The organism is Ruegeria sp. HU-ET01832 (genome assembly GCF_040371315.1).
GTDB lineage: Bacteria > Pseudomonadota > Alphaproteobacteria > Rhodobacterales > Rhodobacteraceae > Ruegeria > Ruegeria lacuscaerulensis_A.
Window position 1 is genome coordinate 911,477 of sequence record NZ_BAABWL010000002.1, and the last position, 57,671, is coordinate 969,147.

Annotated in this window: 51 protein-coding genes and 2 pseudogenes (2 of these 53 running past the window's edge); 28 read left to right on the forward strand and 25 right to left on the reverse strand. The window is 56.9% G+C overall.

The window, feature by feature from the left end:
* Both ABWV79_RS09770 and ABWV79_RS09775 read left to right on the forward strand, forming a co-directional pair.
* Positions 1-400, forward strand: the final stretch of a protein-coding gene (locus tag ABWV79_RS09770; RefSeq protein ID WP_353391631.1) for a glycosyltransferase. The gene continues 671 nt to the left of window position 1, outside the view; 400 of the gene's 1,071 nt are visible here — the last part of the coding sequence; its start codon lies off the left edge, out of view; its stop codon occupies positions 398-400.
* A 104-nt stretch (positions 401-504) separates the two neighbouring features.
* Entirely contained in the window at positions 505-2,394 is a 1,890-nt protein-coding gene (locus ABWV79_RS09775) for a hypothetical protein (RefSeq protein ID WP_353391632.1), read from the forward strand.
* A 19-nt stretch (positions 2,395-2,413) separates the two neighbouring features.
* Here ABWV79_RS09775 and ABWV79_RS09780 read toward each other — a convergent pair whose 3' ends face one another.
* From ABWV79_RS09780 to ABWV79_RS09800, 5 genes are read right to left on the reverse strand one after another with little or no spacing between them, the layout of a single operon-like run.
* Entirely contained in the window at positions 2,414-3,427 is a 1,014-nt protein-coding gene (locus ABWV79_RS09780; protein ID WP_353391633.1) for an Ldh family oxidoreductase, read from the reverse strand.
* An 11-nt stretch (positions 3,428-3,438) separates the two neighbouring features.
* Entirely contained in the window at positions 3,439-4,029 is a 591-nt protein-coding gene (locus ABWV79_RS09785) for a DUF3726 domain-containing protein (RefSeq protein ID WP_353391634.1), read from the reverse strand.
* Positions 4,026-5,711 carry a hypothetical protein gene (locus ABWV79_RS09790; RefSeq protein WP_353391635.1) on the reverse strand — a complete coding sequence of 562 codons (1,686 nt, stop codon included), beginning with the start codon at positions 5,709-5,711 and terminating at the stop codon, positions 4,026-4,028. The genes ABWV79_RS09785 and ABWV79_RS09790 overlap by 4 nt, the downstream gene beginning before the upstream one ends.
* Positions 5,708-6,682 carry a membrane dipeptidase gene (locus ABWV79_RS09795; protein WP_353391636.1) on the reverse strand — a complete coding sequence of 325 codons (975 nt, stop codon included), beginning with the start codon at positions 6,680-6,682 and terminating at the stop codon, positions 5,708-5,710. The genes ABWV79_RS09790 and ABWV79_RS09795 overlap by 4 nt, the downstream gene beginning before the upstream one ends.
* Positions 6,682-8,127: an aldehyde dehydrogenase family protein gene (locus ABWV79_RS09800; protein WP_353391637.1), complete on the reverse strand. Its 1,446-nt coding sequence runs from the start codon at positions 8,125-8,127 to the stop codon at positions 6,682-6,684. The genes ABWV79_RS09795 and ABWV79_RS09800 overlap by 1 nt, the downstream gene beginning before the upstream one ends.
* A 100-nt stretch (positions 8,128-8,227) precedes the next feature.
* Here ABWV79_RS09800 and ABWV79_RS09805 point away from each other — a divergent pair, with 100 nt between their 5' ends.
* Complete coding sequence (locus ABWV79_RS09805; RefSeq protein ID WP_353391638.1) at positions 8,228-9,097, forward strand: LysR family transcriptional regulator; 870 nt, start codon at positions 8,228-8,230, stop codon at positions 9,095-9,097.
* Between the two features lie 5 nt (positions 9,098-9,102).
* On the opposite strand, the gene ABWV79_RS09810 is transcribed toward ABWV79_RS09805, so the two are convergent.
* Positions 9,103-9,819 (reverse strand): glutathione S-transferase family protein, encoded by a 717-nt coding sequence (locus ABWV79_RS09810; RefSeq protein WP_170755046.1) that lies wholly within the window; start codon positions 9,817-9,819, stop codon positions 9,103-9,105.
* On the reverse strand, positions 9,806-10,414 hold the full coding sequence (locus tag ABWV79_RS09815) for an NAD(P)H-dependent oxidoreductase (RefSeq protein WP_353391640.1): 609 nt from the start codon (positions 10,412-10,414) through the stop codon (positions 9,806-9,808). The genes ABWV79_RS09810 and ABWV79_RS09815 overlap by 14 nt, the downstream gene beginning before the upstream one ends.
* A 155-nt stretch (positions 10,415-10,569) precedes the next feature.
* Here ABWV79_RS09815 and ABWV79_RS09820 point away from each other — a divergent pair, with 155 nt between their 5' ends.
* The 5 genes from ABWV79_RS09820 to ABWV79_RS09840 all read left to right on the forward strand — a co-directional run bounded on the left by ABWV79_RS09820 (position 10,570) and on the right by ABWV79_RS09840 (position 15,818).
* The gene (locus ABWV79_RS09820; protein WP_353391641.1) at positions 10,570-10,905 is read left to right on the forward strand and encodes a winged helix-turn-helix transcriptional regulator; all 336 of its coding nucleotides are present in this window, start codon (positions 10,570-10,572) and stop codon (positions 10,903-10,905) included.
* Between the two features lie 232 nt (positions 10,906-11,137).
* Positions 11,138-12,088 (forward strand): ABC transporter substrate-binding protein, encoded by a 951-nt coding sequence (locus ABWV79_RS09825; RefSeq protein ID WP_170356139.1) that lies wholly within the window; start codon positions 11,138-11,140, stop codon positions 12,086-12,088.
* Between the two features lie 84 nt (positions 12,089-12,172).
* Complete coding sequence (locus tag ABWV79_RS09830; protein ID WP_353391642.1) at positions 12,173-13,210, forward strand: quaternary amine ABC transporter ATP-binding protein; 1,038 nt, start codon at positions 12,173-12,175, stop codon at positions 13,208-13,210.
* A complete protein-coding gene (locus ABWV79_RS09835; protein ID WP_353391643.1) occupies positions 13,203-14,792 on the forward strand; it encodes an ABC transporter permease in 1,590 nt (529 codons plus the stop codon). The genes ABWV79_RS09830 and ABWV79_RS09835 overlap by 8 nt, the downstream gene beginning before the upstream one ends.
* Before the next feature lie 51 nt (positions 14,793-14,843).
* Positions 14,844-15,818: an arginase family protein gene (locus ABWV79_RS09840; protein ID WP_353391644.1), complete on the forward strand. Its 975-nt coding sequence runs from the start codon at positions 14,844-14,846 to the stop codon at positions 15,816-15,818.
* Here the strand turns inward: ABWV79_RS09840 and ABWV79_RS09845 are convergent.
* Positions 15,815-16,783, reverse strand: a complete 969-nt coding sequence (locus tag ABWV79_RS09845; protein WP_353391645.1) for an agmatinase — start codon at positions 16,781-16,783, stop codon at positions 15,815-15,817. The genes ABWV79_RS09840 and ABWV79_RS09845 overlap by 4 nt on opposite strands.
* A 60-nt stretch (positions 16,784-16,843) precedes the next feature.
* Positions 16,844-18,361: a trimethylamine methyltransferase family protein gene (locus ABWV79_RS09850; protein ID WP_353391646.1), complete on the reverse strand. Its 1,518-nt coding sequence runs from the start codon at positions 18,359-18,361 to the stop codon at positions 16,844-16,846.
* A gap of 183 nt (positions 18,362-18,544) precedes the next feature.
* Between ABWV79_RS09850 and ABWV79_RS09855 the strand changes: the two genes are divergently transcribed.
* Both ABWV79_RS09855 and ABWV79_RS09860 read left to right on the forward strand, forming a co-directional pair.
* The gene (locus tag ABWV79_RS09855; protein WP_353391647.1) at positions 18,545-20,980 is read left to right on the forward strand and encodes a GcvT family protein; all 2,436 of its coding nucleotides are present in this window, start codon (positions 18,545-18,547) and stop codon (positions 20,978-20,980) included.
* 88 nt (positions 20,981-21,068) lie between these two features.
* Positions 21,069-22,040, forward strand: a complete 972-nt coding sequence (locus tag ABWV79_RS09860; RefSeq protein ID WP_170755064.1) for a LysR family transcriptional regulator — start codon at positions 21,069-21,071, stop codon at positions 22,038-22,040.
* Here the strand turns inward: ABWV79_RS09860 and ABWV79_RS09865 are convergent.
* Positions 22,037-23,062 (reverse strand): LacI family DNA-binding transcriptional regulator, encoded by a 1,026-nt coding sequence (locus ABWV79_RS09865; RefSeq protein ID WP_353391648.1) that lies wholly within the window; start codon positions 23,060-23,062, stop codon positions 22,037-22,039. The genes ABWV79_RS09860 and ABWV79_RS09865 overlap by 4 nt on opposite strands.
* A gap of 138 nt (positions 23,063-23,200) precedes the next feature.
* On the opposite strand from ABWV79_RS09865, the gene ABWV79_RS09870 reads away from it, so the two are divergent.
* The 11 genes from ABWV79_RS09870 (at position 23,201) to ABWV79_RS09920 (ending at position 31,917) form a co-directional block, all read left to right on the forward strand.
* The gene (locus tag ABWV79_RS09870) at positions 23,201-23,386 is read left to right on the forward strand and encodes a hypothetical protein (protein WP_170356148.1); all 186 of its coding nucleotides are present in this window, start codon (positions 23,201-23,203) and stop codon (positions 23,384-23,386) included.
* A 24-nt stretch (positions 23,387-23,410) separates the two neighbouring features.
* Complete coding sequence (locus ABWV79_RS09875) at positions 23,411-24,556, forward strand: TRAP transporter substrate-binding protein (protein WP_170356149.1); 1,146 nt, start codon at positions 23,411-23,413, stop codon at positions 24,554-24,556.
* A 112-nt stretch (positions 24,557-24,668) separates the two neighbouring features.
* Positions 24,669-25,181, forward strand: coding sequence for a TRAP transporter small permease (locus tag ABWV79_RS09880; RefSeq protein WP_170356150.1), 513 nt, complete (start codon positions 24,669-24,671; stop codon positions 25,179-25,181).
* Positions 25,182-25,192: 11 nt separating this feature from the next.
* Positions 25,193-26,521: a TRAP transporter large permease gene (locus ABWV79_RS09885; protein ID WP_170356151.1), complete on the forward strand. Its 1,329-nt coding sequence runs from the start codon at positions 25,193-25,195 to the stop codon at positions 26,519-26,521.
* 12 nt (positions 26,522-26,533) lie between these two features.
* Entirely contained in the window at positions 26,534-27,841 is a 1,308-nt protein-coding gene (gene hisD, locus ABWV79_RS09890; protein ID WP_353391651.1) for a histidinol dehydrogenase, read from the forward strand.
* Complete coding sequence (locus ABWV79_RS09895) at positions 27,834-28,595, forward strand: SDR family NAD(P)-dependent oxidoreductase (protein WP_353391729.1); 762 nt, start codon at positions 27,834-27,836, stop codon at positions 28,593-28,595. Before hisD ends, ABWV79_RS09895 begins: the two co-directional genes overlap by 8 nt.
* Complete coding sequence (locus tag ABWV79_RS09900; protein WP_353391653.1) at positions 28,592-29,572, forward strand: alcohol dehydrogenase catalytic domain-containing protein; 981 nt, start codon at positions 28,592-28,594, stop codon at positions 29,570-29,572. The genes ABWV79_RS09895 and ABWV79_RS09900 overlap by 4 nt, the downstream gene beginning before the upstream one ends.
* A gap of 22 nt (positions 29,573-29,594) precedes the next feature.
* Positions 29,595-30,005, forward strand: a complete 411-nt coding sequence (locus ABWV79_RS09905; protein ID WP_170356154.1) for a universal stress protein — start codon at positions 29,595-29,597, stop codon at positions 30,003-30,005.
* Between the two features lie 48 nt (positions 30,006-30,053).
* Complete coding sequence (gene comD / locus ABWV79_RS09910; protein WP_170356155.1) at positions 30,054-30,560, forward strand: sulfopyruvate decarboxylase subunit alpha; 507 nt, start codon at positions 30,054-30,056, stop codon at positions 30,558-30,560.
* A complete protein-coding gene (gene comE / locus ABWV79_RS09915) occupies positions 30,557-31,111 on the forward strand; it encodes a sulfopyruvate decarboxylase subunit beta (RefSeq protein ID WP_353391656.1) in 555 nt (184 codons plus the stop codon). Before comD ends, comE begins: the two co-directional genes overlap by 4 nt.
* A 248-nt stretch (positions 31,112-31,359) precedes the next feature.
* Positions 31,360-31,917 carry a TetR/AcrR family transcriptional regulator gene (locus tag ABWV79_RS09920; protein WP_353391658.1) on the forward strand — a complete coding sequence of 186 codons (558 nt, stop codon included), beginning with the start codon at positions 31,360-31,362 and terminating at the stop codon, positions 31,915-31,917.
* Positions 31,918-31,934: 17 nt separating this feature from the next.
* Here ABWV79_RS09920 and ABWV79_RS09925 read toward each other — a convergent pair.
* From ABWV79_RS09925 to ABWV79_RS09945, 5 genes and pseudogenes are all read right to left on the reverse strand, one after another.
* Positions 31,935-33,050, reverse strand: a pseudogene (locus ABWV79_RS09925) (ABC transporter permease).
* A complete protein-coding gene (locus ABWV79_RS09930) occupies positions 33,050-34,237 on the reverse strand; it encodes an ABC transporter permease (protein WP_353391660.1) in 1,188 nt (395 codons plus the stop codon). The pseudogene ABWV79_RS09925 and the gene ABWV79_RS09930 overlap by 1 nt, the downstream one beginning before the upstream one ends.
* A gap of 3 nt (positions 34,238-34,240) precedes the next feature.
* The gene (locus tag ABWV79_RS09935; RefSeq protein WP_353391662.1) at positions 34,241-35,218 is read right to left on the reverse strand and encodes an HlyD family secretion protein; all 978 of its coding nucleotides are present in this window, start codon (positions 35,216-35,218) and stop codon (positions 34,241-34,243) included.
* Between the two features lie 50 nt (positions 35,219-35,268).
* Positions 35,269-38,388: an efflux RND transporter permease subunit gene (locus ABWV79_RS09940; RefSeq protein WP_353391663.1), complete on the reverse strand. Its 3,120-nt coding sequence runs from the start codon at positions 38,386-38,388 to the stop codon at positions 35,269-35,271.
* 4 nt (positions 38,389-38,392) lie between these two features.
* On the reverse strand, positions 38,393-39,502 hold the full coding sequence (locus tag ABWV79_RS09945) for an efflux RND transporter periplasmic adaptor subunit (protein ID WP_353391664.1): 1,110 nt from the start codon (positions 39,500-39,502) through the stop codon (positions 38,393-38,395).
* Between the two features lie 535 nt (positions 39,503-40,037).
* Between ABWV79_RS09945 and ABWV79_RS09950 the strand changes: the two genes are divergently transcribed.
* On the forward strand, positions 40,038-40,772 hold the full coding sequence (locus tag ABWV79_RS09950) for an MbnP family protein (RefSeq protein ID WP_353391665.1): 735 nt from the start codon (positions 40,038-40,040) through the stop codon (positions 40,770-40,772).
* A gap of 126 nt (positions 40,773-40,898) precedes the next feature.
* Positions 40,899-41,345 (forward strand): hypothetical protein, encoded by a 447-nt coding sequence (locus tag ABWV79_RS09955; RefSeq protein ID WP_353391666.1) that lies wholly within the window; start codon positions 40,899-40,901, stop codon positions 41,343-41,345.
* Positions 41,346-41,365: 20 nt separating this feature from the next.
* Here ABWV79_RS09955 and ABWV79_RS09960 read toward each other — a convergent pair whose 3' ends face one another.
* Genes ABWV79_RS09960 through ABWV79_RS09970 form a run of 3 tightly spaced genes read right to left on the reverse strand, consistent with a single transcriptional unit; the run spans position 41,366 to position 45,101 of the window.
* Positions 41,366-42,118 carry an outer membrane protein gene (locus ABWV79_RS09960; protein WP_353391667.1) on the reverse strand — a complete coding sequence of 251 codons (753 nt, stop codon included), beginning with the start codon at positions 42,116-42,118 and terminating at the stop codon, positions 41,366-41,368.
* Positions 42,119-42,135: 17 nt separating this feature from the next.
* Positions 42,136-43,401, reverse strand: coding sequence for a DUF3179 domain-containing (seleno)protein (locus ABWV79_RS09965; protein WP_353391669.1), 1,266 nt, complete (start codon positions 43,399-43,401; stop codon positions 42,136-42,138).
* Between the two features lie 32 nt (positions 43,402-43,433).
* Entirely contained in the window at positions 43,434-45,101 is a 1,668-nt protein-coding gene (locus ABWV79_RS09970) for a sulfatase-like hydrolase/transferase (RefSeq protein ID WP_353391671.1), read from the reverse strand.
* 301 nt (positions 45,102-45,402) lie between these two features.
* On the opposite strand from ABWV79_RS09970, the gene ABWV79_RS09975 reads away from it, so the two are divergent.
* The gene (locus tag ABWV79_RS09975) at positions 45,403-45,597 is read left to right on the forward strand and encodes a hypothetical protein (RefSeq protein WP_170356168.1); all 195 of its coding nucleotides are present in this window, start codon (positions 45,403-45,405) and stop codon (positions 45,595-45,597) included.
* A gap of 121 nt (positions 45,598-45,718) precedes the next feature.
* Here ABWV79_RS09975 and ABWV79_RS09980 read toward each other — a convergent pair whose 3' ends face one another.
* From ABWV79_RS09980 to ABWV79_RS10005, 6 genes and pseudogenes are all read right to left on the reverse strand, one after another.
* Positions 45,719-46,852 (reverse strand): ABC transporter ATP-binding protein, encoded by a 1,134-nt coding sequence (locus ABWV79_RS09980; RefSeq protein WP_353391672.1) that lies wholly within the window; start codon positions 46,850-46,852, stop codon positions 45,719-45,721.
* Complete coding sequence (locus ABWV79_RS09985; protein ID WP_353391674.1) at positions 46,849-47,859, reverse strand: ABC transporter ATP-binding protein; 1,011 nt, start codon at positions 47,857-47,859, stop codon at positions 46,849-46,851. The genes ABWV79_RS09980 and ABWV79_RS09985 overlap by 4 nt, the downstream gene beginning before the upstream one ends.
* A gap of 1 nt (position 47,860) precedes the next feature.
* Entirely contained in the window at positions 47,861-49,003 is a 1,143-nt protein-coding gene (locus tag ABWV79_RS09990; RefSeq protein WP_353391676.1) for an ABC transporter permease, read from the reverse strand.
* A 3-nt stretch (positions 49,004-49,006) separates the two neighbouring features.
* Positions 49,007-49,999: pseudogene (locus ABWV79_RS09995) on the reverse strand (ABC transporter permease).
* A 92-nt stretch (positions 50,000-50,091) separates the two neighbouring features.
* Complete coding sequence (locus ABWV79_RS10000; protein WP_353391678.1) at positions 50,092-52,146, reverse strand: ABC transporter substrate-binding protein; 2,055 nt, start codon at positions 52,144-52,146, stop codon at positions 50,092-50,094.
* A gap of 112 nt (positions 52,147-52,258) precedes the next feature.
* Positions 52,259-53,140 carry a LysR substrate-binding domain-containing protein gene (locus ABWV79_RS10005; protein ID WP_170356172.1) on the reverse strand — a complete coding sequence of 294 codons (882 nt, stop codon included), beginning with the start codon at positions 53,138-53,140 and terminating at the stop codon, positions 52,259-52,261.
* Positions 53,141-53,468: 328 nt separating this feature from the next.
* On the opposite strand from ABWV79_RS10005, the gene ABWV79_RS10010 reads away from it, so the two are divergent.
* From ABWV79_RS10010 to ABWV79_RS10025, 4 genes are all read left to right on the forward strand, one after another.
* Positions 53,469-53,738, forward strand: coding sequence for a potassium channel family protein (locus ABWV79_RS10010; protein WP_348539075.1), 270 nt, complete (start codon positions 53,469-53,471; stop codon positions 53,736-53,738).
* A gap of 180 nt (positions 53,739-53,918) precedes the next feature.
* Positions 53,919-54,998 (forward strand): AI-2E family transporter, encoded by a 1,080-nt coding sequence (locus ABWV79_RS10015; RefSeq protein WP_170356174.1) that lies wholly within the window; start codon positions 53,919-53,921, stop codon positions 54,996-54,998.
* Positions 54,995-56,059 (forward strand): HlyD family secretion protein, encoded by a 1,065-nt coding sequence (locus tag ABWV79_RS10020; protein WP_353391681.1) that lies wholly within the window; start codon positions 54,995-54,997, stop codon positions 56,057-56,059. Before ABWV79_RS10015 ends, ABWV79_RS10020 begins: the two co-directional genes overlap by 4 nt.
* Entirely contained in the window at positions 56,049-57,083 is a 1,035-nt protein-coding gene (locus ABWV79_RS10025; protein WP_353391682.1) for a DUF2955 domain-containing protein, read from the forward strand. The genes ABWV79_RS10020 and ABWV79_RS10025 overlap by 11 nt, the downstream gene beginning before the upstream one ends.
* On the opposite strand, the gene ABWV79_RS10030 is transcribed toward ABWV79_RS10025, so the two are convergent.
* Positions 57,070-57,671 carry the 3' portion of a HupE/UreJ family protein gene (locus ABWV79_RS10030; RefSeq protein WP_353391684.1) on the reverse strand. It continues 400 nt past the right edge of the window, so only the last 602 of its 1,002 coding nucleotides appear in the window; the start codon falls outside the window, past its right edge — the gene reads right to left on this strand; the stop codon is at positions 57,070-57,072. The two genes, ABWV79_RS10025 and ABWV79_RS10030, sit on opposite strands and share 14 nt — an antisense overlap.

The following is a 57,671-nucleotide window of genomic DNA, read 5'->3' on the forward strand; positions in this document are numbered from 1 at the left end:
TCGGGCTCGCATGGAGGGTTCGAACTCCAAACTATCCTCTGTTGCCGACGGTTTTAGGATCCTGCGAATGATCGGGCTGATGCTGAAGGAAGAAAAGCCTATGCAGTTCTTTTCAGCGATCGCAGTGTGTGCATTTCTGCCGTCTCTGGTGGTTTTTGCCTCGGTCTTCCGGGAGTTTCTGGAGACTGGCCTTGTCGAACGAATCCCGTCACTGTTTACGGCGCTTTCAGGTTTCGTGATCGCAGTTTTGTCCTTTGTTTGCGCTGTGCTTCTTGACACTGTTGCGCGGGGGCGGAGGGAAGCGCGACGCATTGCTTACCTTAGCTATCCGCCACCTTGGAATTCTTCTGCCTCGACGTGGTCGGACGTTACCGAAACAAGATCAGACGCGGGGCAATGAAATTGAACGCCAATGCTGAAATGGCGGCGGGTGTCAGGGGGAATTATGGAAATAATAATTTAGTATCAATTTGTTGAGCCGTCATCCTGTAAGCGGAAAAACTGATGGCAAGACCAAATGACATTGACCTAGGTGATAGCGCGTTAAATACCGCCTATCCTTGTGCGATGATCCGAACAGGTGAGGATATGCACGAAAAACAAAAAGCAACTGTCGCCTCAGGTGTAATCGCATTTGTAGTGTTTTTTTCACTCGTTGCGGTGCGGCAGATATTGCGTGCGCCCGAAGCGACAGAGTTGTTGCTGGATCTAGACAACGATGCCGCCATGCGTCTTGTCATAGTGCGCGATTTTTTGGCAGGGCAGGGATGGTTTGATTTGGTGCAATACCGTCTTGGCGTTGATGGCGGTACACTTATGCATTGGTCGCGTTTGGTCGACTTGCCAATTGCCGGATTGATTTTACTTTTCGAAGTTTTTTTTGATCGCGCCTATGCCGAGTACCTCGCTTTGCTCATCTGGCCACTTGTCACACTTGCGGCGGCTATGTTGGTATCCGCAAAGATCATGTTTGCTTTGGCTGGTGGTTCCGCGCTTTTTTACACTGCCGTTTTGTTCAGTATCATCATCGGCTTCGACGGAAGGTTCCAGCCGGGAAGTATCGACCACCACAACGTCCAGATGGTCCTATTGCTGACTGCCCTTCTGGCGATGGTTTCGCCATTTGGAAGTATCAGGCGTTTGATTGCCGGCGGCATTGCGATTTCGGTCAGCCTAGCCATTGGTATCGAAAACCTTCCTCTGCTAGCCGTGATATGTTTTTGCATTGCCTGTGCTTGGGTCTACCACGGTAAATCCCGACAAAGGCAGGTCATGTACATATGTGCGGGAATTGGCTTGGGTATGTGCGTGATTTTCCTGCTTTCAGCTCCTGCTGCGGCTTATGCGGGCGGGTTTTGTGATGCGTTGTCGCGCGACCTTGCAGCCCCTGTCATTCTGAGCAGCGGTACTCTTTACATTCTTGCCTTAAAAACACCCGAACTTGCATGGCAAAGGGTGTTGCGTCTTGCTTTTGCCTTTGCAGCTGTTGGGTTAGTGTCAATCGCGTTTTTTCCAGCGTGCACACAAAACCCGTTGGATGCGATTGACCCAGACCTAAAAGTATTTTGGCTGGACCATGTCTCTGAAACAGGCGGCCTGCTCGATATTATCAATGGTGTCGCTGGTTATAACGATGTCTATATCGTGTATTACGTCGCAGGGTTCTTTGGTCTGCTCGCCAGTTTATTCCAAATCAGGGCGGATCGGGCTAGGCGCACAGAGTGGATATCATTTTCTATCCTGCTCGGCGTAGCCTTGGCGATTACTGTGTATCAGATTCGTGGTTCTCTTGGCCTGTTGGTACTTTCGGTGTTCCCGTTGGTGAAATGTGTTACCCAAGCGCGTTGTGTCTTACGACGCCGCTTTGGCGAGTTTTCTCTTGTATTGATATGGATTCCTTTGCTTGCGATCTTGCCGGGGGTTTGGGGGTACGGTTTTTCGGTTTATGTCCGACTTTTCCCGACCACTGACTATGCATCAGTACCTGAATACGGTGGGAACGTTGCTTTGGGCGAATGCTGGACGCAGGAATCGGTCGCTGCGCTAGCCGGATTGCCGAAAGGTACGGTCGCGGTCAGTTGGGACTTTGGAACCAACGTTCTGGTCAACACCCCCCATAGAGTTTTGGCGGCGCCATATCATCGAAACGGTTCGGGAATACTGGCACAAACCCGACTTTCGATTGCCAAGGATGCCGAAACGGCGAAAGAAATAATTGAAGAACATGGCGTGACCTACGTTGTGACATGTGGCCATGATTCGGTATTGTTAGGGTTGTCTCGAATTGGGTATTCGGGATTCAGCCTGGATTTAAAATCGGGAAGTGTCCCAGACTTTCTGGAACTGATCCGAACGCCGGAAACTTCTACGATGACTGTCTATGGCGTGCGCTAGCACTGCCCGGTGGCCATTTTCAAACTCCTAGAACCGCTTCGACCTTGTCCAAAGTTGCTGTGCTGACAGCTACGCCATTTGCCTGCGCCGTGGCGCGGTTGGCGGCTCGGCCGTCTCCTGGAAGGTGAGCGCCGTCCTGGGATCGGATCGCGTCAACCAATTCGCCAAGACCAGAGGCGAATGCGTCTTGCGACGTGGCCGCTGGATCAATGGCAATGAAAAACTGCCCGGTTTTGGGTGGTCCGCCAACAGTACCTGAAAACGGAGATGCGTTAAGGCCAAGAGTGGCACCCGTAAGCGCGGCAGCCAAAACCTCGGTCAATAGGGCGACGCCGACACCCTTGTAACCTCCGGACGGCGCCATCGACCCTTTCAATCCAACTGCCGGGTCTGTTGTTGGATTGCCGTCTGCGTCCAGCGCCCAGCCTACCGGGATCGGTTTGCTTTCTCGGGCGTGTTTCATGACTTCGCTTTTCGCAATGGTGCTGGCGCTTTGGTCGATCATCAGCGAAGGTTGCCCGTTCGCGCCCGGAGCCGCGATCGAGAACGGATTAGTCCCGACCACAGGTTTTGATCCCCCGGACGGAGCGATTGAGGCTGGCGCGTTGGTGAATCCCAACCCGACCAGACCAGCCTGTGCAATCCGGAACGTGTGATACCCCAGAACACCGCAATTATAGCTGTTGCGAATGGCGAGCGCCGCTATTCCCTGTTCGCGGGCGGCAGGCAGCAGCGCCTCGAACCCCAAATCAATTGCGGGATGCGCAAATCCCGTGGCGGCGTCCACGTTCACAACACCCGAACGTGGGCGTGACAGCACCGGTTGGGCGGCACCGTCGACTTTCCCGCATTGAACATGCTCGCAGTAGATCGGGATGTAGGCAAGCCCGTGGCTAGAGACGCCGTCTGCTTCGGTTGCAGCAGTTGCAACCGCCAAGGGGCGCGCATTTGCTTCGGTCGTACCAGCGGCAACGAGGGCGCGAAAAGCCAGATCTTCGATCTGGGTCAATGTCAGGGTGCGGGTCTCGGTCATTTTGGGTCTCATCAATCGTTGTCAGACAGACCCGCTCCGGCCCCGCGCAGGCGGGAGTCCTCGGTTGCGGGGGCATAGGTGAAGTGGGCAAGGCGATTCAGCTCGGACCAGTCTGCAGGGTCGGGCGTGGCACGTGTGCACTGAGGATGGGTTTGGATCATTATCCCGCCCCGCTTTATTGTGATCTGGCTTGCTTGTTCGGGGACCGAAAAGGCCGTGGTGAGGGCAAACCCATCGGTCACAAACTGTGTCTTATCCATTGTCACGGAAACGGGGGTTTCCAAAAACCGCGCCACGTTGGCTGCGAAGGGCAAAAGTAAAACCGGGAAAACAATGTCCCGCAACGCGATGTCTTCTTTGCGCAACTCAGCAGCGTGGTCCGAAAGATGTGCTCCGGCGGCAATAGGGCAGTCGGCAGCGGGCAAACTTGGTTGCGCGCTTTGTAGTTTCGCCAGTTTTGCTAACGCCCCGGTCCCGTCCATACCCTGAGCACAAAGCCAGCGAGTAGCCTTGGCGGCCTCTTCTGCGTGACCCCAGCTATGTCCGACACCGCGCATTGCCCGTTTGGCAGTGGCTTCGACCTCGTTCAGTGACAGGTTCATTGTAGCGCCTCGGGGTAAACCCAAAGATCTGCGTTTTCGGTATTCAGTTCGTCCGGGTAGGGCGCGCCAGAATACATGCAGATGCGAACCCACCGGTCCGAGCGCGGGTCGAACTGCGTTGCTCCAAAGAATGATAGTTTTGCCCTTAGCATGTCGATGGGCAACACGTTTGCACTGATTGTGTTGTCGCGGATTTCTCCGTACGGGGCGACGCGACCGATCTGCGCGCGTCTTATGGTGTGGCGATGTTCCGGATGGCGCAGGAGAAACGCGGCGATCTTGTCAGTGTCCTCCCAATCCTCAAGGGCGCGATAAGCAGCGGCCGCATCCCGTGCAGGGGCCAGAGGTTGTTCGTACTCCGCGATTGGTTCTTCGAAACGTTCGCCAAGGCGGGGTTCCAGCTTTTCTTCGGACACGTACCATGCGCGGGCGCAGTTGGCTTGTTCCTGCCAGTCAAGATCAAGCGCCCAGTCAAAACTCTGCCGGATCAGCGCGCGCACCTGTGCGACGCTCATTCTGCCGTCGATCATCTGCGCGCCTGCGTTGCTGTCGGCCATGCAATCGACCAGACCGTCGACCAAATCGCCATAAGGTTCCAGAATCAGCGAGGCCAGCAATTCTTGCCCCTCTTCACTCAGATGATCTTCGGACCAGCGGATAAGAGCGTCCCATGGGTGGTGTTCGGTCAGGTCGCGCTTGGCCAGCTCGGCGGTGAGCATGTCCAGATCAGTTTTGAGCGCGGCCAGTTTGTCGATTTGAACCGGATGATCCGAGCGCCACCACGACACCGACAGCTTGCTGCGTTCGAAAATCGCGCGGAACTGTGCCATGCGGTCCGGTGTGGCGTGTGGCACGGACCGCACCCGCGCGATGGCCTCTTCGCGCACCATGATCCAGTTGTTGAACAGAACGGGGTGATTAATGATGAACGGCGCCATTCCCAGACCGGTCGAATTGCCGATGCCCAGCCACTGCGCAATCGCCGGGTCCAGACTGGCTGTTTCATCGCCCCCTTTGACCCGCGCCATATGTTGCACCAGATCGCGCACGAAGGTGCGGGTCAGATAAACCGACAGCATCTCGGTTTGGAAAGGGGCGCTCAGTTCCGGGCGGTCGGCAGTTTTCTCACGATCAGCCGCCCCGAACTTGCCCGATCCATAAACAGCCGTGGTGCGCATCAGGTAGCCCACCTGATAGATCTGCTCGGGGTCCGGCTGTGTGCCTGCTGCCAGCGCGTCGACCACATGCGCCCAAAGCCGGACCGAACGGTTGGCGCGAGACAGAGACAACTCGCTTTCGCTGATCCGCCCGGCCTCTTGCAAGGGGACGTTTTGAGACAGGCGGTCAATGTCTTCGGTCGTGGGGATGCCATCGAACAGGGTAAATGTGGCGTCCCAAGCCTCGGCTATCACGCGGTCGGAGCGTTGCTCGGGCGGCAGGTCATGAGCGAAAGCAACCAGTGAATAAGCGCGTTCAGGGCCGTGCGCGGTATAGACCGCATGACCCACCCCGTTCGTGTCGATGTCAAAAACGGGCCGGGTAAAACGCCAGTTCTCGCGGGCCATCCGCCGGGTCAATTGCCGCATGAAACTAAGGCGACATTGGTGCAGCGACCCCAATCGCGACAGTCGCATGACCTGCGCGGGGTCTCGGCGTGCAATATCGCGGTGCAGATCGATCATGCGCGTGGTCCGAAGTTTTCAGCAAAGAAACGATACCAGTTGCCGCCCATGATACCTGAGACCTCATCTTCGTTCATACCCACGGAACGTAGTCCGGATTCGATATTCCCAAAATCGCGGTTGTCCTGAAACCAGTTTGGCATGGGCGGAAAACCGGGCGCCGAAGCCGAGCCTTCGCCATAGTCGATTTCTTTCGTCCAGCGCCCGACGCGCATCCACTCGACCACGCTGTCGGGTTGGTCCTGACACAGGTCAGTGCCGATCCCCAGATGCTGAACGCCGTATTTGTCGGCAGTGCGGGCGATCATCTCGCAGAAACTGTCCAGCGTGCAGGCTGATTTGTTTTTCAGATGATGCGGATAGACCGAAAAGCCGAGCATCCCGCCATGGTCCGTCACCGCGCGGATCACCACATCGCGCTTGTTGCGCAGTGCAGGCGACCAGTCATGCGGATTGGCGTGCGTGATGGCGATGGGACGCTCGGACAGTTCAGCGGCCTCGATTGTGGATCGGTCAGCCGAGTGACTCATATCCACGACAAGGCCGACGCGGTTCATCTCTTTGATCACCTGCTTGCCCATGCGGGTGATGCCGGTATCTTCGGCCTCATAGCAGCCGGTGGCCAGCAGGGATTGGTTGTTATAGGTCAACTGCATGAACCGGGCACCCAGATCGTGCAGGATTTCGACCAGACCGATATCGTCTTCGATGGGCGAGGGGTTCTGAAAGCCGAAGAAAACAGCCGTCCGTCCGGTTTCGCGCGCTGTGTCGATGTCGCTGGCCCAACGGCCTTTCATGATCAGGTCGGGGAATTGATCGAACCAGCGGTTCCACTTTTCAAAGTTCAGGACGGTTTCGCGGAAATTCTCATGATAAGAGATGGTGACGTGGATCGCATCCAGGCCACCTTCGCGCAGTTGTCGGAAAATCTTTTCCGACCAGTTGGCATATTGCAGCCCGTCGATGCGCATCAGACCGGCGTCCCGGCGCTGATATAGGCGGTTTTGACGGTGGTGTAGAACTCAGCTGCCGCTTTTCCCTGTTCGCGGGGGCCGTAAGAGCTGTCGCCGCGTCCGCCGAAGGGGACGTGATAGTCGGTTCCGGCGGTCGGCAAGTTCACGGTGACCACGCCCGTGCGAGCGTTTCGGCGGAAATGCGTGGCGCGGGCGAGGCTTTGGGTCACGATTCCCGAAGTCAGGCCGAAATTGGTGTCGTTGACGATGCTCAGCGCCTCATCATAGCTGCCAACCTTGATTACGCTGGTCAGCGGCGCGAACATTTCTTCGCGGTTGATGCGCATGTCGTTGGTGGTGTTCAGGAACACCCCAGGCGACATGTAGAATCCGTCATGAGGCATCTCCAGCCGCGCGCCGCCGCAGGCCAGCTCGGCGCCCTTAGATTTGCCCAGATCGACATAGGCGAGGTTTTCCTGCAATTGCTGTTCGCTGACGACCGGCCCCATCTGGGTGCCATCCTCCAGCGCGTGACCGACTTTCATCGCTTGCGTACCTGCGACCAGTTTCTCGACGAACGCATCATGGATACCCGCATGAACAACCAGCCGCGACGAGGCAGTGCATTTCTGCCCGGTGCCCCCAAACGCGCCACCCAGCGCCAGCGTCACCGCCAGATCAAGATCGGCGTCGTCCATGACGGCCAGCGCGTTCTTGGACCCCATCTCCATCTGCACCTTGGTCAGGTTCTGGATGGCCGCTGCCGCAATCCCTTTGCCCACCGGCACCGACCCGGTGAATGAAATCGCGTTCACCTTGGGGCTTTCCACCAGACGCTGACCGATGCTGCGCCCCGATCCCATCACCAAACTGAACAGGCCCTTGGGGATATCCTGCCGTTCAATGATCTCGGTTAAAGCTACAGCCGATGCAGGGGTGATGTTAGCAGGCTTCCATACCACCGCATTGCCGTAGCACAGCGCCGGTGCGATTTTCCATGAGGCGGTCGCGGTGGGAAAGTTCCATGGGCTGATGATGGCGACGACGCCCACGGGTTCGCGCCGCACGTCAATCTCAACGCTGGGGCGGACAGAGTCGGCATTCTCACCGATCTGACGCAGACACTCGGCTGCGTAATAGGTAAAGAACTGTCCCGCGCGATAAACCTCGCCTTTGCCTTCGGCCAGCGGTTTGCCTTCCTCGCGCGACAGCAGCGTGCCCAACTCCTCGGCGCGGGCCATCAGCTCGTTGCCGATGGCGTTCAGAACAGCTTGCTTGCGTTCAGGCAGATACGTCGCCCACTCAGCCTGCGCAATGCGCGCCTGCTCTAGCGTTGCGTCCAGCTGGTCCACGCTGGCCTGGGCGAACATGCCGACAAGATCGCTCAGATCCGACGGGTTGCGGTTTTCGATTTCAGAGTCACCAGCCAGCCAGTTGCCGGCAATCAGGTTCAGTTTGGTCACACCACGCCTCAGAGAAAACAAGAGTTGCACAGAGCATGGCTTTTTCGTTTACCATCAGTCAAATTCAAACAGGTGAAGAAAACTTCAGGGAAATTGAAATATGGCGATTAAGATCGAAACCCTGCGATGTTTTTGTACCGTGGTTCAATCCGGAAACTTGACCGAGGCTGCGGACCGACTGGGGCGAACTCAGTCAGCCGTTTCCATGACGCTTAAGCAACTGGAAGGCCATTTGGGTCGCAAACTGTTCGAAGGCGAACGCAAGAATCGTCTTTCCCCTTTGGGAGAGCAAGTTTTTGAGCTTGCGTTGAGACAGGTGCGTCAGTTCGATCAAGCCGTAGGTGACATTGAAGCCGTAGCTTCGGCCGAGCAGGGGTTGCTGCGAATCGCATCGGTGCCATCTGTCGCTGCGCTGGTGTTTCCGCGTGTTCTGAGGCACCTGACACAACGCTTTCCTGGGGCGAAGGTTGATCTGCGGGACACTGACACGCAGCAGGTCCTGGATGCATTGGTCGAAGGGAAGGCGGATATCGGAATTGCCTCGGGGCATCACGCGCTGAACGGTTTTCATACCAAGCCCTTGTTACAAGACCGGTTCGGGCTGGTCTGTGCTGCCGATCACCCGCTGATCCGGCAGGTTGAACCCCCGTGTATTGCCGATCTGGGGACCGTGCCGTTCATTCGAAACAGCCTGTGCGACCTGATCACGTCGCCGCAGTTTCACCAAGCGATTGATCAGGCTGACATCACGATCCGCAACACACATTCTTTGATTACGATGGTCAGGACGGGCAATTGGGCGACGGTCTTGCCTCAAACGGTGGCAGAGTTCATTCCCGAAGCCACCGCCTTTCGCGAGATAAAAGACCTGCAGGATCAAAGGCAGGTCTTTTTGTACGTCAAAGAACGGTCACGCTTTCCCGAACTGACCGAGGCCGCAGAGCACCTCATTCTCGCATATGATGCTTAGGGCTTCTATTTTTTGACGTCGCCCGCAAACCGCGCGGCGTTTTCTTTGGCAAAGGCCGACGCATCGGCGCTTGAGTCCCAGAATTGGGGGTTTGCCTTGGGAATGGTCAACGCTTTCTGAACGGCGGGCCGGGCGTCGATGCGTTCGAACCAGGCGTTCAGATGAGGTAGATCGTCCACCTTGACCCGTGCCCAGACATAGGCCCGCGCCCACGGGTAAAGCATCATATCCGCGATGGTGTATTCATCTGCGGCGATCCAGTCGCGCCCTTCAAGCCGTGTGTCCATAACCTCTAGCAGGCGGCGGCTTTCATCAACATAACGGCGGATCGAGAACGGTTCGTCGTGCCCATTGGGGGCGGCGATATGTTGGAAATACATCGCCTGTCCCATCATGGGCCCGATATGACCGACCTGAAAGAAAACCCATTGCATGACTTCGGATCGTTTGATCGGGTCTTCCGGCAGGAACTTTCCGTATTTTTCGGCCAGGTGCCACAGGATCGCGCCGCTTTCGAATATGGCGCGCCCCTCGGACCGGTCATAAATCGTCGGTATTTTACCGTTGGGATTCAGCGCCAGATAATCTGGCGCTTTTTGTTCTTGTTTGGAAAAGTTGATATGGGTGAGGTCGTAAGGAATTCCGGCCTCTTCCAGAAAAATGACCGGCTTATAACCGTTCATCGTTCCTGCGGTGTACAGGTGAATATCAGGCTGCGACATCGTCTGCCTCGGCGAATGTAGAATTCAGATGCGTCTGGAATCGGGCAAAATCTGCCTCGATCGTCGGGTTCTTCATAACATCAAACGCGGCAAAAGTCGGCAGAGGCTTCATCGCCATGAATTTCGCCGTTAGGTGCAGCGGTTTCAGCAGGTCATCTACGCTATCGCCGGCAAAGAAGGGCTCGGTTGGGTTGTTGAACGCTTCGACCGGGGCGTTGAACGTGACTGACAGCATATAGCTTTTATCGTGCAACACGCCGCCCATACCGTAGTTGGACTTAGGGGCGTCACTGGTGCGCCCATCGCCATGTGCAAACCGTCCATCCATGGCCGAGGTATAGACCTCGTCCATGTATTTCTTGAAGACCCACGGCACGCCCATCCAGTTCACCGGGAATTGCATGATGACAGTGTCCGCCCACAAGTGGTTCGCGACTTCTGTGTCGACATCATAGCCTTCGGCGACCGTAGTCACCCGGACATCATGGCCCAGCGTGCGCAACTGGGTGCTGGCTTGTTCGGTCAGGCTGGAGTTCAGAGCACCGGGGGCCGCTTCATAAGGCTGTGTGCCGTTGAGGATCAGGATATTGCTCATGTCTATGCCCTTTTTTCAATTTCGGGAATGTCGTTTCCAAGCAGTTGGGGGTGGCGGAGATAAAAAGCAACCAGTATACTTTTAGTAACCTTCTTTTTCATAAGGGATATGCCATGCGTGCAAAGGTCAGTCAGGATAATCGGGGGAGAAAACAAGTGGCAGAAGCCTGCCTCGAGCCTTGCTCGGTCGAGCGCGGGATGCGGATCATCGGCGGTAAGTGGACGGGTTCGATCCTATGGCACCTGAAAGACGGGCCCGTGCGATTCAATGACTTGTCCCGCATGATTACAGGTGCCAGCAAAAAGATGATCACCGAGCGTTTGCGTCAGCTTGAGGCACAAGGTTTAGTGAAGCGACACGTGCTACAGACATCGCCCGTTTCGGTCGAATACTCTGTCACCGAACTTGGCCGCAGCGCGCTGGGCATTCTGGACGATTTGAGCAAGTGGAGCGAGACTTTGCCTGCGGCTGTTGTTTCAGACGTTGGTTAATAGTTCGGAAATTTTCGAAACTAATATACGATGATATCAAATACATGTATTTGTCCTCCGTAGGGCTTGATGGGTGTTGCGTCACCATGCTTCACTTTTCTGGCCAATCCGGCGCGTCGAGCCGCTGGCCAAAAAATCCGGGGAGTTAGAGCTTCCCGAGACTGTTTGTAAGGTGCGGGACCGGCATTTGCCGAAAGAACAGCATCGCGAACGCCCAACATGGAGATGTAAGATGAAGAAACTCACCACACTTATGGGAAGTGCAGCAGCTCTTGCCGCAGGTCCCGCGCTTGCCGCAGATATCGTGATCGGTGTGCCAAACTGGGCATCGGTGAACGCCACGGCGCATATCCTTGAAGTTGTGATCGAAGAAAACCTGGGCTTGGACGTGGAGCTTCAGAACGGCACCAACCCGATCGTGTTCGAGGCGATGGATTCTGGCGCGATGCATGTCCACCCCGAGGTTTGGATGCCGAACCAGCAGAACCTGCATGACACCTATGTCAAAGATAACGGCACCGTGGTTATGAACGAAAACCCGGTTCAGGCCGAGCAGGGCATGTGTGTGCCCACGGCGACAGCTGAAAAATATGACATCAAGTCCATCGACGATCTGAGCGATCCGGACAAGATGGCAATCTTTGACACCGACGGCAACGGAACGCCCGAGGTTTGGATCGGTGCGCCGGGCTGGGCTTCGACCGTGGTCGAAAAAATCCGGGCCAAGTCCTATGGCTATGATCAGATTTTCGATCTGACCGAGTACGAAGAAACCATCGCCTATGCGAATCTGGCCAACGCCGCCAAGGCCGGCGATCCGTGGATCGGCTTCTGCTACAGCCCACACTACATCTTTGTGACACAGGACCTGACCGTTCTGGAAGAGCCCGCCCATGATCCGGCAACCTGGACCATCGTGCAGCCCACAGATGATCCCGACTGGCTGGATAAATCCGAGGCGTCCTCGGCCTGGAACGGCGCCACGCTGCATCTCCACTACGCCAAGGAGCTGGAAGACGCCTACCCCGAGGTGGCCGCTCTGTTCCGCAACTACCAAATGCAGGGTGACGACCTGAGCGCGATGGGCAAGGCCCTTGCTGTGGACAATGTGGAAGCAGCAGACTTTGCCCGCGAATGGGTGGCCAACAACGAAGATACCGTTCTGAACTGGCTGACCAACTAAGACGCATTCCCAGGGGGCCGTCGCGACCAGTTCGCGGCGGCCCTTTGCATATAGATCGGGGAAAACCCCGCATATGAGGGGCAAATGGACGAACCTGTCGTAAAACTTGAAAATGTCTGGAAAATCTTTGGCGCGCGCGCCGAAGAGGCCATGGCGGCTGTGCGCAGCGAGGGTATTGGAAAACCCGAGGTGCTTGAACGCTTTAACTGTGTCGTAGGTGTGCAGGGCGCAACCTTCCAGGTGCCGCGTGGCGAGATTTTCTGCATCATGGGCCTGTCAGGGTCCGGCAAATCCACTCTGGTTCGACATGTGAACCGGCTGATCGAACCGACTGCGGGTAAGATCGAGATCATGGGGCAGGATGTCTCAAAAATCTCGGAATCCGAATTGCGTCGCATTCGCGCCCAACAGATCGGGATGGTGTTTCAGCATATGGCGCTGATGCCGCACCGCTCGGTCCGCGATAATGTGGCTTACCCGTTAGAGATTCGGAAGGTGTCGAAATCCAAGCGTTGGGCGGTGTCCGACCATGCGCTGGGTCTGGTAGACCTGACAGGCTATGAGGATCGCTTGCCCAAAGAACTGTCGGGCGGGATGCAGCAACGTGTTGGCATCGCCCGCGCGCTGGCTTCAGACCCCGAGATTCTGTTGATGGATGAGCCGTTCTCAGCCCTCGACCCATTGATCCGCTTGCAGTTGCAGGATCAGTTCAAGGCGCTGGTGGCGCAACTGAAAAAGACCACGCTGTTTATAACGCATGACTTGGACGAGGCCATCCGCATCGGCCATCGCATCGCCATCATGAAGGACGGTGTGATCGTGCAGATTGGCACGCCCGAAGATATCGTCATGAACCCCGCCGACGATTACGTGCGCGAATTTGTGCAGGGGATTTCCAAACTGAAACTGGTCAAAGCCCATTCGATCATGGAGCCGCTGGCCAGCTATTCCGGCCCGACCGAAGGCGCGCCGCGTGCCGATGAAGGTGCTGATCTGGACCAGTTGATTGACTTGGCCGTTAACACCGAACTGCCGGTGATCATTACGGATGGTGGCAGCGACGTGGGTGTCGTGACCAAGCCGCGTCTGCTGCGCGGTATTCAGGGGGGCAAAAATGACTGACGCAACCACCGAACTGAAAGTCACTGCCGCCTCGGATATCGAGGTGGATCGCGACGTACTTGACCGCTCGATCCACGAATTTTCGGGTCCGAACGGGGATTACTACGTCAACGCTTTTCACAAGATCCATGATGCGACCAGCGCGGTGCCAAACACGTTCAATAAATGGGCGGCGGCGCTGGGCCCGTTCTGGTCCGCCTCGCGCGCGATTTGGGGGATGTTCTGGACCTTCCTGATTCTTGAAATCATCGCGTGGGTGCAAATCGGACGTGGGGCCTGGGGCAATCCCGGCGCCGACATGGCCGAACGCGCCGAGCGCCAACAAGCCCGTGCGAACGAGCTGCTGGAACGCGCCGCCGCAGCGACCGAGCAGGGCGATATCGACCGGTTCACCAAATTGGCCGAGAACATCCAGAAGGCGGCAGACAGCAGTTTTGAAAAAGCCGCGGCCGCCCAGTCGGAATCGCTGGGGATCATGCTGATTGGCTTGGCGATGTTGCTGGTGTTCAAGCTTGTGCAGGGGCTTTATGCGGACCGCATCTACGAAAAGCAGTATTCGCGCTGGCGGATCGATCCCGACAGCACTGAAAGCGGGCGCTCTACGCGCAACACGGTTCTGGGCGCCGTTCTGATTGCCGCAATCGGGCCTCTGATCGTCTATAAATTCACCGTCAATGCTTCGCTCGCGATGCTGGATGCGTTCCCGGAGAAAGAGGTCTCGGCCTTGTTTCTAGGCGAAGATGGCGGCACGCTGTTCTCAAGCCTCGCCAGCTGGATGGAGGCCAAGATCGACGCCGCAGCCCTTGCGGGCGGGGACGTGTTCGACGGGATCGTCGCCGGGGTGCGCTCGGTCCTGGATGCGTTGACGATTGCACTGATTGGATCGCCATGGCCGGTCGTGATGCTGGTGATCTGCGTCACCGCGTGGCGTGCGGCGGGGCCGCGTGTGGCGATTTTCACCGCCGCCTCTTTGGCTTACATCGCACTTCTGGGTTACTGGGATGTCGCAATGGAGACGGTCGCTTTGGTAGGTGCAGCCGTGTTGCTATGCGTGGTAATCGGCATTCCTCTGGGTATTTGGTTCGGTAAATCGGCGCGGGCCTACCGCGCGGCGGAACCGGTGCTGGACCTGATGCAGACGCTACCGGCCTTTGTCTACCTGATCCCGATCATCGCCTTCTTTGGCACCGGAAACCCGCCGGGCATTCTGGCGACGATCATCTTCGGGATGCCGCCGGTGATCCGCCTGACGGCGCTGGGGATGCGGGGCGTGCCGGACAGCATCAAAGAGGCCGCAGTGGCATTTGGTGCATCAAAATGGCAGTTGCTGAAAGATGTTGAGATCCCGCTGGCGCTGCCTTCGATCATGACTGGGGTGAACCAGACCATTCTGATGTGTCTGTCGATGGTGGTGATCATCTCGCTGATCGGCGGCGGCGGTCTGGGCAAGGAAATCCTTGAGGCGCTGCAATACGCGGCCAAGGGTCCGGGCCTGTTGGGCGGCTTTGCCATCCTGTTCTGCGCCATGGTTATCGACCGGATCGTGCAGGGGGCCTTCCGGCGAGAAGACGAGAAAATCTAAACACAAAACGCCCCCGCCAGCCGGGGGCGTTTTTTATTGAGGGGAATGCAGATGACCGACCGCTATGAACAGTCGATGATGGATAACCTGTATTGGTGGGGCGTGCCGACCCTGTTTCGCTGTCCCAATACCGGTCCCGAGGGGCAGGACATCGCGCTTGTCGGCGTCCCGCATTCCACCGGCAACGGCACGACCGAGCGGGATCAGCACTTGGGTCCGCGCGCGCTGCGCCATGTCTCGGCGGTGCAGCGGCGGGTGCACTCGGTGTTCGAAATCGACCCGTGGAGCAGCGCAAAGATCGCCGATGTGGGCGACGTGCCCTTTCCCCGCGCCAATGACAACGAGGACTGCATCGAACGCATCACCGCCTTTTACAAAGACATTGATGCAGCAGGCGCGCGGCCTGTGTCGGTGGGCGGAGATCACTCGATCACCGGTGGCATTGTGCAGGCGCTGGGGCGTGGTCAACTGGCCGGGGGAGAGCCCGTCAGCTTTCTGCATCTGGATGCCCATACGGATGTGTTCACCAAGGTCGATCACTTTCTGGGTGCCAAGAAATCCGCCGCCCATTGGGGCGCGTATCTGGCCGATCAGGGGCAGGTTGATCCGACGCAATCCATGCAGATCGGTCTACGGGGTCATCCGCGCAGTCTGGACTGGCTGCAGCCGTCTTATGACTATGGCTACAACATCGTCACCATGCGCGAGTTCCGTCAGCGCGGGCTGGAGGACGTGGTGGTGCAGACGCGTGAAGTTTTGGGCGACAGGCCGGTCTATATCACATTTGATCTGGATTGCCTCGACCCGACTGTTGCGCCTGCGGTGTCCAATCTGGAACCCGGCGAGAAGGGGTTCGATATTGACGAAGCCGTGGGGATTTTGCGCGCCGCGCGCGGGCTGAATATCGTGGGCGGAGACGTGGTGTGCATGATGCCCACCAAGGACAGCCCCAACAACATCACCGCCCTGACGGCAGCGGCGGTGATGTTCGAGATGATCTCGATGATCGCCGAAAACGTCAGTTAGTGGCGCGTGTCCACGGCCTGCGCCAGCACGCAGAGCAGTTCGAACATGAGCGAAATCCCCAGCCATGCGGTGCCGCCCGAGGCGTCGAAGGGTGGTGAGACCTCGACCAGATCGGCGCCCACCAAGTTCACCCCGGCCATCTGGCGGATTACTTGCTGGGCCTGAAAACTGTTCGGGCCACCGATCTCGGGTGTGCCGGTGCCGGGGGCAAAGGTGGGGTCCACAAAGTCGACATCATAGGTGCAATAGGTCGGCGCGTCGCCGACAATGCCGCGTACTTCGGCCATGACATCACCGATGCCCCGGTCGAACAACTCCTCGATGCGGATGATGCGGATGCCCTGCGCCTCGCCCCATTCGATATCCTCGGTGTTATAGGCGGTGCCGCGAATGCCAACCTGAACAAAGCGTTTGGGATCGACCAAGCCTTCTTCGACCGCGCGGCGGAACGGGGTGCCGTGAGTGAACTTGTGCCCGCCGAAGTAACTGTCGAAAAGGTCCGTATGGCTGTCGAACTGGATCAGTCCCAGCGGGCCGGATTTGGCGAGCGCGCGCAGGACGGGCAGGGTGGTCAGGTGATCCCCTCCGGCGGTCAGAGGGGTGATGCCGCGCGCGGTCAGGTCGGTGTAGAACGAGGTCACGCGGTTCAGCGTATCTTCGATATCCACAGGGTTCGGGGCCACGTCGCCCAGATCGGCGCAGTTCATCATCGCAAAGGGTGCAACCCCGGTCACCGGGTTCATCGCGCGTATCATGGTCGAGTAATCCCGCAACTGGCGCGGCCCATGGCGCGCGCCGGGGCGGTTCGTGGTGCCCCCGTCCCAGGGGATGCCGACCAGCCCGATATCAACCTCAATGATCCGCGCGTGATCCAGCGTCATGCCCGGCAAGCGCATAAAGGTCGGCACGCCGGCAAATCGTGCCAGTTCCATGGCCGAGACGGGCTGAAAGAAGGGATCGGACATCGGGGCCTCATTCGCTGCAATTTCCGCCGACCCTAGCCGCCTAGAGTGGAGAGGGGAAGGTCAATCAAGGATATGAAACCGGGCGCGGATTTCCGCATCCTGTTTGGGGGTCAGATATTGGGGGTGGTGCGTCGCCAATATCTCTTTCGCGTGGGCGCGGGCGGTGGTCCATGCGTCGCTGGCGCCGTCTTCCGCCCAGGTGCGAGGCTCGGACCGGTCAGCGAGTTCGGGGTAATAATAATCCCGCTCCATCGCGTCGTAGGTGTGGGCGCTGCCCAGAAAATGCCCGTCGCCCAGAACCGACTGGCAGATTGCGTCGAACCCAAGGTTTTCCTCGGTCACTTCGATCCCGCGCAAGGCGCGGTAGGTGTGGGCATGCATCTCATTGTCCAGAACAAAGCCCTCGAAGCTGGCCCCGAGCAGCGATGCGGTCATGCCCGAGCTTTCATAGATCAAGTTCCCGCCCGCCAGCGCTGCCGCCAGCGAGGTGATGCCCTTTTCCGCCCCGTATTGCGCGTCAATCGCCTTGGCATCGGTCATCGAGGCCGCCACGCCCGACGGCAGCCCCAACCAGTTGCTGATCTGGGCCGAGGCTGCGTTCAGGATCGCCGTCTCACCACTGCCGCCCGCAAAAGACCCGGTGCGCAGGTCTACGATGAAGGGCCAGTTTGAAAACACCATCGGAAAGCCCGGTTTGATCGTGTTGACCATAACAAGGCTGGCCAAAGTCTCGGCCAGCGACTGCGCCAGAAACCCGGCCAGTGTGGCTGGGGCCGTCGCGCCCGCTTGCGCTGCGGTGATGCAGGACATGGGGATGTTATGGGCGATGCATTCATAGACCACATCCACCGCATCCTCGCCATAGCGCAGGGGCGAGATGACCGGGCTGATATGCGCCTTCAGGAAGGGGCGCGCGGCGAATGCGCCGGGCCCTCCGACTACGATATCCAACATGTCGACGATGGGCGCGACATGTTCGGCCAGCGTAAAGGACGTGGCAATCGGCTTGGTCGTGTTGCGGATGAGCGCATAGGCGGTGTTCACGTCCAGATCGAAATTATCCGGCACATCGGTGGCCACGCAGCAGCGGGTGAACCAGCTGACATTGGGCAGCGTGTCCTGTAGCCGGGTAAAATCATGCAGATCGGTCAGGGTTGAGGGGCGATATAGCCCGGTGTCGATATCCAGCGTCTGAACCGCCGCGCCGCCGGTGCCGAAATACACCCGGTCTCCGCCCACCTCGACCGAACGCGCGGGATCGCGGCCATGAAAGGTGAATTGTTTGGGGGAGAATTGAATGGCCTGTTTGACCATGGCGCGCGGGAACAGCAATCGGTCGTCAGGGCCGGGTTGCGCTCCGGCAGCCCGCAGGTCGCCGGCCAGCCGATCCGGCACCTCGCCCATCCCCAGGGTTTCTAGCAGGCGCAGGGCGGTGTCGTAAATTTGCGCGATCTCGACGTCTGTTAGCGGCTTGAAGGCCCCACCGATCTGGCCGGGCGGGCAGGGATCAATCACGGGGGCGGCCGCGCGCTGCGCGTGCCGGGCGCGTCTGCCGCTTCGTTTGCTGCCCGTGCTCATCCGGTTCCTTTCCCGTTGCTTTTCCCGAAACCTAAGCGCCACATTGCGCCCCACGCAAAGGCGAAGTGCAATTTGCAGAATCCGCAATCGCGGTTTCGATTTTTCAATACAAGCGCCGGGCGGCTTGTCGTGCGCGCGCATTGTTCCGCAAGACTTGGGCGGAACAGAACAGGAGCCGCGCCCATGAAATCACGCACCAAGGTCGTTGTCATCGGAGGCGGGATCGCGGGCTGCTCGACCCTCTATCACCTGACGCAGGAGGGGTGGAGCGATGTGGTTCTGGTTGAGCGGAACGAGCTGACCTCGGGCACCACGTGGCATTCGGCTGCGCAGGTGACGAATTTCGGGATGAACCAGACGATGGTCGGGCTGAAATCGCACTCGATCCGGCTGTACAAGGAACTGGCCGACGACCCGGACTATCCCATCAATTACCACCACGGCGACGCCGGTATCCGTCTTGCAAATACCGAAGCGCAGATGCAGGGCTATCGCCATTTCGCCTCTATGGCGCGCGGGATGGACGTGCAGTTCGAGGTGATAGACGCCGAGGAATGCGCGCGTCGTCACCCTCTGATCTCGACCGAGAACCTGATCGGCGGGCTGTGGGATCCGATGGATGGGGATATCGATCCCGCGCAGTTGTGTCAGGCGCTGGCGCGGCGGGCGCGCAAGGCCGGGGCCGAGGTATATCGCAACACGCCGGTCATCGGGCTGAAACAACACGCTGACGACACATGGACGGTGCAGACCGAAAAGGGTGATATCGACTGCGATATTGTCGTGAACGCGGGCGGCTATCGCGTGAATGAGGTGGGCGCAATGATGGCGGTGCATCATCCCGTCGCCTCGATGGAGCATCAGTATTTCCTGACCGAAGAGATCCCGGCCATTCGCGATGCGGGACACAGGATGCCGCTGCTGCGGTGCCCGATCAGCGATTATTACTGTCGGCAGGAAAAGAACGGGCTGCTGCTGGGGTTCTATGAGCAGGACTGCAAGACCTGGGGCATGGACGGGATTGACCCGAATTTCGTCAACGCGCTCTGCCCTGACGATCTGGACCGAGTGACGGATGTGCTGGAAGGCGCTTTTGCCCGGATGCCCGCGCTGATGGAGGTGGGCGTGCATACGGTGGTCAATGGCCCGATCACCTATACGATTGACGGTGCGCCTCTGGTCGGGCCGATCCCGGGCAAGCGCAATGCGTTCTGTATCATCGGTCTGCGGGCGGGGCTTGGCGAAGGTGGCGGCCACGGCTGGCTGCTGGCGCAACAGATCGTGCATGGTGAGGCGTGCTATGACACGTGGTGCCTTGATCCGCGTCGGTTCACGGGGCACGCGAATGTGGAACTGACCGCGCTGAAAGCCATCGAGGATTACCAGAACGAGTTCCGCTTTCACTTCCCACATGAACACCGCCCCGCAGGGCGACCCGCCAAGACGACCCCTCTGACCCCGGTTCTGGCGGCGGAGGGGGCCGAGTTTACCGTCGTGAACGGGTGGGAAAGGGTGGATTACATCAAGCCATCGCCCGATTTCGCGCCCACTCACAGTTTCGATTTTGACGAAACCTTCGATCTGGTGGCCGCCGAGGTTGCCAATGTCCAAACCAACGTGGGGCTGGCCGAAGTGAATGGTTTCAACCGGATCGAGATCACCGGCGCGGACCGTCATGCGTTTCTTGATCGGATGTTCTGTGGGTCTGTGACAAAGCGCGACGGGCGTGTGGGGCTGGGCTATCTGCTGAACCACCATGGTATGGTCAAGGCCGAGGCGACCGTGGCCAATCTTCCCGCCAGCGACCGGGGGCCAGCGCGTGTCTGGTATGGCTCAGCTGCGGCCAGCGAGTTTCACGATATGGACTGGTTAACCAGCCATGTGCGGGCCGACGAAGACGTTCACCTGCGCAGCCTGACCAACGACCAGACGATCCTGATTTTGGCCGGGCCCAAGGCGCGCGATGTCCTTAGCGCCTGCGCGCGCGGGAATTGGTCGGCTGAGGCATTTCCGTGGCTCAGTGTGCGCGAGTGTTACATTGGTATCGCCCCGGCCACCGTGATGGGGGTCAGTTTCTCCGGCGAATTGGCCTATGAAATCCACGTTCCAAATGCCTCGCTTTATGCAGCTTATCTTGCATTGCGGCAGGCGGGAGAGGCGTATGGCCTGAAACTGTTCGGCGCGCGCGCGGTCGAGTCAATGCGCATGGAAAAAAGCTTTCTGCATTGGAAAGCCGATCTGATCACCGAGTGCGATCCGTTTGAAACCGGGCTGGACCGGTTCGTTCGGCTGGAAAAAGGCGATTTCATCGGGCGCGATGCTTTGCTGCGGCGACAGGCCGAGGGCACCCGCCGGAAATTGGTTGCTTTGCAGATCCAAACCGATCAAGGCCCGGCGCATCCCGGCGCTTCGCTGATGCGGGGAAATGAGGTCATCGGAACGATCACTTCGGGTGAATGGGGGCATCGGATTGGACTGAACCTTGCCCATGCTTTTGTTGATCCTGGGCTGGCAGACGTCGGGTCGGAAATGGAGTTGGACCGATGCGGTGAGCGTGTGCCGGCGGTTGTGATTGCACCGTCGCCTTACGATCCGGATTTCGGTCGGATCAAATCCTGAACGCGATACAAGCTCAACTTCCGGATTGCTCTGGGGATCATTCTCTGGTTCGATAGTTTCGAAGCAATCGAAACTGTAGGTGGTCCTCGTGTCCAAATCCCTGAGCTTGCGCTGGCTGGAAGTCTTTCAGTTGATCGCCAAATCCGGGTCTATTCAGCAAGTTGCGTCGGAAACCGGTTTGTCGATCAGTACTGTGTCAAATCACTTGCGCAGTCTTGAAAAGGCATTGGGTATCGAATTGGTTGATCACAGTCGACGTCCGATGGGTCTAACCCCGGCTGGCGAGGTCTTTTCGCGTTATGTTCGCGACGGGCTTACCACGTTGAAACGAGGTGAGGCTGAAATCCGCACGGGAAACTGGCGGCACGCTACAGATTTACGGTTGGCACTGATCGACGATTTCGACAATCAGATCGCACCAGATCTGTTCCGGTTTCTGGCGCAGGCCCTGCCGCGCTGCAATTTCCGCCATTTCACCCGGCCCAGCCATGAGATCATCGCGAAGCTACAGGAACACAAGTTGGATGCGGGGGTCGCCACGCGCCCGTCCGAGCGGACGGATGGTTTGATAGAATACCCTCTGATGCGGGATCCGTTCATCGTTATCCTGCCCGCTGGTTTTGAGGGAACGGCGAGCGATTTGTTCACGCCGGATGCGCAATTGCCCCTTTTACGCTATTCTCGGGACTACATGATCGGCAAGCAGATCGAAATCCAACTGGCGCGAAGCAAGTACAACTTGCCCAACCGTTTCGAATTGGAGTGCAACCAGTCCATCATCGGTCTGGTCGCGGAAGGGGCAGGGTGGGCCATTACGACCGCCGCGTGTTTCCACCGCGCCCAAAGGTTCCACGATAGCGTGAAGGCAATGCCGTTCCCGGGGCGTAACTTTGTTCGTACGGTGTCGCTGTTCACAACCGAAGTTTACCCTGAAACCACATCGGCGCTGATCCAAAAAGCCATGGGAAAGCTCATTCGTCAGCATTTCACCGATCCGATGTGTGCCACCCACAGTTGGCTCAAGGATGATTTCCGTACAATGGAGGCCGAGGCCGCTTAACCTTGGGGTGGCGGTCCAAGTGATCCGCCCGATACTATATTGGTCGCCAGTTGCTCGCCTTGTCCGGGGCTTTGCGTTTCAACCATCTCAACCAGTTGTAGCGCCGCTTTGCGCCCCATTTCACGATGTGGCACATGCACTGTCGTTAATGCCGGAGAGACGATCCGGGCCAGTTCGATATCATCGAATCCGGTGATGGATACATCCTGAGGGACACGCAGGCCCATGACTTGTGCGCGCCGCACAGCCCCCACGGCTAGAACGTCATTGCCGCACAGGATTGCGGTCGGTGGGACAGGTTGTGCCATAAGTTCAGCAAACGCGGCACCACCGTTTTCGATTTCGTAAGGCGTTTCGACTATTGTGAAACCGTCTGGGTTTAGACCGCGCGCGTTGGCGGCGTCTTGAACGCCCTCAATTCTTAGCCGGGCGCGATCATTGCCTTCGCTGATCCCCGAAATCATCCCGATTCTGGTGTGACCCGCCGCAATCACGCGCTCTGCAAGGTTGCGCATTGCCTTGCGGTTATCGAAACCAATAGACGGTGCCAATGCATTGGGCCGGTAAGACCACGCGATCAGCGTCGGAATTCTGCGGCTTTCCAAATACTTGTAAATCTCTGGGTCACGGTCATGGCCGATCAACAATAGGCCATCCGCACCCCGCGCAGCCAGTTTTCGGATTTGTTCTTCTTCAATATCAGGTTTGTAGGCGGAACTGGACACAAGCAGCGTGTAACCGCGTAGATGCAACTCCTCTTGGAATGCCTGCAGGCCCCTTGCAAAAATAGCATTCTCCATGGTCGGAATGATCGCCCCGATGGTGAAACTGCGCTTGGCCGCCATAACCCGGGCGGCGAAGTTGGGGGTATAGCCCAAAGCGTCAACGGCGGCCTGAACCCGCTCGCGGGTTGTGGCGACAACGCGATCGGGGTTGTTCAGGCATCGTGACACTGTCGCGGTCGAAACTCCTGCCATTTTGGCGACATCATCCAGCGTCGGGGCTGAGCGCGGTTTCGACATTTCCAAATCCGTAATTCACCTTTGCCAATGAGTGTACATCTATGGAGGTGATATGGAAAGCAGATATGTAAGCGCTTGCATTTTGCATGTAAGCGCTTACAAGTGAAGTTGAGCCGAATCCACCATGGGACCCGGAATATGTTTCTGTTTGCCTCTATCATCGTGTTCGTCATCTATTTCGCGAATGTTGCGATGGGCGCGTTTGCGAGCGGCGCATTCCTAGGAGACGTGGGCGAGATGTTGGTTCTATTCGCGGCGTCGATCCTGTTCGTTGTCGCAATTCTGAAAAAGGAGGCTGACCGCAACGCAGAACGCGACAGCTGACTTTTTTGCTTGGGAGGGCAATCAATGAACAAGGACAAACTGGAACTGGCGTCGGCCGAGCGCCGCAACTTCCTGAAACTCAGTGCCACGGGCGCATTCACTGCCGCGCTGGTCGCTGGGGCCGGTGGGGTGTTGTGGTCGACCGAAGCCGCGGCTCAAACTGCCAAGGAGGAAAGCGAGCGCGAAAAGGCAGCCGACCACGTGATGACCATCGCCACGGCCTATGTGCTGGGTGCGTCGCGCAGCTATCCAATCATGCAGCTGGACCTGAAGGAAAACATCCAGAACGCCACAAACGGCAAAGTCTATGTGAAACTGGCCCCCGGCGGGCAGTTGGGTGCGGGCGGATCGCTGGTTCAGAAGGTTCAGGGTGGTACAATTCAGGCCGCACAGCACTCGCTGTCGAACTTTGCACCGTTTGCCTCGACCGTTGACCTGATCAACATGCCGTATCTGTGCGGCTCGAACCAGAAGTTCACCAACCTTGTGACATCCGACACCTGGAAGAACGAAGTTCATCCCAAGGTCGAGGCGGCCGGCTTCAAGGCGCTGTTCTACGTTGTGATCGACCCGCGCGTGGTTGCGGTGCGTCAGGGTGGCAATGCGATAATTACGCCGGGCGACATGAGCGGTGTGAAATTCCGCGTTCCGGGCTCGAAGATGCTGCAGCAATATTACCGTATGGCGGGCGCGAACCCGACGCCGGTTGCTTGGGGTGAGACTCCCTCGGCCATCAAGCAGGGCGTGGCGGATGCGCTGGACCCGTCAGTGGGCGCACTGTTCGTGTTCGGCTTCAAGGATATCCTCAGCCATGTAACCTTCACGCAGGCGGTGCCGGACAGTCAGGTCTATTCCTGTAATCTGGAATGGTTCAACTCGATGCCACCTGACGTACAGGAAGGCATCATGTGGGGTGCGGAAATGACCGCGCATCAGAACCTGGCCAAAGTGCCCTCGGCCCGCGCCTATGCCATGGCCGAGCTGAACAAGGCGGGAGTCGAGTTCCACTCGCTCAGTTCCGATCAACTGGCCGAATGGGAAAGCGTCGGCGGCTATCAGAACGCTGAATGGGACCCCTTCAAGACCGAGCTTGCCGGGTCGATGGACGCGTTCGAAAAGCTGGTCGAGGCCGCAGGCACGCAGGGCAAATACTACGTCCACGACGCATAACAGACAGGCGGCGGGCGCAGCGAGTGAGCCCGCGATCTTCCAAAGCAGCCGGACCTGAAGCAGGCCCGCTAAAGAAGGCTATGGCCCGGTTGCTCTTTTGCCGAGGGAACAGATGACCCTACTTCAAAACATAGATCGCAACGCCGAGCGCTGGCTGCTGCTGGTGTTCTACGTGATGCTGGTCATCACCATGGCCATCGAGGTTCTTCGGCGTGAGATTTTCGCTTTCTCGTCGATCTGGGGCGAAGAGATCGTCCGCTATTCTTTCATCTACCTTGCGTGGATCGGTGCGGCAGCAGCCGTAAAGGAGCGCGCCCATATCCGCATCGACGTGATCATGCACTACCTTGGGCCGCGTCCCAAGGCGCTGCTGTATATCTTTGGCGATCTGGTGATGTTCGGCGTGGCGATCATCGCGCTCTACTGGTCGTACGAGGCGGTGCATGTTTCGGCCAAGTTCGGTTCGGTGACGGACGGGCTGCGGGTATCGAAGGTGTGGTTCCTGATGGCCGTGCCCACCGGTTTTGCGCTGATGATCTGGCGTCTGATCCAGTCACTGATGCGCGATCTGAAATGCCTGAGGGACGGCACGCCCGTCTTCGAAGGCGACAAGCTGTTTGACTGAGGGGACACGCAATGCTTTGGGGTTCTCTCAATCAAACTGTTGAACTTGGGTGGGATTTCTACCTGCCTGTGATCTTATTCGTTGGTCTGATTGCCTTGGCTGTGCCCGTCTGGGCGGCCATCGGCACCGCCGCCATCGTGATGCTGGTCATGTCCGGCGACCTGCCGTTGAGTCTTGTGGGCGAAAGCCTGTTCACCGGCATCGACGCCTTTGCCCTGACCGCCGTACCGCTGTTCATACTAACCGGGGACGTGCTGGTGCGCACCGGGTTGTCGCGAAAGTTTCTGGACGTGGCCGAGGCGTTGACCTGTTTTGCCAAGGGTGGCTTTGGCTCGGCTACCGTTCTGGTCTGCGGCATGTTCGCTGCTATCTCGGGCTCGGACGCGGCGGGCGCTGCTGCGGTGGGCCGAATGACGATCAACCGGCTGGTCGAAAGCGGCTATCCCCGCCCCTATGCCTGTGCGCTGGTCGCGGCAGGGGCCTGCACCGGCATCCTGATCCCGCCCTCGATCGCCTATATTATCATCGGTCTGGTTCTGGGCATATCTGCGTCCACGTTGTTTCTGGCCGCACTTATCCCCGGTCTGGCTATTCTGGTCTCGATCCTTGTGACCAATATCATCATGAACCGCATCTACGCATACGAGGGCGGCGGCATGATGACCATGGGCGAGTGGCTGGCCAATCTGGGCAAGGCGCTGAAATCCGGCTGGTATGCGTTCATCGTGCCGGGGATCATCTTCTACGGCATCTTCTCGGGCCGCCTGACGCCCACCGAGGCGGGCGCGACCGCTGTTGTCGTCACCATCATCATGGGCTTCATCCTGCGCACCCTGACGTTGGCTGATTTCCCGTCGATGCTGGTCAGTTCCGCAAAGGTGAACGGGGTGATCCTGCCGATCATCGCTTTCTCGGCCCCTCTGGCTGAAGCGCTGGCGATCATGGGCGTTCCACAGGGGTTCGTGACGGCCGTGACTTCGCTGACCGATGATCCGTATCTTTTGATCCTGCTGATGATCGGTATCCTCATCGCGGCAGGCTGTGTGATGGAGACGACGCCGAATATCGTGATCCTTGCCCCGATCCTGAAACCGCTGGCGGACAATATCGGCATGAACGAGATCCAGTTCTGCATCATGATGATCACCGCCTTGGGTGTGGGCTTTATCACCCCGCCGTTGGGTCTGAACCTGTTCGTTGTTTCCGGGATAACCGGAGAGTCAATTCTAAAAATTGCGGCGCGTGCAGTGCCCTTTGTTCTGACCATGCTGATCGTGGTAATCCTGATCGCCTATGTACCGGCGGTTTCGACCACCTTGCTTCCTGAAATCTACCAATAGGACCTGCTGACCATGCCCCGTGACTATTTGAAAAAGGCAACGTTGACGGCGCAATCTCATGCGTCCGAAGTGCACGACACGGTCAAGACAATCCTGGCCGATATCGAGGCGGGCGGGGATGCCAAAGCGATGGAGTACGCGGCCAAGTTCGACAAGTTCGACGGCAATGTACTGATGACGCAGGCCGAGATTGATGCGGCCATCGCGTTGGTGCCCGAAAAGCTGAAGGCTGATATCCGCTTTGCCCATGATAATGTGCGCCGCTTTGCCGAAGCGCAGAAAGCGACCGTATCAGATGTCGAGGTCGAGATCGTGCCGGGCGTCATCGCCGGGCAAAAAGCGATCCCGGTGGACGCGGCGGGGTGTTATGTGCCGGGCGGGCGGTATAGCCATATCGCCAGCGCGATCATGACCGTGACCACGGCCAAAGTGGCGGGTTGTCGTCATATCACAGCCTGTTCGCCACCGCGCCCCGGTGAAGGCGTGGCGCCAGCCATTGTCTATGCCGCGCATATCTGTGGGGCAGACAGCATTCTGGCCATGGGCGGTGTGCAAGGCGTGGCGGCGATGACCTATGGCCTGTTCGGCCTGCCGCGCGCGAATATCCTTGTGGGCCCTGGCAATCAGTTCGTAGCCGAGGCCAAGCGCATCCTCTATGGCAAGGTCGGCATCGACATGATCGCGGGTCCCACAGACAGTCTGATCCTTGCCGACAGCAGCGCTGACGCGCATGTGGTCGCGACCGATTTGGTCAGTCAGGCCGAGCACGGATACAATTCACCCGTTTGGCTGGTGACGGATGATCGACCATTGGCCGAGAAAGTGATGCAACTGGTTCCTTCACTGATCGAAGACCTTCCGGAACTGAACCGCGAAAACGCCTCGGCCGCGTGGCGCGACTATGCCGAGGTGATCCTGTGCGCCGATCGCGAAGAAATGGCCGCCTGTTCTGACGCCTATGCGCCTGAACACCTGACTGTGCAGGCCGAGGATTTGGATTGGTGGCTGGACCGGCTGACCTGCTATGGGTCTTTGTTTCTGGGCGAAGAGACGACAGTGTCTTATGGCGACAAGGCTACTGGCACCAATCACGTCCTGCCGACGTCCGGCGCGGCCAGTTATACCGGGGGGTTGAGTGTCCACAAATACATGAAGATCGTCACGTGGCAACGCGCAACGCGCGAGGGATCGAAGCCCATCGCCATCGCGACCGCCCGCATTTCCCGGCTGGAAGGGATGGAGGGCCACGCCCGCGCGGCCGATGTGCGGTTGGCGAAGTATTTCCCCGATGAGCAATTTGACCTGTCCGCAGATGGATGACCCGCGCGCGTTGTTTGACCTGACCGGGCGGGTGGCTTGCGTCACCGGAGCAAGCTCGGGCCTGGGCCGACGGGCGGCGCAGGCTCTGGCCGCCGCTGGGGCACGGGTAGTGGGCGTCGCGCGCCGGGCCGAGGCGTTGGCAGGACTGAAAGGCGAACTTGGCGACAAGGGCGCGACTGTGACAGCGGATGTGGCCGACCGCGCGGGGCTTGGAAGGCTGGTTGAACAGATCAGCTTGGCATTCGGCGCGCCTGACATCGTCATCCATGCTGCCGGGATCAACACCCGCGAGGTGGCGGATGAAGTCACGCCCGATGGTTGGGACGCGACGCTGGCGCTGAACCTGAGCGCGCCGTTTTTCCTAAGCCAGGCATTGGTACCCGCCATGAAGGCGAAAGGCTGGGGGCGCGTTATCAACTTTGCTTCACTACAGACCACGCGGGCCTTTCCAGGGGGGATTGCTTATGGGGCCTCAAAGGCCGGGATCGGGCAATTGACCCGTGCCATGGCCGAGGCATGGTCGCCACATGGCATCACCGCCAACGCCATCGGACCGGGGTTCTTTCCGACCGAGCTGACTCAGGCCGTGTTCGACGACCCTGACCGCGCCGCGCGCAACGCCGCGCAGACCTGTATCGGACTTAATGGGCGGGTAGAGGATATCGACGGGCCGATCTTGTTCTTGTGCTCAGAAGCGTCCAGCTACGTCACCGGGCAGGTGCTGATGGTCGATGGGGGGTTTACTGCGAAATGAAAGCTCTGGTTTATGAAGGGGTTGAACACCTGGAATTCCGGGATGTTCCGGACACAGTTCCCGGACCAGAGGAACAGCTGATCCGTGTCGAAGCCGTGGGTATTTGCGGATCGGACATGCATGCCTATCTGGGACATGATGCCAGACGTCCCGCGCCGTTGATCCTGGGGCATGAGGCGGCAGGCGTGATCGTTGGAGGACCACGCGACGGGGCGCGGGTGACAGTCAACCCTCTGGTCACTTGCGGCAATTGCGCGGTCTGCGAAGCGGGGCGGGAAAACCTGTGTCAAAACCGCGAGATCATTTCAATGCCGCCACGAGAGGGCGCATTTGCCCAATTTATCTCAATGCCCGAACGCAATTTGGTCGATGTGCCAGAGGATATTCCTTTGTCGCGCGCGGCTTTGGCCGAGCCGTTGGCGGTCAGTTGGCATGCCGTGCGGCTGGGGTTGGAAGCCTTGCACCCAGCGATGGAGCGTCGCGCTCTTGTTGTGGGCGGGGGGGCGATCGGACTGGCCGCAGCTTTGGCCCTGCAGGCGATGGGCGTGCAGGATGTCGTCATAGTTGAACCGAACGCGCTGCGACGGGCATATTTGTTGAATTTGCGGGCATTCGACGTAGTCTCTGAAACGTCAAAAACCTTCCCCCTAGTGATCGATGCAGTGGGGTTTGCGGCGACACGCGCTACAGCGTCGGCGTTGACGCAACCTGGTGGGGTCATGATTCATGTCGGACTTGGCGAGGGTGCCGGAGGTTTGGATATTCGCCGCATGACCTTGCAGGAGATCACATTTATCGGCACCTATACCTATACGGCTGAGGATTTTCGCCAAACGGCTGCAGCTATTTTCGATGGACGGCTGGGTGCTTTGGACTGGGTTGAGGAGCGGCCGATGTCAGAGGGGGGGCGGGCGTTTCGGGATCTGCGTCGGGGAATGGTCGCCGCGCCGAAAATCATCCTCGCACCGGAGCACTGACCGCGCCAGAAAGAGAGGTAATATGTATCGCAAAATTCTTGTACCCATGGCTTTGGACCACGGCATATCGCCACATACGCTGGAAGTCGCGCGGGCCTTGTCAGCGGAAGGCGCCGAGATAGTCGCGCTACACGTCTATGAAATGCCGCAGGGATCGGTCAGCGCATATCTCGACAAAGATATGGTCGCCGAAGGGTTTCGCTCCGCCCGTAATTTGTTGCGTGACAAGGTTTCGGGGCTGGACGGGGTTAAGCCCGAGATCATCAAAGGGCATACGGCCCGAACTATCATCGATTTCGCCAAGGACAACGACGTTGATTGCATCGTCATCGGGTCGCACAAGCCGGGCCTGAGTGACTATTTTTTGGGATCGACCGCGTCTCGGGTCGTTCGTCATGCTGGCTGCGCGGTCCACGTGCACCGCAGGCCATAACACTTCGAACTGCGCCTCGTGCGCCAAAACAGGACTGACTGACAGGATATGAATATAGACAAGAAGATCACGGACGATCTGGTGGCCAACGATATCTCGTTCGTCACTACCGTTCCTTGCAAACAGCTGGCCGGCGTTATTGCCGAGATCGACGAACGCGAGGGTATTTATCACATCCCTTCGAACAAAGAGGACGAAGGAATGGGCCTGTGCGCGGGTGCCTGGATGGGTGGCAAACGCCCCGCGATTATAATGCAGAACACGGCGATCGGTGTGACGATCAATACGCTGGCCACGCTGATCCAGTATTACAGAATGCCATTGCCCATGCTGATTTCGTACCGGGGTGAGCTGCGCGAACCGATCGCCTGTCAAGTCGAAATGGCCGTTCACACAAAGGCACTGCTGGCGCAGCTGAATATCCCGACCTATCACTTTCATCACAAGTCGGACGTAGAAGAGCTGGATGCGATCCTGAAATACACGTTCATGTGCAACAAGCCGGTCGCCATCCTGACCGACGCCAATTTTTGGGGAGGCTATGGCGACCAATGATCCGTTCTGAAATCCTGAAAGAAATCGCCCCGATTCTGCGTGATCAGCTGGTTGTCTGCAATATTGGCATCCCCAGTCAGGAACTGCATGCCATCGATGACCAGCCCTCTAATTTCTACATGTTGGGGACGATGGGGTTGGCGTCGTCCATAGGTCTTGGCCTTGCGCTGTCACAACCCAAACCGGTCATCGTGATTGACGGGGATGGGTCGGTTCTGACCAATCTGGGTACGCTGCCAACAATCGCAAACAACGTGGCCGACAACTATATTCTGCTGATCGTTGATAACGGATCATATGGTTCTACCGGCGACCAGCCTACTTACGCAGGACAGAAAACCTCTCTTGCGAAAATGGCAGAAGCGGCCGGTTGCGACAGGGTGATCGAGTGTCAGGCCGAAGACACCGGTCGGGTTGTGCAAGAGGCGTTGGAGGCGCAAAAGATGACCATCATCGTTGCCAAATGCCAAAGCGGAAACGCTAAAATGCCGCCGATTACCATGGATCCAGTCGTCATCCGGGACCGTTTCATGAAGGCAGTGCAAGCCTGACTTTGCGGTTTTGATATGTGACCTCGCACGCGCGCCGCCCCGACCAATGGGGCGGCGCTTTTGCGTCGGTTGTGGCGAAAATTTCGCGACGTTTTGTGATCACGGTCAGTTGACATTAAGTATTAATACTGTAAACATGATGCAAAACATGGGGTATGTCCTCCTGGCAGGAACGGGTTGGACAAGCGACATCCGGCGATGGGGAAACAGTGCCGGATGTGGTTTGAAAAACCTCAGAAAGGTAAAAGATGGTAACGGCTTACACAATCTCTGGCGTCAATCCTCGCGATGTCATGACGGCCTTTGCCCAATACGGTTTCCGCAAAACTTCGATGGAAGATATCGCCCGGGCGGTCGGGTTGTCGCGGCAGTCGATTTACAAGAAGTTCGGTTCAAAAGACGCGTGCTATTCGTGGTCATTGGTCACGTATATGCAGGCGTTGTACCAAAACGTCATTGGAATTCTGGATGAGGCAAATGGCGACCCTATCGACGTTCTGGCCACGGTTTTAACCTCGGTGGTCGGAGACTCGGTCGAGCTGGCCAAAACACGACATGGGTCAGAGCTTTTGGAAGATGCCCTGAAACTGTCGGCAGACCAGCCGGAAAACTGGCCCAAGGTCTACGTCGAAAACCTTGCCCGGTTCATGTCAGAAAATGGTTTGGCGGCGACGCCGGACAGGGCGCTCGATTTGGCGCATTTGCTGGTCACATCAACCCGAGGAGCCTTGGTTGTTTCGACTTCTCGTGACGAATTTTCAGACGACATCCACCGCATTCTGCGGACTGTGTTCTTGGACACGTAAGCAGCCAACGCCGAGGCTCAGCTGCTGTTCGGAAATCGCCAATTGTGCAGCGCGTACGCTATGGCTGCATAACCAACAGCAAGCGCAAGCTGCAGCTTCACGATTGGTATGATCATTGAAAGCGACGCGCCCATTTGGTCGACGCGGATGATAGCGGACATAGCCGAAGTTGAGGGCACTGCCATCGCCAGCCAACGAATTGGATCTGGCACACTTTCGATCGGCCATGAGACGCCGGTTATGAAGAACAGCGGCAATCCCTGCACGACAAGAAAGAAAATCATTCCTTCCCGGGTAGGGATCACCTGAACAAGCGCAAAACCCATTGCAGTCACGGCTATTAGAAACGGCACCGCAATGGCAAACAGCGTTATCGGGTGGCCGACCTGCGGCAGCCCATAAATCACTGGCAGCAGCAACTGTGTCACCGCGACCCAGAATGTATACACAAGAATGTAGGCGGTGGGTGTCGCCACCCTCGCTATGCCCGGTCTAGCCGGTTTGCCTGCGTGCATTATTCCTATTCCGATCAGCAGCGTTTGCTGGATTATCAGGACAAACGCGGCTGGAACTGCGAAACTGGCGTATCCTCCGTTCGGGTTGAACTGAGGAACCGAAGTAATCACCACCGGCTAAACAAGAGCTGCAGCAGTACCTGCGTCAACGCCCAGAGCGGTCAGACGGTTTACACGGATTTCGGCCCCAAGACTGTTCGCAGCAGATGACACAGCCGAGGAAATCGCTCCATAAAGAAGGAAATAACTGCCGTCTCCGAAGGCTGCGATTGGGGATTGGCGCCCGTGCAAAAGATCTTGTTCGAAATCAGGCGGTATGATCAGGACACCATAGACCTTTCGCGCGTTGAACATCTCTTGCGCGGCTGGCAGTCCGTCGGTGTGCGCGACCACTGCGACCTGATCCGAATTGTCGACACGTCGGCGCAGTTCTCGACTGGCGGTTGATCCGTTCTGGTCAATTACAACGATAGGAACATCCCGAACCACTTCGCCTGTATAGGGTTGGGGGTAGAGAAACGCATAGATCAGGATCGAAACGACCATCGTCATACGCGCACCCTTGTCGGCAAACAGCCTGAAGATCGAGTCCAAAACAGCGTCGAGAAAGCGTCTCATTATGCAATGCTCGCCTGTTTAGCTGGCACTTGCGCCGAGCGGGCCACCAAAAACACCAGAACTGAACCGTAAAGCAGTATCTGCGCCAGCAACCATCCAAAGGCAGGCAGAGATACTTCAATCGGCGCGCCGCGCAGTACCTGATCCGTGCGAAGTTGCAGATAGGCGGTCAGCGGCAGCAATCCACCCCAAATCCATGCAAAAGTGTTCATTGTTATGCGCGGAAAACTGATGCCGGCAAAGCCGAAGGCTGGGCCGGTCAGCACGCCGGTCAAGCCTAGCGCGCCCACGGTTTCTCCGGCGATCATCGCGAGCATCCCGCCCAGACACAGGCAAGCTAGAACAAAGCCTGCCGAGTAAGCTCCATGCAGCCAAATGTTTCCGTTGAACGGAGCATCAAATGCCCCAAAAATGATCACGTCTGCAAAGATAAGCGTCAGCAAATAGGCTAACCCGTAGGGTGCCAGTTTTCCCGCGATACCCGTGATCGACGAGCCGCCAATCCGGGTCAGCCGTGCCATGCCATTGGGGTGCTGGACGTCGCTGCCGATGGTCAGTGCAGCGCTGGCTGTTATGAAGATTTGCAATACAGTGGGCATAAGGGCGGCAAGCAGGAACTGGACATAGTCCAGAGCCGGATTGAACAGAGGACTGCGCTGAACCGGGATCGGTACGACCGCTTCAACTGCGGCCTCGGGGACAGCCCCGTTTGCGACTAGAGCCTGGGTTGCAACACCTGCCGAAAAGGTCCCCATTGCCTGCCTGCTAGCCCTTGAAACGATGCCTCCGACGGTCAGGAATTGGTTGTTATAGAAGGTAACAAGCTCGGGCCGGTTGCCTTGCAGCAAGTCGCGCCCCATTGACTGGGGTATGAAAATAACGGCGTACACCGCGCCCGAGACGAGAGCGTCCTGCGCCTCGGCCAGAGACGTCGCGCGGACAGTGACCGCTAGGTCCGCAGTGGCGTCAATCATGCGAACAGCCTGGCGCGACAGGGTTGTCCCATCCTGATCGACAACGGCTACGGGCAGGTTCGAAGGAAGCCCGGGCGCGAAGACCGCAGAAAGCAACAGCATCAGGATCAAAGGAAATGGCCCCAGCATAAATGCTAGGCGAGGTTGATGGGCAATCCGGCGCAGCTCTCGACGAAAGGTGCGCCGAAAACCGGCTGGTAGCGGACGCGACATGGCCTAGCGTGCCGCCCAATCCACCAAAGCGCTCATACCCGGCCGCAGGGCCGCATCGCGCGTGACCGGCTCAGCCCTGATCGAGAATGTGCGCAGGTCGAAATCACCCGTGGCTTTCGTGGCGCGCCAATTGGCATAGCTGCCTTCGGCATTGATGGCAGTAACGCGAGCAGGGATCACCAGATCACCCAGGGCCGGTACGCGCACATTCAATTCCTGCCCAATTTCCAGCCCGTTCAGCAGGTCTTCGCGCAGGTTGAACGTGAACCAGGCGTTATCAATATCCACTATGGATAACAAAATAGCCCCGGCCGAGAAAAGCTCGCCAGGTTCTGCAAGCCGGGCGGTGACCTGACCGCTGATAGGTGCTGCAATTTGCAGCTCTTCAAGATCAGTTTGCGTGCGCAGCAAGGCGGCCTTGGCTTCTTGGACCTGAGCCTGAGCGACGGCTTTTTGTTCTATGCTGTTGCCATTTTCGGCGAGTTCTAGATTGGCCTGCGCCGCGTCGACCCCACGTTGCGCGGCCGCCAAAGTGTTCGAGGCCTCGTCAAGCCTTTGCAGCGAAGCAAACGAAGTTTCGCTGAGTTTTTCGATCCGGTCATAAGTCTTTTGCGCCAAGTCCTGATCGGCTTTGGCGCGCGCAAGCTCGGCCCGGCGCGCGTCGATGACTTCGGGTCGGGTTGCGAAAACCAGATCACGATTGGCAATCGCAACGTCGACAGCGGCTTGTGCCGTCTTCAGACCCGCTTGCAATTGCGGGCTGCCCAAGGACACGACCACATCGCCTATCTGTACGGTATCCCCGAAATCGACATTCACTGCGGCGACACGGCCGCCGATTTTTGCGGCCAGGTCAATGCGGGTCGCCTCGACTTCGCCTTGAACCACCAGCGGTTTTGGCACTGTTGCGATCCAGGCCAGGGCGCCACCCGCGACCATTGCACTTGCAATGATCGCAGCGAACAACTTGGGTTTTGACATGGCTCGCTCCGTTTCAGTTGATAGCCAGAGTTGCGCTTCGGCTCGTGCACTTAGGTGTCTTTGGTTTCTGGAGGACGGATGCCGTGGAAAAGGGCGTAGTAGACCGGAACCATCAGCATAGTTACGACTGTTCCCACGGTCAGACCGGCAGCGATTGTGGTCGCCATGGCCACCCAGAAGATGTCCTGCAGCAGTGGCAATACACCAAGGATTGTCGTGGCTGCCCCAAGGAATACGGGATTCAGACGCGAGACTGTTGCCTCGACCAGCGCATCATAAGGCTTCATACCTTCTTCCAGATTGACGCTGACCTGATCCAGCAACACGACCGCGTTCTTGATCATCAGGCCGACAAGGCTCATCGCGCCCAACAGGGCCATAAACGAGAAGGGTTGATTGAATAGCAGCAGGCCACCAGTGATCCCAATCATCGCAAAGGGAACGACCGTAAAGACAACCAGCGCCGGACGGAAAGCGTTGAACAGCGCAACCACCAGGAAGACCATGATCACCAGCGCTGGGCCGGACCCGGGTTTCAGCGAATCCTGGGCATCTGCTGTGCTGAAGGTCTCACCTCTCCATTCGATCCGATATCCGGGGGGCAGCTCGATTGCCTCGATGTCAGCGCGGACCTCATCAACCAAAGAGGGTAGGGTAACGCCTTTCGAGCTGGCCTGAACCGTAACCGCGCGCTGGCGTTGCCAACGGACGATAGTCGGATCCTCCAATTCGATCTCAACCCCTTGCGTTACAGAAGACAATGGCAGCGACTTAGTCGAGAAGGCCGGCTGGATCTGGATTTGCTCAAAGTCACGCCCGACGGTCTGCCGTTCGTCTTCGGTCCGACGTAAGATGATGGGCAGCAGATCCTCATTCTCACGATAGAGACCAACCGGCAGCCCGTCGTAGGCAAAGCGCGCGGCGCTGGCTATGTCGTTGCGGGACGTACCCGTCCAGATGCCGGTTGTCTGATCATACTCCGGAACCAGTTTGGCGACGCGGTTTCGCATATCGCTTCGAATGTCCTTGGCATGGGGGGAAGCGCGTAAGACATCCATCGTCTGTTCCGCCAGGTTGCGCAGTACTTGCGGGTCAGCATTGGCCGGACCGCTAAAGCGAACCTCGAACGGCCATGTATTGCCAGGCCCAGCCGTGTATTTGCGCACCCGCGTCATCGCCTCGGGGATTGCGCCTTCGATCCATGCGTCCAGTTCTGCGACAAGGTCGTTCACGACCTCAAGGCTTTCAGTATTGACCACAAGCTGCGCGTAGCTGGCATAAGGAAGCTCGGGGTCGACCGGCAGATAGAACCGGGGACCGCCTGCGCCCATGAAGGTCGATACGCCTTTCACACGCGGATCGCCATTCAGTTTGTCCTCGACTCTACGTGCCAATTCCGAGGTCTGGTCGATCGTACTGCCTTCTTCGGCCCAGACATCGACAATGAATTGCTGCCGTGTGGCGTCGGTAAAGAACAGGCGGTCGACATAGCTGAAGCCGTAGATCGCGCCGCCCAGTAAGGCCAGAAACACCATCGCGGTGATGCCACGATGACGCAGGCAACGCTCCAATACAGCACGGAACCCCGAGGTAAAGGCGCTTTCGGTATGCGTCGTCTCGACCTTGGGGGTGGGCAACATGTCAATGCACATCAGCGGCGTAATCGTCATGGCAATGATCCAGCTGATCAGCAGCGAAACGGCCACAACAACAAACAAAGATCCCGCGTATTCCCCGGCGGCTGCCGACGAGGCGTAGATAGGAAAAAAGGCCATCACTGCTACAATCGTGGCCCCCAGCAAAGCCATGCTGGGCTGGCCCGCGGCTTCGATCGCGGCTTCGATCTTGCCCATGCCCTTTTTCATGCGCGCGGCCATTCCATCGGCTACGACAATGGCGTTGTCCACCATCATCCCCAGCGCGATCACCAACGCACCCAAAGAGACCCGCTGCAGGTCGATCTTGAGAACGACCATTACCATGAACGTGGCCAAAATGGTCAGAAGTAGTGCACTGCCTATGATCAGGCCCATACGCCATCCCATGAATACAGCAACGACAATCAAGACGACCAATACGGCCTCGAGAAGGTTGACCATGAACGAGTTGATCGACTCGGTTACCAGATCGCTTTGCCAGGCAACTCGGTGCATTTCGATGCCGACGGGGAGGCGGGACGAGATTTCTTCGAGCGCCGCATCGAGGTTGCGCCCGGTATCCACGATATTTCCTCCGGATACGTTTGCAATCGACAAGCCGATTGCAGGCTGTCCGTCATAGCGCATTTGGGTCAGGGCAGGTTCCAGATATCCTTGCCGGATGTCCACGATATCTTGCAGTCGGATCACATCGGAATCGCGTGACACAGGTAGTTGGACAGGTATGTCGGCCCCCTCTGCCACATCCAAAACCCGGTCTGTCAGGCCGGGGCGTAGTTGCAGGTTGCCGATATCCTCAGGTGATTGAAATTCCCCTGTCGGCGCGATCCGCAGCCTGCGATCTCCGATTGTGAGCGCGCCGGAGTCGACCACCTGGTTCTGCAAGTTCAGGGTTAACAGAAAGTCCTGCGCAGACACGCCAAGATCCAGCAGTCGCTGCTCGGAGGCATCCAGATAGATCACCTTGGGCTGCAGGCCCCAGGTCTCGACACGGGATACGCCTTGGACCAGGCTCAGTTCCTTGCGGATGGCTTTTACGTGTTCCTCGAGCTCTGCATAGGTGAACCCATCTCCGGTCACGGCCAGAACGAACCCGTAGACAAAACTAAAGTCGTCGATAACGTTCGGTGCACCAGCGCCGGGCGGTAGGCTGCCTTGCAAATCGCCTACTTTGTTACGCATTTTGTCCCAGACCTGGGGTAGGCGGTCAGCCCAATATTCCTGCTGAATTTCGACTTTTACGATGGACAGACCTGCATGAGAATACGAGGTTAGGAAGCGCAGTTCCGGCAGTTCTTGAATGGCAGTTTCAATCTTGTCAGTAACTTCCAGTTCGACCTCGGTCGGGCTGGCGCCGGGATATTGGGTTACGACCAGCGCCGTTTTAACCGTAAACTCAGGGTCTTCCAGCTGACCCAGTCGAAAATAGCTGAGCGTTCCGATCACGAGGATCAGCGCCAGCGCAAAATAGGTGACCGTGCGGTTCTTGACCGCGACCGAAGCGAGCGACATCAACTTATTCTCCGCCTGTGGTCAGAGTGACTTTCTGACCGTCCTTCAGAGTGTTCGCGCCGGCAGTCGCGATCCGCACACCGGCCTCAAGGCCGCTGACCAAAAATCCCCGGTCGTTGAATGCGTTAACGGTTACGGGTGTGGCGGATACGGTCAGGTCTTCGGGGTCGATGACCCAGACAAATGTTTCGTCCGGCGATTTCTGGTTGGGTGAAAACACGGCGCTTGAAGGGACGTGAATGCCCTGATCGCTCCAGCTATCCGGCAGATGTACCTTGGCTGTGGCGCGACCGGCCATTCCGGGTTGAATAACGCCACCCTCTGGCTGTTCCATGATGATCGTCACCGGATAAGTCCGGGTCGCTGAAGACGCTTCGTTCCCGACATGTGCGACTTGAGCAGGTATCTTCAGGCCAGGCAGGCTTGAGAATTCAACTTCGATACCTTCGACAAAGGGCTCGAGGTTGATGAAGTTCTCAGGGACTGCAACCTCCATTTCGATGCGCGAGGTGTCGAGCACCCGAACAATGGGTTGGCCAGCGATGGTGTTTTGGAATTGTTCCACATAGGTTGCGGATATCGCGCCGTCAAAAGGGGCGACCAGTGTCGTATAGCCAAGATTCAGCCGTGCTTCATCCAATTGGCCTTGGGTGGCTTCGATATTGGCTTCGGTCGCCCTGACGAGAGCGATCTGATCTTCAACGCGTGCCTGGGCAATATGATTGTTTTTCACCAGCTGCTCGCGCCGCTCCAACTCGATCTTCGCATTTGTCAGATTGGCTTTCAGCGCGTCGCGCTGTCCTTCCAATGCGCGCACACGCGCTGCGTAAGGGTCTGAGTCCAAAGTGGCCAAAACATCACCAGCCTCGACCTGCGATCCCACATCGACGGGACGTGCAAGAACCTTTCCGGGAACTTCGAAAGCGATGTTGACCTCGCGTACAGCTTTGGCCCGACCCGGATAGCTAGCTAACCGAACCGCATCCACATCCGCAACGACCGTTGACAGAACTGGTCTGACTTGGATCTGTGTTGTCTGTTCTTCTTTGCATCCTGCGACAACGATCATCGCTGTCAGGGTGAACATGGTAACTGGGAGCTTTGCTGTCAGCATCTTTGGTGGCCTTTTCGAACTGAAGCCCAATGGAAATCACACGAGGCGGTATTTACATCTTTAGTATATTTTGTCAACCTTGGGTTTGTTGTGTTTGAAAATGTGACCCAACGGCACACATTTGGAGTTTCCCTGCCAGTATTGATGATAGTCGTGTGAAATTTCATTAAACTCTTCTTGAAGCGGGGTTGTCTTTGCCTCAGGTGAAGCCGCTGACCGCGGATCAGCTCTCCAAGCGTGACAAGTCACAAGGCTTACCATCGGCATTGAAAACTGGGGTGACGTAAGGTAAAGCGCGTATTGCACTAGGGTTTTTTGCGAGCATGTCACACCGGGGAAATGAAATGCGATCCAAATACACAGACCAGCTCGGTTGTTTCAGCGACGGTTTGGTCGGCGCATGCCATTGCACCTCGGGGGTTCGCACAATGCATGCGAAACTGCGAATGAGCCTCCGGTCAGTAAATCTCTGCTGTGTGAACAGAAGCGGTGACGATTGCAGAAGCTTCCGATTTACTTTGGGGGCTATTTGATAATGCAGCGACCCCAGATCATGACGGGACTTGCCGGGCTGTTGGTCCTGATCATAGGCGTCTGGGCAATCCTGGCCTCGCGGGATGTCCGGGACAAAACGGTGACGTTGACCTTTCAAGCGCAAATGGGTGGTGAGCCTTTGGTCTACGACCAGTTCATCTACGACAACCCCGGCGGGGAAGGGGTGTTTGAAATTCACGACTTCAAGTTCTTCATCAGTAACCTGAGCCTGTCGCAGGGCGGCGAAACGTATGTCGTGCCTGACAGTTACCATTTGTTGCGTTTCGACAACGACTCGTTGTCGCACTCGATCACTTTGACAGATGTGCCACTGCGCGACGTTGAGTATCTGCGTTTTCTGGTGGGACTGGATGCGCAAGCCAATACGTCGCCGGAAATGCGGGATCAGCTTGACCCCGAGGGCCAGATGGCTTGGAGTCGAGAAGGCGGCTACAAGTTTGTAGTTTTCGAAGGTGCGCTGCGGATTGGCGAAACTGTGTCGCTCTTGACCTATCATGTAGGCTTTTCGGAAAATACGAGAGAGATTTCTGTGTCTTTGCCTGCACAGCACGACACAGGCGGCAAGACTGAAATTGCATTGACCGTAGATCTGTCCAAAATGTTTGTCGGGTCGTACGAAGTCGACATGGGGGCATTGCCTTCGGTCGATTTCGATCGCGATGGCGCAAGGATGTTGGCGGACAACTACGCGTCAATGGTCTCGTTCGGGTTTTGACGGACGTCCCGGCCGAAATTCGGTTCACATTCGCCCACAAAGTCAAATTTCCGCCCTTTTTTCGTCAGACCAACCGCAAATTCAACACCCAGAAAGGTTCTTGGCATTGGGCAGAGGGTCTTTGTGGTGAAGCGAATCTTTACACATTTCGAGCAGCAAAAGCGCAGGCTTTACTCGATCGCTTTTCTCGCCTTCTCTGCTGGTTACGTTCTATATTCGCATATTGACGTGATGCGGTATGGAATGCCGGTGCCGGTGTTGACCGGGTTGATCTATATGTGCGCTATTGTTTGCGCCACTGTGGTGACCACCTATTTTCTTCCGGGCTTAACCAAAGTGACCGACGCCGTTGCAGTGACGCGGCTTGGCTTTGCGCTTTGGATCGCCGCCACGCAGAGTCATGAACTGGCTGCATCGCCTGTACTTGGCGCGACCATAGTGGTCGGCGGTGCGATTGTGTTGTTGCAGGTTTCGACATGGGCAAAGGCAGTGTCACAAATACTGTCAACCGATATCCCGGGCCCGCTTTGGACATCCCCAACACCGCAACCTGTCGCCGTGCGCAGCGCCTGATTATCTAAACGGTTCGTATTTCAGAATCGGTAGGTTGCTCCAATCAGGGGGCCGGACTGATCGAATTTGAATTCATTCCCATCTATGTCGTGCTCAAACGAAATGTAGCGATAACCGCCGCGGATCATCCATCGGTCGTTTATCTCATAATCTGCGGTCAGAAGTACCTGCCATGTTTCACTGCCGCTTCTGAACCCACCGTAGTCGAAAAATGCTGTTCCCGACCATCGGTCAGCTAAGTCGAACCGAGCCCTGATCCCGATAACAGGATCCGTCCAGCTTTCGTTGACATTCGCAGAGCGACCGGGGGCCGCACCCGGTAGAACCGTCAGATCGGTTTCCGTCTTGAACCAACGAAACCCGGCAGCAAGATCCACGGTGGACTTTTCTGTGCTTAAAACCCGGTACCCCAAAAAGCCGCTTAGAAACTGCGTCGTCAACGACGTCTCCAACCCTGAGCTGTTGGGAGTCGGGGCGCTGTTGCTGAACGACAAGTCCGTATAGTTGTAATCCCCCAATATGGACCATTGGCCGTTGGTCGCCGCGATTGTACCCATAAAGGCCAAATCAAGGTTCTCCAGCGCGTCCGAAAACGAGAGTGTCCCTTCTAAAGTACCAATTGCCGTTTCAGTCGATACGTTTGTTTCTGGCGTAAACAGGTAGATCGTCGCCTGATATGACCAATCCGACTGTTGCGCCAGCGCAGAGATCGGAGCGCAGGCGGCAAACATCAAGCCTGCGGTTGCGTCCCTTAATCTTTTAATCCGGCTCATTTGTCTCCTCCTGTCGTTCAAACACTAGTCGATCTGCTTTTAGCTGCGGTGCTGGTATCCTGCTTCTGTCCGAGGCTGACGCGGTTGATATCAGTGCTTGGAAAGAACTCGGCCCAGACATGCCAAAAGACACCTGCGCGCAGCGTCTCGACACGTCGTAGCCTGCCCTGATCCGACATGCCCCAGAAATCGCACCGGGTTATAGGTACGCCACTGTCGTTGTACCAAATCCCCAGGCTTTCATACTTGGGGTCCAAGCTCACGACCACATCGCGCCCGCCGACATTCGCATTCACGATCCAGTTGTTGTCGATCACAAAGTCATCGGTCCAGCAGGCGGCGTCCTTACCGATCGTAATTCCCCAGACATAGGTTTTATTTGGCAAACGCTCGTCCGTGCGGTCCATGTTGTCCATAACGGGCGCGTCCTCTTGGTGTTGGCGTCCGATTCCCCATCCGAAAGTGATCTCGGTGACCATGTCCAGCAGCCGAAGCATGGGATTGGGCGAGGGTTTGTTCAGAAAAACCTCTCCGGCCGGGAATGCCTTTTGAAAGCCGCGAAAGGTCATTCTGTAGGTTGGCCAGGGCGTCATCTGTGCCTCGGGGCGCACAGGGCAGGCTGGGCCTTCGGTGTATTTGTCGTGATCGGCTTCGCGAAACCCATAGATATGTTGGATTGGCTCACCAGATTCGTTATCCCGCAGGATCAGGTTGTTGCCGTGCTGGGCCAAGACCTCGAGGTTCAGCCGTTTGCCTTCGATCCTTGGGATGTAACCCTGCCCAAGGTTGGCCATCGCGCAATAGGTCATCACGATATCCTCGCCCCCTAGGCCGTCTGTATTACCTGCAAGATGCGGCCGCATGATCTGTGCGTCCGGGTGCGCGCGGGCAAAGCCGTTATTTTCGATCACGATGACAGGAGCGGTTGGACCGACATATTTGCGGGCTTCGTCAATCGGGAAATAGGCGGCGTCGTTTAGTTGGTTCCTTAGTCCCAAATGCACCCAAACATATGGAAAGCCATAAAGAAAAACCGTCAGCAACGCTGCAATCACCCACAGCCAGAACGGTCCGCTGCCCGTAATGAAATGCGCCAGAGTGGCGACCACGAAACCGCCTAGGCCAACTGCGATCAACCGATATTCATGTCGGATAAATCGTATCATGTTCTTGCGTTTTACGGTCAGCACCATCTGGGATACGTCGCCCAGATCGCGAAAATAGACAAAGCCGATGCCCAGCGAAATGACTAAGCCAAGCGCAAATAGAATGCTTCCGACCATCTGCTTCTCCTGAATTGAAACCAGTTACCGAGTTATTGCTGAGGTGACGCGCGTTTGATCAAGAACGCGTCGACGGCTTTCTGAGTTTCGGGGCGAATGTTCTCGATCCCCTCATACGGCGGGCCATACGCGGGTGGGGTGTCGGGGAACTTTTCCTTGCGGGCCATGTGACGCCCCAAAATACGCGCGAATTCCTGACCGCCCCAGGCACCCACCTCGGTCGAAACCGAATATTCTTCACGTGTGTCGCGATAGAGATCGAAGAACTTTGCCAGAATCGCGCTTTCACCCGGGCCAGGAAGTTTTAGTTTTAGCTGATCTTTTACGACCGCCTCAGGTTTGTTGACCGAATAGATAATGACGTGGTCGCGGCGCGCCTTGGTTTCATCAGCAAACAACAAAGCAGCAGACTGATCGACCCCGTCCACCAGCCGATCCCGAGGGATGTACTGATCGGCCCCTGCAAAACGCGATAGTGTCGTATAGAGGTCTGAAACATGGATTATGCTGTTCAGCAGACCGTCAGCTTCGATCATGCCGGGCCAGCGGATAAAGGCATCGACGCGGACACCGCCTTCGGTCGTATCGCCTTTCCCTCCTGCGTAGATCAGCGGCGTGAACCCGGATTGCGGCGCGTATTTGGTGAAATGACCGTTGTCGCCCATGACGACTACGACAGTGTTTTCGGACACGCCCAAATCATCCATTCGCGTGAACAGCTCGCCCAGCCACTGGTCCAGCAACTGCATCTTATCAACGTAGAGGCCACCGTTCACACTTTCGGGGCCCGATCGTCCGGCGCGGGTATTGTCCAGCGGTATCATTGGCCAGTACTGCAGAAAAAACGGCTCGTCGCCTTCAGCGAGGCGCTCGAGTTCTTCCAGAGTCTTGTCCTGAAATGCCTGGTTCATTTCATCATATTTTTCTGCGTTCCACCTTTCGCCGGGCTGCATTCGGATCTCGCGGATCGGCCCGCCGGCTTCGCCCTCGATCACGGTCATCATCGCAGCGGCATCAGGGCGGAACCAACCGTCCAGAGTGTACTTGTCATCAAAGTCCCGGATCGCGACCGAGACCTGTTCTTTTATCGCGTCGTCATTGAAGATTGTAAGCTGGCCCTGTTGATGGATCGCGTGTTGTGCGTAGTCGAACCCCTGGTTCATAGCCCAGCTTTCAGCGATATCGCCCATGTGCCATTTCCCAACATGGCTAGTGGCGTATCCCGCTTGCTTCAGAACTTCGGCGAGCGTGACTTCACCATCAGGCAGCCCGAACCCGGCAATGTCGACGGTTGTGTCGCCCATACCCATTCGCACTGGCAATCGTCCTGTCATTTGCGCCACGCGGGTTGGGGTGCATGATGGCTCGGTATACATCCGGACCATCCGTAGGGCCTGATCCGAAAAATCGTTGATATTCGGCGTTTCATAACCACGAACTGCGTTCAGTTCGGGGATTCCCATGTCACCAAACCCCATGTCGTCGATCAATACGCTGACGATATTCGGGGGTTTACCACCGTTTTGGTCCTGAAAGGCTGCCAATGCCGCATCGACCACCGAGTCGTCCTGCGCCCATTGATCGGCGTGTTGGGCGTGAAGAATATAGTATTCAGCATCGTGTTGAATCGCTTCGTTTTGCGCAGAGGCGAATGAAGCGCTCAAACTTGCTGCCAGAACAAGAAGGCAGGACAATCTCATTAGTTTCCCCTTGTTTTTAAAAGAATCTCCGGGTGAGAAAGGCAATCGTATATCACATTGAAACATCAGAATGTGACGCAGGCAAGAGAAATGCCTTAGACGGAACGGCCCTCAGACACTGGGGATCTGAGATCGGTAAGGTGGCTGTTCGTTCAGAAATTGTGAACAACGACCATAAGGCGTCGGAATTATCTTCGGCCAAGCGCCAAAAATAGGGTGATTTTGGCATAAAATGCCCAGTTAATATTGGGTTAAAGTTGCACGGGTAATTTGTATTCGTGGTTAAAGTAACGAGTAGAATATGTTTAAATCAATGATGAGAGAGCCGTTCCCGGCACACTGGAAAACTGCCATCGCCACGCGTCTGGGGAACGGCTCTTCTAAGCAGAACAGAGAAATGCTTGAACTGGCACTGCCAGCCGCCGCATGCGTATGCCTGCTGCTGTACTGGCTGAAAAGCGCCTCCGTCGAAAGCTATGTTTCGGTCCTGATGTAAATCGGGTTGCTACAACCTTGGTATTGCTTTGAGTCCTCGGTTTCAGACCGCAGCAGTGGTAAGAAATTCTGATGCATGTCGGCAGCGCTTTGAGTAAGCTGAAGAGCACCTCATACGAGCCTTAAACTGCACCCTTAGGGCCGGACTGCGACGCTTTCTGGTGCCTGTCAAAATTGAAGTCTTCCGCAAAATGACAGGCTACGAAATGGTCTGTATCCAGTTCTCGCCACGCCGGAGCTTCGGTTTTGCAACGATCTTTTGCAAACGGGCATCGGGTGTGAAACCGGCACCCTGACGGCGCAGCCAGCGGGTTCGGTATTTCCCCCTTCAAACGGATCGGGTCAAAATCTGCGTCGGGGTCCGCTGTGGGAATCGCGCTAAGCAGCGCGTGTGTGTAGGGATGTTTTGGCGCGAAAAACAGCTTTTCAGTCGGGGCATATTCCACGAATTTCCCGACATACAACACCGCCACGCGGTGCGACATCTGTGCGACGACACTCAGATCATGGGCGATAAACAGGAACGAGACACCCATCTCATCCTGTAGATCTTTTAGCAGATTCACGATTTCTGCCTGAATCGAGACATCCAGGGCCGAGACGCTTTCGTCGCAAACGACAAACTTTGGCTTGGACACCAAAGCCCGTGCGATACAGATTCGTTGCCGTTGCCCGCCGGAAAAAGCATGAGGAAAACGGCGCAGGTGTTCGAGGTTCAGTTTGCATCGCGCGGCTATTTCACGAACGCGGGCGTCGATTTTGGCTCGGTCTTTGAACTTGCCTGACGCCACCAACGGTTCGGCAATGATATCGCGGACTGTCATGCGTGGGTTTAAAGACGAGTAGGGGTCCTGAAACACGAGGCTCATTTCCGGTCGAAAGGCGCGCAGAAGGTCGCCAGCAAGGTTGTGGACGTTGATCCCTCCTTCTCGGAAGGCCATGTTCATTTTCGACCTTACCTTGCGCAGCTCAGCCTCGGATGCGTGGGCCAGATCGATGTCACCCTTGTTTTTGCGGTGAAAAATCACCTCGCCATCCGTCGGATCAATCGCGCGCAGGATCGCGCGGCCAACGGTTGTTTTACCCGATCCGGACTCTCCGACCAGTCCGACAGTCTCGCCACGTTTGATATCGAAACTAACACCGTCCACTGCACGCAGCATCTGCACTTCGGTTCTGAACAGCTTGCGCGTTTTGATCGGGAAATGGACCGAAAGGTCTTTCACCTCGATCAGAGTATCGTGTTTCGGGGTCATGCGGCGTTCCGATCTTTGTCGCTGTGCAACCAGCAGCGTACTGCGCGGCCGGGAATGGTTGAGACCTCGGTCGGCGCTGTCACGTCGCAGGTCCCCGCTATCGCTTGAGCGCATCGGGTATGAAATGGACAGCCCGTTGGGCGCGCGGTCGGGCTGGGGATATCTCCCGGCACCGGTTTCAGGCGGTCGTGCAGGTGTTCGACGCTGGGGATCGCGTCCAACAAACCCTGGGTATAGGGATGCTGCGGATTTCTGATCACGTCCCGGGCGGGGCCGCGCTCGACGATAGTTCCAAGATACATCACGGCAACGTCGTCGGCGATCTGGGCGATCACGCCAAGGTCATGGGTGATGAAAATCATGCCCATGCCAAGATCGCGTTGCAGATCGCGCATCAGGTCCAACACCTGAGCCTGAATAGTCACGTCCAGCGCCGTAGTCGGTTCATCTGCGATCAACAGGGCAGGGCCCGCAGACAGGGTCAGTGCGATCATGGCGCGCTGTCGCATCCCGCCAGACAATTCGTGCGGGTACTGGTCAACCCGTGCAGAGGCATTCGATATGCCGACTTTGTTCAGCATCTCGATTGCATATTCTCGCGCGGCGCGCTTTTTCAGCCCGCGATGCAGCATGATGGCTTCCATCATCTGATTGCCGATCGTGTAGACAGGCGAGAAACTGGCCATTGGTTCCTGAAAAATCATCCCGATCTCGCCGCCCCGAATGCGGCGCAGTTCCTTGCTGCCGGTTTTCAAGCGGCCAAGCGCGATCTCTTTCCCGGCCTTGTCTGTGTAAGTCATCCGGGTTTCACCGCTCAACGAGGCGTTGCCGGGCAAAAGCTGCATCAGGGCCTTGGTCGAAATCGACTTGCCCGATCCGGACTCCCCCACCAAGCCCAGCGTTCTGCCCGCCTCGACCCCAAAAGTAACGTCGTGCACCGGGGTGATGACACCTTCGCTGGTGCGAAACGAAATCGACAGGTTTTCTACAGTCAGCATTTTCGACATTTCAGTGCGCCTCCGAGTACGGATCGGCGGCATCGCGCAGCCCGTCGCCAATCACGGTAAAGGCCAGTACGGCAACAACGACAAAGATCGCGGGGATGAACAGCCAGGGTGTCTGTTCGATTGCCCGCACCGATTGCGCTTGTTGCAACAGCACCCCCCACGAAACCGAGGGTGGGCGCAGACCCAGCCCAACAAAGGAGAGCGCCGTTTCCGACAGGATCATGTAAGGAAAGCTGATCACCAGATCGACGATGATGAAACTGGTAAAGCTGGGCAGCATGTGTTGCGCGATAATCCGACCGGGCCGCGCACCTGCCAGCCGCGCGGCGATCACATAATCCTCGTTCCGGATCGACAGCAGCTGCGACCGTATCCGCCGTGCCAGCGTGGGCCAGCCGAACAGGCCCAGGATCAGGGTCATGGCGAAATAGACCTGCGTGGTCGACCACTCCTTGGGCATGGCGGCAGCCAACCCCATGTAAAGCGGGATGATGGGGACCACGCGGATCACCTCTGTCACGCGCTGGATGATATTGTCGATCAAGCCCGCGAAATACCCCGCAATGCCGCCGATGATCAGCGCCAGAACAAAAGAGATCATCACCCCGATCACCCCGATCGACAATGAAGTTCGGGTGGCATAGATCGTCCGGCTGAATACGTCGCGACCCAGATCGTCAGTGCCCCAGAAATGGATTTTCTGTTCAACATCGGGGCTTAGCCCCACCAGATGCCGGTCCGTCGGAATAAAGCCCAACAGCTTGACTGGTTCACCTTTGACAAAGACATGCACATAGTGCCGCACTTCGGGATCAGGGACCGAGATCGCGCGTAGCGTAACCGGATCACGCTCGGTCTTGGTGCCGTTTACAAAGGGAAAAACGGAACAGCCCCCCGCATCGCAGAAACGCGGTACCTGCGGTGCGCCTTCGATATAGTTGGTATCCCGCGTCACTGGTCCGTAGGGGGCAACAAACTCGGCGAAAATCCCGGCCAGAAACATCAGACCCAGCACCGAGGCTGCCATCATGGCGGCGCGGTGACGGCGGAACCGCCACCAGATCAGGGTCCATTGCGAGGCCGAGTAGTATTTGAGCCGCGCTTCCTCGGCGGCGGCATCTGTATTATGTGTTGCATCGGTCATGGATCAGGCCCCCAGTTTGATGCGCGGGTCCAGCCACGCCAGCAACAGATCGGACACGAAATTCATGAACACGATGGTGAAGGTCAGCATCAGCAGGATGGCCCCCGCCACGTTCATGTCCAGATCCAGATAAGCGCGCAGCAACAGCTCGCCCAGCTCGGTCAGGCCCAGCACCACGGCAACGATGGGCAATTCGGAAAAGATGCGGTTCACGTCGAACCCGATGGTCGAGACCACGGGGTTGATCGCCAGTCGTGCCGGGTATTTGATCAACAGCCGTAACTCGGGCACGCCGCGCGCGCGGGCGGCTGTGACAGACAGCTTGTTCAGTTCGTCCGACATGGTGGCCCGCACGGTCTGTATTTGGATCGCCACCGCCGACCAGGCCAGTACGACCGCGGGCAGCTACAGATGCTTGATCAGATCCCAGACTTTGCCAGCCGACCAGGGCGCATCGCGGTACTGGTCGGAGAACAACCCTCCGATATCGGCGCCGAACCAGCGGTTTGCGAAATACAGCATCACCAGGGCAAGCAGGAAGTTTGGCAGAGCCAGACCCAGGTAGGAGAACACCGTCAAACCATAATCGACTGCTGACCCACGTCGCACCGCAGCAAAGATGCCGATGGGGATCGACACGATGTAGGTCAGCAGCAGGGTCGAGAACAGGATACCGGCCGTCAGCCAGACCTTGTCCCCAATCACTTTGGTCACCGAAGTTTCAAACGCAAAAGCCTGCCCGAAATCGCCACGCAGAACGATGCCTCCGATCCAGTCGAAGTATCGCAGCAGCATGGGCTTATCCAAACCCAGATCGCGGCGGATCGCCTCGATATCTGCCTCGGTGACGTTGACACCGGTGCCCGAATATTTGCGGAACGCATAACGGTCAGCATAGTCGCCTGGCGGCAGTTCCATGATCAGAAAGACCATCACCGATACGAGCAGCATCGTGATGACCATCCCGACGAGACGTTCCAGAGTGAATCTCAGCACTTAAAAAATCCCCCATCCGGCCCCACAAGAGGGGCCAAAACCGGAGCGCAGGCATCCCGCGCTCCGGTCCGGTTTTCAGACTGTGGTCTGTGTTACTGCTCCAGCCACCACTGCGAGGGGCGGTAAGGATAGGTCCAGTAGAAGTCGTAGGTTTTCGACTTGATCGGCTTCACGTTCTGCAGGTCGTTGCGATACAGGAACGGGGCGACGATGTCGCCGACAGTGCCGATTTTCAACATGTTGTCGGTGTGGATCTTGACGATCTCTTCGCCCAACTGGTTGCTTTCGTCGGTGCCCAATTCGACCTGAATGAACTTTTCGCTCAGATCCCATAGTTTCTGGATATCCGCCGGCGGCTCGATACCTTCGCTGCCACCGCTGGTTTTCCAGGCGGCCCAGCCGAAACCCGTGCCAGGGTTGAAGAAGTCACCGAACGGCGGGACAAAAACCGTGACGTCCTGGCTGATGGTCGGGCCGGCATTGCCGTCATATTTCCAAACTGTCAGGTCCAGATCGTTGTTGTTGCCCGAGGCGCGGTATTCGTCCGAGGTGACCTCTTTCAAGTCAACCCGCACGCCCACGGCCGACCAGTAGTCGCGCACCAGTTCCTGCATCTTTACCGGCGCACCCTGCGAGGAATAAACCAGACGAACGACCAGCGGCTTGCCGTCAGGGCGTTCCACGGTGCCGTCGCCATCTGCATCGGTCAGGCCCATTTCGGCCAGCAGAGCTTTGGCGGCCTCGGGGTCATATCCGATGTCGCGGTTCAGCACATCGTCCGAGACGAAGGACACGGTTTTGGGCTCGGCAGGCACGCCCTGCATCGGAGTGCCCTGACCCAGATAGACGATCTCGTTGATCTCATCGCGGTTCATCGCCAGCGACATGGCGCGGTTGAAACGAACGTCCGAGAAGATGTCGCGCAGGACCGGATCCTGATGGGTGCGGTTGAACGAGTAGAACACGTTCTCGCCAAAGGTCGGGGCAAAGTTGATGGTGTACCCACCATTGGCCTCGTTTTCCTTCAGCAGCGGGAAGTCTTCCAAGAAGACCGCCTGCTGTTTCCAGACCACATCCCCATTCATGATCTTGAGGTTCTGGACTTCTTTGTCGCCCACATATGTCTCAACGATTTCGTTGATATAGGGCAACTGGTTGCCTGCGGTATCGACCTGGTGGAAATAGGGGTTGGCCACCAGTTTACGGCCCTCGGCGGTCTCTTCGACAACAATATAGCTTTCCAGCGTCGGCACCACGGCACGACCGATCTTGGCAGCCTTGTCAGCATCTTTCAGCAGAGGGCTGGGCACGTCTTTCCAGTCGGAACCGCCGTAATAGAAGTCAACGGCAGCAGCAGCATTTTCAAAACCGTGTTCCTGCGCCAGTGCTTCGGCGTTTTCGTTATGCTTGGCCATGAACTGGCCCAGGAAATGCTTGGGTTGGAACGGCTGGCCGTAGTCCACGGCAAAGCGGTTCAGAATGCCAGGGGTCGGCACCGGGAAGGTGAATTTAACGGTGGTGTCGCCAACGGCCTCGACCTGAGCCTGTCCACCTGCGAACAGCCACCGATCCGGTGTCTTATCGTACACGTCGGGATTATAGATGATATCATTCATCCAGAACTCGACGTCCTTGGCAGTAAACGGCGCGCCGTCAGACCATTTGTGCCCGGCGCGCAACGTGATGGTCAGCTGGGTATAATCGTCGTTCCACGACCACGCTTTTGCGATATTGGGAACCACGGTCTGCAGATCATCAGCATAGCGCACAAAGTTCACATGGCGCACCGACAGCAGGTCCGAAGTGCCGGACTCGGTCGCTTTGGACAGGCCGGTGATGGCTCCACCATACTGACCGATTGAGTCGTAGGGCATAACGACCAAAGGCTCGACTGGCAGACGATCTGCCACTGGCCCAAGATCCGCGTTCCCCAAAATCCGGGCGTTCAAATCGGCGATCGCCGGGTTTTGTGCAAAACCCAGCTCGCACGAGGCAGCGGCCTGCAGCTCGACCAGTTCCAGCTGCTGCGGGAATACGGGTTCCAGACCCATCGGGTCGGCTACGGTTGCAACGGGGCAGTTGGCCAGAACCGGGGTTCCCAATGTGGCCAATGCGGTGAATGAAAGGAGAGAGGTGCGAAGCTTCATAGCCATCCCTGCGTTTGTGTGACGCCAGAGCGCTAGAGATGAAAGTTAACAAATTTATGATGGTTTGGTGGGTATAGTGAAAAGCTATGTCGGATCAGTTGACATGAGATCGTTATAAATGACGCTTTCCTTCGGCAATCCGAAAAAAGTTTGATACCGCAGATGTATGGCGCATAGCTGGCAGGCAGGCCAGAAAGTGGCGCGCCGTCAGGTTCTTGTCTGCAACTGGAACGAAAGCGACCCCAGGTTCATTTTGGCATTCCTGCGCAAAAGCGACGCCTACGCCTACGCCTGTGGTTACGAGTGTTCGGATGGATCCCCATGATCCCAGGCCCAAAATCGTGGTCAGTTTAACCCGTGCAACCTGGGCGGCGGCATCAAAAATTTGCCGTGTCGAAGAACTGGGTTCACGTTGAATCAGCTTCAATGGGGCGACCTCGGCCCAAGAAACGGGTCCGTTGTCTGCCAACGCATGATCTTTGGGAACAACCAGCCCGATTCTGGTTTCAGATATCTCTTTGCCCGACAGATCTGGTGGCAATTCCTTGGCAGTGATTAAACCCACGTCGAATTCGCCGGTGTAGAGTAGGGGAAGCAGGTCATGCGAGGCCAAAGCGCGGGCTGTCACGTCGACCGCTGGGAAGGCACGGACAAACTCGGATATAAAGGGCATCGCTATCTGGTACGTGGAGTAGCCTATCTGGAAGGTTCCAGAGTGCAAATTCCGAGCCTCCGTCAATCGATCGTCAATGTCATTTCGCAAGGCGATCAGCGCTTTGATGTCACCTCGTATGCTGTTCAACAAAGGTGTTGAACTGATAACCGACCCTGACCTGTCTAGCAGTCGGCACTGATAGTGTTGTTCCAACGAATTGACGAGGTTTGAAACCGTGGGCTGGGACACCCCAAGCTCTTTTGCCGCCAGGGTAAAGCTGCCCAGCCGCACGACGGATTCCAGTGCTTGTAACTGTTTTAGGCTGATCTTTGACTTCATTCGACAGTGTCGTCCTATACATCTGACAGGCGACCCAAAGTTGGATCACCAATTCTGACCATTCGTGGGTCAGCGGAAACAGCTGAGATCCAATCGCCGACTCTGGCATGTGAGTAGCATAGTGGAATTGAGTATTCCAAAAGCAACTCGGACAAAAGCTGCTTACAACTCTCACTCGATTTGCAATGCGCGAGTGCTACAGATTTTTGTAGACGCACAAAAAAATTCAATAAACACTATGTATTCATGAAACACTTGATACTGTAGTAATATGAATTCACTAACCAGAATAACGCGAGGTGTCCGCGTTGCCCTTAAAGATGGCAGGGTGAAGGGCCTTCTTGCCTTTACAGCCGGTATGATCCTATGGGCGTCGGTGTTTTACCGCTATGTCGAAAGTTGGAGCTGGTTAGATTCTATCTATTTTTCTGTGGTGACAATTTCGACTGTGGGGTACGGCGACTTTTCTCCTGAAACCGCGGCAGGGAAAATCTTTACTATGTTCTACATCATTGTGGGGCTTGGTATTTTCGTAACCGCAGCGACCACTGTCGCGGATACAATTCTTTCCCAGGATGACAAGAACGAGGACAACTAGGTTTTTGTCTCGTTGAGCCGATGTGATTTGATGCGCAGGCCATAATATGACCGGCTAACCCCTCTGAATTCTGAATTTACGAGAGATTTCAAATTTCTGCAGAGCTACTCGAAATTTTTAAAATTTATATATTAAGTTTTTTGAGTATAATGATCAAAAAACAAATGTTGGAGGGATGGTATGGAAAAGACTCAGGATGCGAGGATCGTCGATCTCGCAATTAGGTTACTATTTCTAGGGCTATTCCTTTATAGCGCTTTGGCGATGGTGGCCCCACTGGCGAGCGTGGTCATCTGGGCTACGATTCTATGCGTAGCGCTGTACCCAGTTTTCGATTGGTTGCAGTCCAAGTTGGGCGGGCGGAAGAAACTTGCCACGACTATACTGGTATTGTTGGGTCTCGTTCTGACTTTGGGGCCGGTCGCTACTGCTGTATCCGGAGCGGCGGAACTTGGGTCTGAATTTGCGGAACAAGCAGACAAAGGCGAGCTTAAAGTCCCACCGGCACCCGATGGCCTACGAGAGCTTCCGCTGGTTGGAAACAAGATTGCTGAAGTCTGGGGCTTGTTTGAACGAAACCTCGATGGCGCACTTGCAAAATACGGCGCGCAGATTCTTGAGATTACCAAATCACTGTTCGGAAGGGTGTTAAGCATCGGGCTTGGGCTCTTGGCGCTGGCCCTGTCCGTTTTGATCATGGGGGCCTTGTTCAGCCCCGGTCCAAGCCTGGTGCAAGGCCTTCAGCGTTTTGCCAACCGTATCTTTGCGCCTCGCGGTGGCGAGTTCGTGACACTGGCCGGCGCGACAATCCGCAATGTGACAAAGGGTGTGATTGGCGTTGCTGCGATTCAGGCGGTCGTTGTTTGGGTATTGTTGGCGCTGTTCGGGATTGGCTCGGCCGCAACGCTGGCGTTCATTTGCCTAATCCTCTCGATTATCCAGATCGGCCCCGGCTTGGTTCTGCTTCCAGTAGTCATCTACGCCTGGAGCACCATGTCCGGTGGCACAGCGTTGATCTTCACCGTACTGGCCGTTCCCGTGGCGATAATGGACAGCTTCTTGAGACCTGTATTCATCTCAAAGGGCCTCGAAACTCCCATGCTGGTTATCCTTATTGGTGTTCTCGGTGGCATGATGGCGTATGGCTTGATCGGTATTTTTATGGGCCCTGTTCTGTTCGCCGTTTTCTATGAACTGTTCAAGGTCTGGATCGATGCGCCCGAAAAAGCCGAAAGCGCGGCTGAAGGAGCGGCGGAATGAGAAAGACGATTTGGACCACCTTGGCCGTCATTCTTGTTTTCCTTGTCTGGTACCTTGTCGCTGACCGAAAAACGCCGTTTACCGGTAATGCCAGAGTAAAGGCCATTGCGACCCAGATCGTTCCACAGGTCACGGGTACAGTGACCGAAGTTCTTGTTGAGAATGGACAGGTCGTCTCGGCAGGTGATGTTCTGGTTCGGATTGACCCCAGGCCCTACCAAATCCAACGCGACAAGGCGGAAGCTGATCTAGAAGCGGCTACGCAGGAGGTCGGTGCATCCTCGGCAGAGGTGAGGGCCGCGCAAGCTAAATTGGCGCGGGCCCAGAGCGATCTTGATACGATGCGTCTTCAAACAGAGCGTGTGTTTGCGTTGGAAAAAAAAGGCTTGATCGCCGTTTCAAAAGCCGATGATGCCCGAGGTCAACTGACAGAGTCAGAGGCCAATTATGAGAATGCCAGAGCGGATTTGGAAAAAGCAAAGCAGAGGTTGGGCGAAGAAGGAATAGAAAACCCAAAAATTCAGCGCGCATTGGCAGCCTTGGCAGATGCAGAGCTAAACATCGAATGGACTGAACTGCGTGCCCCGGCGACGGGTGTCATATCCAATCTATTGATCGCCCCTGGTACATATGCACGGTCCGGTCAGGATCTTTTGACGTTCCTAGATGCAACCGACGTTTGGATCGAGGCGTATTTTACTGAAAACAACTTAGGTCGGGCAGAGTTGGGTTCTCCTGTTGATGTCGTATTGGATATGCACCCCGGTCAAATCATTCCAGGTGTCATTGAGAGCTTTAGCGCGGCTGTATCTTTGAGTGGTGGCGATGAGCCTGGCCAATTGGCAAGCCCGCCTAGTACCAAAGGGTTTCTGCGTGAACCAGAAAGATTCCCCGTTCGGATCGTGTTGCCGGGTTATGAGGCCGGAAGCGCCGAAGACGATCTGCGCTTTCAGCTCAACGGGCAGGCCGACGTGATTATGTATCTCAGCGACAATGGGTTCCTGAACCTCGTGGGTCGAACCTACATCCGCGTGGTTTCCATTCTGTCCTATGCGTACTGACGACCGCCAAGCCGTTGTTCGCCTTGCGCTGGGCGTAACCGGTGTTTTTTCGGTGGGTTTACTTCTGGGGTGGCCGCTTGCTGTGGTGGGGGCGGTGTTTACAGCTCTGTTTTTGCAAGCCCCTGCTGCGTTGCCCTTGGCAGCCTTTGGCAAGCTGTTCGTGTTCTCGATTGGGCTGATGTTCCTATCCTTTCTGCTGTCGTCAGTTTTTGCCCCATATCCTGTTGTGTTTCTGATCCTCGTGGCCATTGGAATCATTCTGTCGTTCACTTGGTCCGTTTCCGGTGCTGGGGTTTTGCCCGGTGTTATTGCCCTAATGGGAGCATTGATGATCCCAAACCTTGTGCTTCAGTCACAGGATCTGGCATTGGTCTTGGTGTTTTGGATTCCTCTGAACCTGCTGTTCGCCGGGTTTGCAGCAACGATGATGTTTGTGCTCATACCTGCTGAACCACCGACAGCTGCCCAGCAAAAAGCTGCAGTGGCTCAGGATTTCGATCCCCATCGGCGCATTGTCCGCATGTCACTTGTCACCGTTCCATTCGCCTTGGTTTTCTTTGTGTGGGGTGCTTCAGCGCTGCTTGTCCTGTTCTTTGTCGCACTTCTCAGCCAACAACTTGCTGCAATGCCTGCAGCAGGCAAAGCCGTAGCCAAGGCGATGTTGACGGCCAACCTGCTGGGCGCGGCGGTGTCGATCGTTTGTTATGAAGCGAATGTCATCGCACCGGTCATTTTGACACCCATATTGCTGTGCTTTTTCTTTTGCCTGACCCTAGGGGCGCTTGGCAAAACCCAAACGCCTTTGGCCGCAGCTGCCGGATCTGCTATTACAACGACCCTGATTGTCTATGGCGGATCAATCGCACCTTTTTCGGACGAGGCAGATGTCAAAAGCATTGTCCGCGTTTTGCAAGTTGCGAGTGCGGCATTCTTTGTGATCGCCGCATACATCGTGGTGGATGAGTTCTGGCCCGAAAAGAAACGTCAAAATGCCCCGCAAATTCCAGGTGTCAAAAGCCACTGATGCGTTCGACAAGCCAATAGATTGACACCGCGCCGATCACGTAGCCGGTGGTTGGCGACGCTATCATGTGCAGGCGCGAACTTGCCGCCGGAGCCAACATTCGCCAGATAAACACCGCTAAGGATAGTGCCGCAATAAACGCCAGCTGGCCTCCTTCGACACCAAGATTAAACGCAAGCAGCGCCGCCGGAATATCCTGAGCGGGCAACCCAATTTCGGACAGAGCGCCAGCAAAGCCCAGACCGTGTAACAGGCCAAAGCAGAAGCTGACGATCCATGGGTATTGTTCCGCCAATCTGATCTTCCCTTCTTTGCGTTTTAGTATTTCAAGGGCCAAAAAAACGATGGATAGCGCGATTATCGCTTCGACAGGCCCAGAAGGGACCCGCAGAACCCCCAGGGTTGCCATCGCCAGCGTCAGAGAATGAGCTACGGTGAAAGCGGTTATTGCCCCCACCAATCGCCACGGGTCGCGCACGAGTATGAACAAGGCAAAGACAAACAAAAGGTGGTCGACGCCTTCCAGGATGTGTTGAAAACCTAACCAGAAATAGGTGCTCATAGTCGACCAGGTGGAGGGGCTTTCCG

Coding starts and splice junctions, on each gene's coding strand:
- ABWV79_RS09960 (WP_353391667.1), bottom strand. CDS start 42,118: ATGAGCCGGATTAAAAGATTAAGGGACGCAACCGCAGGCTTGATGTTT.
- ABWV79_RS09805 (WP_353391638.1), top strand. CDS start 8,228: ATGGCGATTAAGATCGAAACCCTGCGATGTTTTTGTACCGTGGTTCAA.
- ABWV79_RS10025 (WP_353391682.1), top strand. CDS start 56,049: ATGCGTACTGACGACCGCCAAGCCGTTGTTCGCCTTGCGCTGGGCGTA.
- ABWV79_RS10000 (WP_353391678.1), bottom strand. CDS start 52,146: ATGAAGCTTCGCACCTCTCTCCTTTCATTCACCGCATTGGCCACATTG.
- ABWV79_RS09835 (WP_353391643.1), top strand. CDS start 13,203: ATGACTGACGCAACCACCGAACTGAAAGTCACTGCCGCCTCGGATATC.
- ABWV79_RS09840 (WP_353391644.1), top strand. CDS start 14,844: ATGACCGACCGCTATGAACAGTCGATGATGGATAACCTGTATTGGTGG.
- comE (WP_353391656.1), top strand. CDS start 30,557: ATGATCCGTTCTGAAATCCTGAAAGAAATCGCCCCGATTCTGCGTGAT.
- ABWV79_RS09880 (WP_170356150.1), top strand. CDS start 24,669: ATGACCCTACTTCAAAACATAGATCGCAACGCCGAGCGCTGGCTGCTG.
- ABWV79_RS09845 (WP_353391645.1), bottom strand. CDS start 16,783: ATGTCCGATCCCTTCTTTCAGCCCGTCTCGGCCATGGAACTGGCACGA.
- ABWV79_RS09855 (WP_353391647.1), top strand. CDS start 18,545: ATGAAATCACGCACCAAGGTCGTTGTCATCGGAGGCGGGATCGCGGGC.
- ABWV79_RS10020 (WP_353391681.1), top strand. CDS start 54,995: ATGAGAAAGACGATTTGGACCACCTTGGCCGTCATTCTTGTTTTCCTT.
- ABWV79_RS09905 (WP_170356154.1), top strand. CDS start 29,595: ATGTATCGCAAAATTCTTGTACCCATGGCTTTGGACCACGGCATATCG.
- ABWV79_RS09950 (WP_353391665.1), top strand. CDS start 40,038: ATGCAGCGACCCCAGATCATGACGGGACTTGCCGGGCTGTTGGTCCTG.
- ABWV79_RS09875 (WP_170356149.1), top strand. CDS start 23,411: ATGAACAAGGACAAACTGGAACTGGCGTCGGCCGAGCGCCGCAACTTC.
- ABWV79_RS09775 (WP_353391632.1), top strand. CDS start 505: ATGGCAAGACCAAATGACATTGACCTAGGTGATAGCGCGTTAAATACC.
- ABWV79_RS09870 (WP_170356148.1), top strand. CDS start 23,201: ATGTTTCTGTTTGCCTCTATCATCGTGTTCGTCATCTATTTCGCGAAT.
- ABWV79_RS09850 (WP_353391646.1), bottom strand. CDS start 18,361: ATGAGCACGGGCAGCAAACGAAGCGGCAGACGCGCCCGGCACGCGCAG.
- ABWV79_RS09990 (WP_353391676.1), bottom strand. CDS start 49,003: ATGACCGATGCAACACATAATACAGATGCCGCCGCCGAGGAAGCGCGG.
- ABWV79_RS09790 (WP_353391635.1), bottom strand. CDS start 5,711: ATGATCGATCTGCACCGCGATATTGCACGCCGAGACCCCGCGCAGGTC.
- ABWV79_RS09945 (WP_353391664.1), bottom strand. CDS start 39,502: ATGCTGACAGCAAAGCTCCCAGTTACCATGTTCACCCTGACAGCGATG.
- ABWV79_RS09930 (WP_353391660.1), bottom strand. CDS start 34,237: ATGTCGCGTCCGCTACCAGCCGGTTTTCGGCGCACCTTTCGTCGAGAG.
- ABWV79_RS09970 (WP_353391671.1), bottom strand. CDS start 45,101: ATGAGATTGTCCTGCCTTCTTGTTCTGGCAGCAAGTTTGAGCGCTTCA.
- ABWV79_RS09940 (WP_353391663.1), bottom strand. CDS start 38,388: ATGTCGCTCGCTTCGGTCGCGGTCAAGAACCGCACGGTCACCTATTTT.
- ABWV79_RS09780 (WP_353391633.1), bottom strand. CDS start 3,427: ATGACCGAGACCCGCACCCTGACATTGACCCAGATCGAAGATCTGGCT.
- ABWV79_RS09975 (WP_170356168.1), top strand. CDS start 45,403: ATGTTTAAATCAATGATGAGAGAGCCGTTCCCGGCACACTGGAAAACT.
- ABWV79_RS09920 (WP_353391658.1), top strand. CDS start 31,360: ATGGTAACGGCTTACACAATCTCTGGCGTCAATCCTCGCGATGTCATG.
- ABWV79_RS09965 (WP_353391669.1), bottom strand. CDS start 43,401: ATGGTCGGAAGCATTCTATTTGCGCTTGGCTTAGTCATTTCGCTGGGC.
- hisD (WP_353391651.1), top strand. CDS start 26,534: ATGCCCCGTGACTATTTGAAAAAGGCAACGTTGACGGCGCAATCTCAT.
- ABWV79_RS09810 (WP_170755046.1), bottom strand. CDS start 9,819: ATGTCGCAGCCTGATATTCACCTGTACACCGCAGGAACGATGAACGGT.
- ABWV79_RS09885 (WP_170356151.1), top strand. CDS start 25,193: ATGCTTTGGGGTTCTCTCAATCAAACTGTTGAACTTGGGTGGGATTTC.
- ABWV79_RS09980 (WP_353391672.1), bottom strand. CDS start 46,852: ATGACCCCGAAACACGATACTCTGATCGAGGTGAAAGACCTTTCGGTC.
- ABWV79_RS09985 (WP_353391674.1), bottom strand. CDS start 47,859: ATGTCGAAAATGCTGACTGTAGAAAACCTGTCGATTTCGTTTCGCACC.
- ABWV79_RS09825 (WP_170356139.1), top strand. CDS start 11,138: ATGAAGAAACTCACCACACTTATGGGAAGTGCAGCAGCTCTTGCCGCA.
- ABWV79_RS09815 (WP_353391640.1), bottom strand. CDS start 10,414: ATGAGCAATATCCTGATCCTCAACGGCACACAGCCTTATGAAGCGGCC.
- ABWV79_RS09900 (WP_353391653.1), top strand. CDS start 28,592: ATGAAAGCTCTGGTTTATGAAGGGGTTGAACACCTGGAATTCCGGGAT.
- ABWV79_RS09785 (WP_353391634.1), bottom strand. CDS start 4,029: ATGAACCTGTCACTGAACGAGGTCGAAGCCACTGCCAAACGGGCAATG.
- ABWV79_RS09830 (WP_353391642.1), top strand. CDS start 12,173: ATGGACGAACCTGTCGTAAAACTTGAAAATGTCTGGAAAATCTTTGGC.
- ABWV79_RS10015 (WP_170356174.1), top strand. CDS start 53,919: ATGGAAAAGACTCAGGATGCGAGGATCGTCGATCTCGCAATTAGGTTA.
- ABWV79_RS09935 (WP_353391662.1), bottom strand. CDS start 35,218: ATGTCAAAACCCAAGTTGTTCGCTGCGATCATTGCAAGTGCAATGGTC.
- ABWV79_RS10005 (WP_170356172.1), bottom strand. CDS start 53,140: ATGAAGTCAAAGATCAGCCTAAAACAGTTACAAGCACTGGAATCCGTC.
- comD (WP_170356155.1), top strand. CDS start 30,054: ATGAATATAGACAAGAAGATCACGGACGATCTGGTGGCCAACGATATC.
- ABWV79_RS09795 (WP_353391636.1), bottom strand. CDS start 6,682: ATGCGCATCGACGGGCTGCAATATGCCAACTGGTCGGAAAAGATTTTC.
- ABWV79_RS09865 (WP_353391648.1), bottom strand. CDS start 23,062: ATGTCGAAACCGCGCTCAGCCCCGACGCTGGATGATGTCGCCAAAATG.
- ABWV79_RS09895 (WP_353391729.1), top strand. CDS start 27,834: ATGGATGACCCGCGCGCGTTGTTTGACCTGACCGGGCGGGTGGCTTGC.